General features: G+C 70.8%; 54 protein-coding genes, 2 pseudogenes and 1 riboswitch (2 of these 57 running past the window's edge). Of the genes and pseudogenes, 16 read left to right on the top strand and 40 right to left on the bottom strand.

What is annotated here, in order from left to right; genetic code table 11:
* From AB0A61_RS28630 to AB0A61_RS28665, 8 genes are all read right to left on the bottom strand, one after another.
* Positions 1–138, bottom strand: partial view of an MMPL family transporter gene (locus AB0A61_RS28630; RefSeq protein ID WP_361298240.1) — the 5' portion only. 2,088 nt of this gene lie to the left of the window's left edge; 138 of the gene's 2,226 nt are visible here — the first part of the coding sequence; its start codon is at positions 136–138; its stop codon lies off the left edge, out of view.
* A gap of 243 nt (positions 139–381) precedes the next feature.
* Positions 382–744, bottom strand: coding sequence for a hypothetical protein (locus AB0A61_RS28635; RefSeq protein ID WP_361298243.1), 363 nt, complete (start codon positions 742–744; stop codon positions 382–384).
* A 141-nt stretch (positions 745–885) separates the two neighbouring features.
* The gene (gatB, locus tag AB0A61_RS28640) at positions 886–2,400 is read right to left on the bottom strand and encodes an Asp-tRNA(Asn)/Glu-tRNA(Gln) amidotransferase subunit GatB (RefSeq protein WP_361298246.1); all 1,515 of its coding nucleotides are present in this window, start codon (positions 2,398–2,400) and stop codon (positions 886–888) included.
* Positions 2,401–2,416: 16 nt separating this feature from the next.
* Positions 2,417–2,659: a hypothetical protein gene (locus tag AB0A61_RS28645; RefSeq protein WP_361298249.1), complete on the bottom strand. Its 243-nt coding sequence runs from the start codon at positions 2,657–2,659 to the stop codon at positions 2,417–2,419.
* Entirely contained in the window at positions 2,656–4,155 is a 1,500-nt protein-coding gene (gatA, locus tag AB0A61_RS28650; protein ID WP_361298252.1) for an Asp-tRNA(Asn)/Glu-tRNA(Gln) amidotransferase subunit GatA, read from the bottom strand. Before gatA ends, AB0A61_RS28645 begins: the two co-directional genes overlap by 4 nt.
* Positions 4,156–4,161: 6 nt before the next feature.
* Entirely contained in the window at positions 4,162–4,458 is a 297-nt protein-coding gene (gene gatC, locus AB0A61_RS28655) for an Asp-tRNA(Asn)/Glu-tRNA(Gln) amidotransferase subunit GatC (RefSeq protein WP_006130840.1), read from the bottom strand.
* Between the two features lie 187 nt (positions 4,459–4,645).
* Positions 4,646–5,140: a cupin domain-containing protein gene (locus tag AB0A61_RS28660; protein ID WP_361298255.1), complete on the bottom strand. Its 495-nt coding sequence runs from the start codon at positions 5,138–5,140 to the stop codon at positions 4,646–4,648.
* 33 nt (positions 5,141–5,173) lie between these two features.
* On the bottom strand, positions 5,174–5,542 hold the full coding sequence (locus tag AB0A61_RS28665) for a DUF4267 domain-containing protein (RefSeq protein ID WP_361298257.1): 369 nt from the start codon (positions 5,540–5,542) through the stop codon (positions 5,174–5,176).
* 86 nt (positions 5,543–5,628) lie between these two features.
* Here AB0A61_RS28665 and AB0A61_RS28670 point away from each other — a divergent pair, with 86 nt between their 5' ends.
* On the top strand, positions 5,629–6,216 hold the full coding sequence (locus AB0A61_RS28670) for a TetR/AcrR family transcriptional regulator (protein WP_361298260.1): 588 nt from the start codon (positions 5,629–5,631) through the stop codon (positions 6,214–6,216).
* Positions 6,217–6,223: 7 nt separating this feature from the next.
* Here the strand turns inward: AB0A61_RS28670 and AB0A61_RS28675 are convergent, their stop codons facing one another.
* From AB0A61_RS28675 to AB0A61_RS28695, 5 genes are all read right to left on the bottom strand, one after another.
* The gene (locus AB0A61_RS28675) at positions 6,224–8,503 is read right to left on the bottom strand and encodes a bifunctional diguanylate cyclase/phosphodiesterase (protein WP_361298263.1); all 2,280 of its coding nucleotides are present in this window, start codon (positions 8,501–8,503) and stop codon (positions 6,224–6,226) included.
* 258 nt (positions 8,504–8,761) lie between these two features.
* Complete coding sequence (gene ligA, locus AB0A61_RS28680; protein ID WP_361298266.1) at positions 8,762–10,957, bottom strand: NAD-dependent DNA ligase LigA; 2,196 nt, start codon at positions 10,955–10,957, stop codon at positions 8,762–8,764.
* 14 nt (positions 10,958–10,971) lie between these two features.
* Positions 10,972–11,979, bottom strand: coding sequence for a methionine synthase (locus AB0A61_RS28685; protein ID WP_361298269.1), 1,008 nt, complete (start codon positions 11,977–11,979; stop codon positions 10,972–10,974).
* A 49-nt stretch (positions 11,980–12,028) separates the two neighbouring features.
* Complete coding sequence (locus tag AB0A61_RS28690) at positions 12,029–12,727, bottom strand: SDR family oxidoreductase (protein ID WP_361298272.1); 699 nt, start codon at positions 12,725–12,727, stop codon at positions 12,029–12,031.
* A gap of 15 nt (positions 12,728–12,742) precedes the next feature.
* On the bottom strand, positions 12,743–13,282 hold the full coding sequence (locus tag AB0A61_RS28695) for a TIGR00730 family Rossman fold protein (protein WP_361298275.1): 540 nt from the start codon (positions 13,280–13,282) through the stop codon (positions 12,743–12,745).
* 105 nt (positions 13,283–13,387) lie between these two features.
* Between AB0A61_RS28695 and AB0A61_RS28700 the strand changes: the two genes are divergently transcribed.
* Positions 13,388–13,711, top strand: coding sequence for a DUF427 domain-containing protein (locus AB0A61_RS28700; protein WP_361298278.1), 324 nt, complete (start codon positions 13,388–13,390; stop codon positions 13,709–13,711).
* A 122-nt stretch (positions 13,712–13,833) separates the two neighbouring features.
* Positions 13,834–14,616 carry an alpha/beta hydrolase gene (locus tag AB0A61_RS28705; RefSeq protein ID WP_361298414.1) on the top strand — a complete coding sequence of 261 codons (783 nt, stop codon included), beginning with the start codon at positions 13,834–13,836 and terminating at the stop codon, positions 14,614–14,616.
* Positions 14,617–14,778: 162 nt separating this feature from the next.
* On the opposite strand, the gene mnmA is transcribed toward AB0A61_RS28705, so the two are convergent.
* Entirely contained in the window at positions 14,779–15,903 is a 1,125-nt protein-coding gene (mnmA, locus tag AB0A61_RS28710) for a tRNA 2-thiouridine(34) synthase MnmA (protein WP_361298281.1), read from the bottom strand.
* A gap of 60 nt (positions 15,904–15,963) precedes the next feature.
* Here mnmA and AB0A61_RS28715 point away from each other — a divergent pair, with 60 nt between their 5' ends.
* Entirely contained in the window at positions 15,964–16,623 is a 660-nt protein-coding gene (locus AB0A61_RS28715; protein WP_361298284.1) for an N-acetylmuramoyl-L-alanine amidase, read from the top strand.
* A gap of 37 nt (positions 16,624–16,660) precedes the next feature.
* Here the strand turns inward: AB0A61_RS28715 and AB0A61_RS28720 are convergent, their stop codons facing one another.
* The 3 genes from AB0A61_RS28720 to AB0A61_RS28730 form a co-directional block, all read right to left on the bottom strand.
* Positions 16,661–17,824 (bottom strand): cysteine desulfurase family protein, encoded by a 1,164-nt coding sequence (locus AB0A61_RS28720; protein WP_361298287.1) that lies wholly within the window; start codon positions 17,822–17,824, stop codon positions 16,661–16,663.
* Between the two features lie 381 nt (positions 17,825–18,205).
* Entirely contained in the window at positions 18,206–18,472 is a 267-nt protein-coding gene (locus tag AB0A61_RS28725) for a DUF4190 domain-containing protein (RefSeq protein ID WP_361298290.1), read from the bottom strand.
* Positions 18,473–18,546: 74 nt separating this feature from the next.
* Positions 18,547–18,714 carry a hypothetical protein gene (locus AB0A61_RS28730; RefSeq protein ID WP_361298293.1) on the bottom strand — a complete coding sequence of 56 codons (168 nt, stop codon included), beginning with the start codon at positions 18,712–18,714 and terminating at the stop codon, positions 18,547–18,549.
* A 156-nt stretch (positions 18,715–18,870) separates the two neighbouring features.
* On the opposite strand from AB0A61_RS28730, the gene AB0A61_RS28735 reads away from it, so the two are divergent.
* Positions 18,871–19,497, top strand: a complete 627-nt coding sequence (locus tag AB0A61_RS28735) for a TetR family transcriptional regulator (RefSeq protein ID WP_361298296.1) — start codon at positions 18,871–18,873, stop codon at positions 19,495–19,497.
* Here the strand turns inward: AB0A61_RS28735 and AB0A61_RS28740 are convergent.
* Positions 19,482–20,495: a YafY family protein gene (locus tag AB0A61_RS28740; RefSeq protein WP_361298299.1), complete on the bottom strand. Its 1,014-nt coding sequence runs from the start codon at positions 20,493–20,495 to the stop codon at positions 19,482–19,484. The two genes, AB0A61_RS28735 and AB0A61_RS28740, sit on opposite strands and share 16 nt — an antisense overlap.
* 127 nt (positions 20,496–20,622) lie before the next feature.
* Here AB0A61_RS28740 and AB0A61_RS28745 point away from each other — a divergent pair, with 127 nt between their 5' ends.
* Positions 20,623–21,210, top strand: a complete 588-nt coding sequence (locus AB0A61_RS28745; protein ID WP_361298302.1) for a TIGR03086 family metal-binding protein — start codon at positions 20,623–20,625, stop codon at positions 21,208–21,210.
* Here the strand turns inward: AB0A61_RS28745 and AB0A61_RS28750 are convergent.
* Entirely contained in the window at positions 21,197–22,057 is an 861-nt protein-coding gene (locus AB0A61_RS28750) for a thioesterase family protein (protein ID WP_361298305.1), read from the bottom strand. The genes AB0A61_RS28745 and AB0A61_RS28750 overlap by 14 nt on opposite strands.
* A 153-nt stretch (positions 22,058–22,210) precedes the next feature.
* On the opposite strand from AB0A61_RS28750, the gene AB0A61_RS28755 reads away from it, so the two are divergent.
* Positions 22,211–23,449 carry an alpha/beta hydrolase-fold protein gene (locus AB0A61_RS28755; protein ID WP_361298308.1) on the top strand — a complete coding sequence of 413 codons (1,239 nt, stop codon included), beginning with the start codon at positions 22,211–22,213 and terminating at the stop codon, positions 23,447–23,449.
* Here AB0A61_RS28755 and AB0A61_RS28760 read toward each other — a convergent pair.
* From AB0A61_RS28760 to AB0A61_RS28805, 10 genes are all read right to left on the bottom strand, one after another.
* Positions 23,358–24,014, bottom strand: coding sequence for a trimeric intracellular cation channel family protein (locus AB0A61_RS28760; protein ID WP_361298311.1), 657 nt, complete (start codon positions 24,012–24,014; stop codon positions 23,358–23,360). The genes AB0A61_RS28755 and AB0A61_RS28760 overlap by 92 nt on opposite strands.
* Positions 24,015–24,061: 47 nt before the next feature.
* The gene (locus AB0A61_RS28765) at positions 24,062–25,453 is read right to left on the bottom strand and encodes a M1 family metallopeptidase (protein WP_361298313.1); all 1,392 of its coding nucleotides are present in this window, start codon (positions 25,451–25,453) and stop codon (positions 24,062–24,064) included.
* A gap of 105 nt (positions 25,454–25,558) precedes the next feature.
* Positions 25,559–27,043 carry a dipeptide ABC transporter ATP-binding protein gene (locus AB0A61_RS28770; RefSeq protein ID WP_361298316.1) on the bottom strand — a complete coding sequence of 495 codons (1,485 nt, stop codon included), beginning with the start codon at positions 27,041–27,043 and terminating at the stop codon, positions 25,559–25,561.
* Positions 27,044–27,066: 23 nt separating this feature from the next.
* Positions 27,067–28,164, bottom strand: coding sequence for an ABC transporter ATP-binding protein (locus AB0A61_RS28775; RefSeq protein WP_361298319.1), 1,098 nt, complete (start codon positions 28,162–28,164; stop codon positions 27,067–27,069).
* The gene (locus tag AB0A61_RS28780) at positions 28,161–29,159 is read right to left on the bottom strand and encodes an ABC transporter permease (RefSeq protein ID WP_361298322.1); all 999 of its coding nucleotides are present in this window, start codon (positions 29,157–29,159) and stop codon (positions 28,161–28,163) included. The genes AB0A61_RS28775 and AB0A61_RS28780 overlap by 4 nt, the downstream gene beginning before the upstream one ends.
* Positions 29,160–29,268: 109 nt before the next feature.
* Entirely contained in the window at positions 29,269–31,059 is a 1,791-nt protein-coding gene (locus AB0A61_RS28785; protein WP_361298325.1) for an ABC transporter substrate-binding protein, read from the bottom strand.
* 70 nt (positions 31,060–31,129) lie between these two features.
* Complete coding sequence (locus AB0A61_RS28790) at positions 31,130–32,137, bottom strand: ABC transporter permease (RefSeq protein WP_361298328.1); 1,008 nt, start codon at positions 32,135–32,137, stop codon at positions 31,130–31,132.
* A 331-nt stretch (positions 32,138–32,468) separates the two neighbouring features.
* A complete protein-coding gene (locus AB0A61_RS28795; protein WP_361298330.1) occupies positions 32,469–33,269 on the bottom strand; it encodes an enhanced serine sensitivity protein SseB C-terminal domain-containing protein in 801 nt (266 codons plus the stop codon).
* A gap of 203 nt (positions 33,270–33,472) precedes the next feature.
* Positions 33,473–34,264: an enhanced serine sensitivity protein SseB gene (locus AB0A61_RS28800; RefSeq protein ID WP_361298333.1), complete on the bottom strand. Its 792-nt coding sequence runs from the start codon at positions 34,262–34,264 to the stop codon at positions 33,473–33,475.
* 610 nt (positions 34,265–34,874) lie between these two features.
* Positions 34,875–35,570 carry an AAA family ATPase gene (locus tag AB0A61_RS28805; RefSeq protein WP_361298417.1) on the bottom strand — a complete coding sequence of 232 codons (696 nt, stop codon included), beginning with the start codon at positions 35,568–35,570 and terminating at the stop codon, positions 34,875–34,877.
* 179 nt (positions 35,571–35,749) lie between these two features.
* Positions 35,750–35,846: riboswitch (glycine riboswitch) on the top strand.
* A 186-nt stretch (positions 35,847–36,032) separates the two neighbouring features.
* Between AB0A61_RS28805 and gcvT the strand changes: the two genes are divergently transcribed.
* The 7 genes and pseudogenes from gcvT (at position 36,033) to AB0A61_RS28840 (ending at position 42,926) form a co-directional block, all read left to right on the top strand.
* Positions 36,033–37,184, top strand: a complete 1,152-nt coding sequence (gene gcvT, locus AB0A61_RS28810; protein WP_361298336.1) for a glycine cleavage system aminomethyltransferase GcvT — start codon at positions 36,033–36,035, stop codon at positions 37,182–37,184.
* A gap of 278 nt (positions 37,185–37,462) precedes the next feature.
* Positions 37,463–37,840, top strand: a complete 378-nt coding sequence (gene gcvH, locus AB0A61_RS28815) for a glycine cleavage system protein GcvH (protein ID WP_361298339.1) — start codon at positions 37,463–37,465, stop codon at positions 37,838–37,840.
* A gap of 15 nt (positions 37,841–37,855) precedes the next feature.
* On the top strand, positions 37,856–39,118 hold the full coding sequence (glyA, locus tag AB0A61_RS28820) for a serine hydroxymethyltransferase (RefSeq protein ID WP_361298342.1): 1,263 nt from the start codon (positions 37,856–37,858) through the stop codon (positions 39,116–39,118).
* Positions 39,119–39,270: 152 nt separating this feature from the next.
* Positions 39,271–40,638: an L-serine ammonia-lyase gene (locus AB0A61_RS28825; RefSeq protein WP_361298345.1), complete on the top strand. Its 1,368-nt coding sequence runs from the start codon at positions 39,271–39,273 to the stop codon at positions 40,636–40,638.
* A gap of 258 nt (positions 40,639–40,896) precedes the next feature.
* Positions 40,897–41,082, top strand: a pseudogene (locus AB0A61_RS28830) (DNA-binding protein); the annotation flags it as partial.
* Positions 41,083–41,248: 166 nt separating this feature from the next.
* Entirely contained in the window at positions 41,249–42,280 is a 1,032-nt protein-coding gene (locus AB0A61_RS28835) for a phosphatidylinositol-specific phospholipase C domain-containing protein (protein WP_361298348.1), read from the top strand.
* 94 nt (positions 42,281–42,374) lie between these two features.
* Positions 42,375–42,926, top strand: coding sequence for a GH25 family lysozyme (locus tag AB0A61_RS28840; protein WP_361298351.1), 552 nt, complete (start codon positions 42,375–42,377; stop codon positions 42,924–42,926).
* A 484-nt stretch (positions 42,927–43,410) separates the two neighbouring features.
* Here the strand turns inward: AB0A61_RS28840 and AB0A61_RS28845 are convergent, their stop codons facing one another.
* Entirely contained in the window at positions 43,411–43,623 is a 213-nt protein-coding gene (locus tag AB0A61_RS28845; protein ID WP_361298354.1) for an EF-hand domain-containing protein, read from the bottom strand.
* A gap of 145 nt (positions 43,624–43,768) precedes the next feature.
* Here AB0A61_RS28845 and AB0A61_RS28850 point away from each other — a divergent pair.
* Positions 43,769–43,858 (top strand): annotated as a pseudogene (locus AB0A61_RS28850) (GNAT family N-acetyltransferase); the annotation flags it as partial.
* 20 nt (positions 43,859–43,878) lie between these two features.
* On the opposite strand, the gene AB0A61_RS28855 reads toward AB0A61_RS28850, so the two are convergent.
* From AB0A61_RS28855 to AB0A61_RS28880, 6 genes are all read right to left on the bottom strand, one after another.
* Positions 43,879–45,063: a hypothetical protein gene (locus AB0A61_RS28855; RefSeq protein WP_361298357.1), complete on the bottom strand. Its 1,185-nt coding sequence runs from the start codon at positions 45,061–45,063 to the stop codon at positions 43,879–43,881.
* Positions 45,063–45,872, bottom strand: coding sequence for a polysaccharide deacetylase family protein (locus tag AB0A61_RS28860; RefSeq protein ID WP_361298360.1), 810 nt, complete (start codon positions 45,870–45,872; stop codon positions 45,063–45,065). The genes AB0A61_RS28855 and AB0A61_RS28860 overlap by 1 nt, the downstream gene beginning before the upstream one ends.
* Positions 45,873–45,966: 94 nt before the next feature.
* The gene (locus AB0A61_RS28865; RefSeq protein ID WP_361298363.1) at positions 45,967–46,470 is read right to left on the bottom strand and encodes an ATP-binding protein; all 504 of its coding nucleotides are present in this window, start codon (positions 46,468–46,470) and stop codon (positions 45,967–45,969) included.
* 298 nt (positions 46,471–46,768) lie between these two features.
* A complete protein-coding gene (locus AB0A61_RS28870; protein ID WP_361298366.1) occupies positions 46,769–47,536 on the bottom strand; it encodes an enoyl-CoA hydratase-related protein in 768 nt (255 codons plus the stop codon).
* A 76-nt stretch (positions 47,537–47,612) separates the two neighbouring features.
* Positions 47,613–48,845, bottom strand: a complete 1,233-nt coding sequence (locus AB0A61_RS28875) for an Ig-like domain-containing protein (protein WP_361298369.1) — start codon at positions 48,843–48,845, stop codon at positions 47,613–47,615.
* A gap of 170 nt (positions 48,846–49,015) precedes the next feature.
* Positions 49,016–50,245 (bottom strand): Ig-like domain-containing protein, encoded by a 1,230-nt coding sequence (locus tag AB0A61_RS28880; RefSeq protein ID WP_361298372.1) that lies wholly within the window; start codon positions 50,243–50,245, stop codon positions 49,016–49,018.
* 231 nt (positions 50,246–50,476) lie between these two features.
* Between AB0A61_RS28880 and glgX the strand changes: the two genes are divergently transcribed.
* Positions 50,477–52,738 carry a glycogen debranching protein GlgX gene (glgX, locus tag AB0A61_RS28885; RefSeq protein ID WP_361298375.1) on the top strand — a complete coding sequence of 754 codons (2,262 nt, stop codon included), beginning with the start codon at positions 50,477–50,479 and terminating at the stop codon, positions 52,736–52,738.
* Between the two features lie 6 nt (positions 52,739–52,744).
* Here the strand turns inward: glgX and AB0A61_RS28890 are convergent, their stop codons facing one another.
* The 4 genes in view from AB0A61_RS28890 to AB0A61_RS28905 are tightly spaced (at most 25 nt apart) and all read right to left on the bottom strand, a layout consistent with a single transcriptional unit that may run on beyond the window.
* Complete coding sequence (locus tag AB0A61_RS28890) at positions 52,745–53,380, bottom strand: response regulator transcription factor (RefSeq protein WP_361298378.1); 636 nt, start codon at positions 53,378–53,380, stop codon at positions 52,745–52,747.
* Positions 53,370–54,620 (bottom strand): sensor histidine kinase, encoded by a 1,251-nt coding sequence (locus AB0A61_RS28895; RefSeq protein ID WP_361298381.1) that lies wholly within the window; start codon positions 54,618–54,620, stop codon positions 53,370–53,372. The genes AB0A61_RS28890 and AB0A61_RS28895 overlap by 11 nt, the downstream gene beginning before the upstream one ends.
* 25 nt (positions 54,621–54,645) lie before the next feature.
* A complete protein-coding gene (locus AB0A61_RS28900; RefSeq protein ID WP_361298384.1) occupies positions 54,646–55,380 on the bottom strand; it encodes an ABC transporter permease in 735 nt (244 codons plus the stop codon).
* Positions 55,377–55,851 carry the 3' portion of an ABC transporter ATP-binding protein gene (locus tag AB0A61_RS28905; RefSeq protein WP_361298387.1) on the bottom strand. The gene runs 431 nt beyond the window's last position, so 475 of the gene's 906 nt are visible here — the last part of the coding sequence; its start codon lies beyond the right edge, outside the window; it ends in the stop codon at positions 55,377–55,379. Before AB0A61_RS28905 ends, AB0A61_RS28900 begins: the two co-directional genes overlap by 4 nt.

Consider the following 55,851-nt stretch of genomic DNA (forward strand, 5'->3'; position numbering starts at 1 on the left):
GGTGCCGGGGACCTCGTAGTCGTCCGAGTACGCCGATCCGGTCGCCGCGGCGACCGCCGTGACCCCGCCGAAGGCGAGGAGCCAGAGCAGAACGGTGACCAGGCGGTGCCGGACACACCAGCGTGCAAGGGCTGCCACGAAACGTGCTCCCAGGGGGCTATCTGTGGATCTTTGACCGGGAACAGTCGTTCATGAACGTAACGGCCCGCAAAGAACGCATGAGCAATGTGAAGCCACTCTTGCAGGCGGATGCGATCGTTTACGGTATTCGTGGGGTTATTCACAGGAGTGCGACCTAATTCACTCGACATTCAGGTGAACCCTGTCGGTCAGCCCGCCCTGGGTGTCCGCTGTGAACTACGGTGCACACGGGGAAGTTGTTCAGTCGCGGTCCCCGAGCGCCATCACCATCACCCCGGCGATCAGCAGCCACAGCGCGCGCCGGGTACGGCCCCGGAATCCGAGGACGGCCGCGAGTGCGCAGACGGCCGCGCCGACGGCGTAGGCGGCCGGGACCAGGGCCGGGGCTGAGCCGGTCAGCCGCAGCAGCGACGCGGCGAGCCCGGCGAGCGTCAGCAGCGCCCCGGCTCCGGCGGCCGTCCACCGGGCCCGGCGGGCGTCCTCGGCCGGATGCTCGGCGTCCTCCCAGTCCACCGGATCCTCCTCGTCCGGTCCGCCGCGGGCCTCGACGTCCTCCGCCTCGGCTATCTCGGGGTGCGGTTCGGAATCGGGGCGTCCACTCATGGCGGGCGAGCGTAGCGCCTCCGGCCGGGAAACCGGATGCCGGGGTTGGCGTGGGCAGGCGCTGCGCCACCGGGAGCTGGGGACACACCTGGGGGGATGCATCGCAGCCGATGCATCCCCCCAGGCACTTCCCGACCGGGCTCAGCCCTCGCTGACGCCCAGCTTCTGGAGGATGAGCTCCTTGACGCGGGCGGCGTCGGCCTGGCCGCGGGTGGCCTTCATGACCGCGCCGACCAGGGCACCGGCCGCGGCCACCTTGCCGCCGCGGATCTTGTCCGCGATGGCCGGGTTGCCGGCGATGGCCTCGTCGACGGCGGCGGTCAGCGCGCCCTCGTCGGAGACGACCTTGAGGCCGCGCTTGTCGACCACCTCGTCCGGGGTGCCCTCGCCCGCGAGCACGCCCTCGATGACCTGGCGGGCCAGCTTGTCGTTGAGGTCGCCGGAGACCACCAGCTTGGCGACCCGGGCGACCTGGTCCGGCGTGATGGGCAGTTCGTCCAGGGCCTTGCCGGACTCGTTGGCCTGACGGGCGAGTTCACCCATCCACCACTTGCGGGCGGAGGCCGCGTCGGCACCGGCCTCGATCGTGGCGACGATCAGGTCCAGGGCACCGGCGTTGAGGATGGCCTGCATGTCGGTCGCCGAGACGCCCCACTCCTCGCGGAGCCGGTTGCGGCGCACCAGCGGCAGTTCGGGCAGCGCGGCCCGGATCTCCTCGACCCACTCGCGCTGCGGGGCCACCGGCACCAGGTCCGGCTCCGGGAAGTACCGGTAGTCCTCGGCCTCCTCCTTCGTACGGCCGGAGGTCGTCGTCCCGGTGTCCTCGTGGAAGTGGCGGGTCTCCTGGATCACCGTGCCGCCACTGCCGAGGACGGCGGCGTGACGCATGATCTCGTAGCGAGCCGCCCGCTCCACCGAACGCAGCGAGTTGACGTTCTTCGTCTCCGAGCGCGTGCCGAACTTGTCGGCGCCCTTGGGCATCAGCGACAGGTTCACGTCGCAGCGCATCTGGCCCATCTCCATGCGGGCCTCGGAGACGCCGAGCGCCCGGATGAGCTCGCGCAGCTCGCGAACGTAGGCCTTGGCCACCTCGGGGGCGCGTTCGCCTGCGCCGACGATCGGCTTGGTGACGACCTCGATGAGCGGGATGCCCGCGCGGTTGTAGTCCAGCAGGGAGTAGTCCGCGCCGTGGATGCGGCCCGTGGCGCCGCCCACGTGGGTGGACTTGCCGGTGTCCTCCTCCATGTGGGCGCGCTCGATCTCCACGCGGAAGGTCTCGCCGTCCTCCAGCTGCACGTCGAGGTAGCCGTTGAAGGCGATCGGCTCGTCGTACTGAGAGGTCTGGAAGTTCTTCGGCATGTCCGGATAGAAGTAGTTCTTCCGGGCGAAGCGGCACCACTCGGCGATCTCGCAGTTCAGCGCGAGACCGATCTTGATCGCGGACTCGACGCCGGTCGCGTTGACGACCGGGAGCGAGCCGGGCAGGCCGAGGCAGGTGGGGCAGGTCTGGCTGTTCGGCTCGGCGCCCAGCGCGGTCGAACAGCCGCAGAACATCTTGGTCCTGGTGCCGAGTTCGACATGGACCTCGAGGCCCATGACGGGGTCGTACGACGCCAGCGCGTCCTCGTACGGCACCAGGTCGGTCGTGGTGGTCACGGTGAAAACTTCCCTCTCAGCCCAGCAGGACGTCGTCGTCGCCCAGCCGCTTCAGCTCGCGGTAGAGAATGGCGAGGCCGGTGACGATGGCGGCGGCGGACACGGCCGCGTCGATCAGACGCAGCGTGTCGTTCTCCCGCCGGGCCTTCTTGGCCTGCTTGACGACGGCGACGGCACCGAACGCGGTGGTGGCCATGGACAGGTACGTACCGGACTTGGACTTCTTGAAGCCCTTGGCCTTCGACAGAGCGCTACTCACAGCGACGGAGCCTCCTCAAGGAGCGGGTGACCCCACTTTTCCACGAAGGCGGCCTCGACGGCGGCGCCCACCTTGTACAGCCGGTCGTCCTTCATGACCGGGGCGATGATCTGCAGGCCGACCGGCAGGTTGTCCTCCGGCGCCAGGCCGCAGGGCAGCGACATGGCCGCGTTGCCCGCCAGGTTGGTCGGGATGGTGCACAGGTCGGCGAGGTACATCGCCATAGGGTCGTCGGCGCGCTCGCCGATCGCGAAGGCGGTGGTCGGGGTCGTCGGGGAGACGATCACGTCGACCTGCTCGAACGCCTTGTCGAAGTCCTGCTTGATGAGGGTGCGGACCTTCTGGGCGCTGCCGTAGTACGCGTCGTAGTAGCCGGAGCTCAGGGCGTACGTGCCGAGCATGATGCGGCGCTTGACCTCCGGGCCGAAGCCCTCCTCACGGGTGAGGGAGGTGACCTCCTCGGCCGAGCGCGTGCCGTCGTCGCCGACCCGCAGGCCGTAGCGCAGGCCGTCGAAGCGGGCCAGGTTGGACGAGCACTCCGAGGGCGCGATCAGGTAGTACGCCGACAGGGCCAGGTCGAAGGACGGGCAGTCCAGCTCGACGATCTCGGCACCGAGCTCCTTGAGCAGTTCGACGGACTCGTCGAAGCGCTGGATGACGCCGGCCTGGTAGCCCTCGCCGCGGAACTGCTTGACGACACCAATACGCATGCCCTGCACCGAGCCGTTGCGGGCGGCCTCGACGACCGGCGGGACCGGGGCGTCGATGGAGGTGGAGTCCAGCGGGTCGTGCCCGGCGATCACCTCGTGCAGCAGGGCCGCGTCCAGGACCGTACGGGCGCAGGGGCCGCCCTGGTCGAGGGAGGAGGAGAAGGCGACCATGCCGTACCGGGAGACCGCGCCGTAGGTCGGCTTCACGCCGACCGTGCCGGTGACCGAGGCCGGCTGGCGGATGGAGCCGCCGGTGTCGGTTCCGATGGCCAGCGGGGCCTGGAAGGAGGCGAGAGCGGCGCTCGACCCGCCGCCGGAGCCGCCCGGAATCCTGGTCAGGTCCCACGGGTTGCCGGTCGGGCCGAAGGCGCTGTTCTCGGTCGAGGACCCCATGGCGAACTCGTCCATGTTGGTCTTGCCGAGGATCACGACGTCGGCGGCCTTCAGCCGCTTGGTGAGGGTCGCGTCGTAGGGCGGGATCCAGCCCTCGAGGATCTTGGAGCCGACGGTCGTCGGCACGCCCTCGGTGGTGAAGATGTCCTTCAGCGCGAGCGGTACGCCGGCCAGCGGGCCGAGCTTCTCGCCGCGGGCCCGCTTGTCGTCGACGGCGCGGGCCTGGGCGAGGGCGCCCTCGCGGTCGACGTGCAGGAAGGCGTGGACCTTCTCGTCGACGGCCTCGATCCGGGCGAGGTGGGCCTCGGTGACCTCGACGGCCGTGAGCTCGCCCGAGGCGATCCTCTCGGCGGTCTCGGCGGCCGTGAGCTTGATGATGGAGCTGTCCGTCATGATCTCTTACTCCTCCCCCAGGATCTGCGGCACCTTGAAACGCTGCTGCTCCTGGGCCGGGGCGCCGGAGAGCGCCTGCTCGGGGGTGAGCGACGGACGGACCTCGTCCGCGCGCATGACGTTGGTCAGCGGCAGCGGGTGGGAGGTCGGCGGTACGTCTTGGTCGGCGACCTCACTGACGCGGGCCACCGCGCCGATGATGTCGTCCAGCTGGCCTGCGAAGTGGTCGAGCTCTTCGGGCTTCAGCTCCAGACGCGCCAGCCGGGCGAGGTGGGCGACCTCCTCGCGCGTGATGCCAGGCATGCAGCGATCCTCTGGGGTGAGTGTGTGTGGTTGGGGCCTAGGGCCTGCCGTCACATTCCCGTCGTCCGACCCAAGGGTGTGCCAGGCGTCGCACGGCAGGCGGGATAGTGGCGACAGGTCCCAATCCTATGGGTCGGGGCCCGGTGGCCGTGAAACGGTTTCCCCCGGGTCCCGCCGGCCGCGTCGCTCAGCCGCGGCGCCCGTCCCAGGTCTCGCTGCGCAGGAAGTGGTTGTCGTACCGCTCCTGCACCTCCAGCAGGCTCTCCGCAGTGGCCTCGCCCAGGGCGATGCGCTGGAGGTGGCGGAAGTACTCGAACCGCTCGACGCCCGGGGTGATGACGATGAGCAGGTCGGCGTCCGCTCCGGGTACGGCGGCGAAGGCGTGCGGTCTGCCGGGCGGGACGATGACGAGGTCGCCGGGTCCGGCGGTCACGATCTCCTCGCCGGAGAGGATGTCGGCGGCGCCGTCGAGCAGGAAGAACATCTCGGCGGAGTTGTTGTGCCAGTGCGGTTTGGCCCCGTCGGCGCCCGCCGAGAGGGTGACGCGCTGGGTGGACAGCGCTCCGCCGGTCCGGCTGCTGTCGGCCAGCAGTTTCACGGTGGTGGGGGCGCGCCCGACCACCTCGGCCTCGGCGTCGCGGACGATCACGGACTCGTCGAACTTCGGCACGAACAAAGACATTGCTGAACCCCCTGGTGACGATGACGGATGCGATCAGACCGCGAAGAGCAGTCCGGCACTGATGAGCACAACGACCGCCGTGGCGAAGTGGATCCCGAAGGCCACGGCCTTGGTGCCGCCGTGGCGCAGCACTGTCAGCGTGTCGCCGAGCGGGGTCAGCGCCACGACCAGCAGGTACCAGGCCTCCGCGCGGGCGCTCACGAAGGCGAGCAGGGCCAGGCCCAGCAGGCCGAGGGTGGCGTCCCTGACGCCCTTGACCGTGAGGTAGGCGGTGTCGCCGTCGGGCTTGGCCGCAACGCCGTAGGCGGCGGCGGAGGGCAGGGGCTGGAGCAGGAACCGGGCCCCGACGAACAGGACGAGCAGATCGAGCAGGGCGGCCAGGGTGTACGCGGTGATGGTCACGTCTCTCCTCTCGCTAGCAGCGCTAGATGCAAGAGCGACGCTATCAGAGCGTCGACAGAATGACTAGCGGTGCTAGAATCGCAGTCATGTCGATTCAGACGCGCCGGGAGCGCGAACGGGCTGAGCGGGAGCGGCTGATCGTGACGGCCGCACGGGAACTGGCGGAGGCCGAGGGCTGGGAGGCGGTCACCACGCGGCGGCTGGCCGCCGAGATCGAGTACAGCCAGCCCGTCCTCTACAGCCATTTCAAGGGCAAGGACGCGATCATGGCGGCGGTCGCGGTGCAGGGTTTCGCGGAGCTGGCCGCCGAACTGCGGGCGACGCGGACCGCGGCCGAGGGCGCCCGTGCGGCGCTGGGAGCGGTGGGCGAGGCGTACACCGCCTTCGCGCGGCGGCGGCCCGCGCTCTACGACGCGATGTTCACCCACCGGGTGGACCTGCCGTTCGCCACGCCTGAGGCGCCGGCGGCCCTGCACGAGGCGTTCGGGGAACTGCTGCGTGCCGTGGAGCCGGTGGCGGCCGAGGGCGACGACCCCGGGCTGCTGACGGAGACGTACTGGGCGGGGCTGCACGGCCTGGTGACCCTGATGCGCAGCGGCCGCCTGCCGGAGGAGGCGCACGAGCGCCGGCTGGCCCTGCTGATCGGCCACTTCGTCCCGCAGAACGTGAAGTGAGCGCCGGTCACTCGTCGGCCGCGGCCGCGGGCAGCGCCGCCCTCGGCCGCTGCCATCCCCGCGAGCCGCGGGCCAGCAGCCATGCCGTCGTCTCCTCCGGCGGCATCGCGGCGGCGACCAGCCACCCCTGCACCGCGTCGCAGCCCAGATCCCGCAGACGCTCCCACGTCTCGTCGTCCTCGACGCCCTCGGCGACGACGAGCAGACCGAGGGAGTGCGCGAGGTCGACGGTGCAGCGCACGATCTCGGCGTCCTCCGTGTCCACCGCCAGCCGGGCCACGAACGAGCGGTCGATCTTCAGTTCGCTCACCGGCAGCCGCCGCAGATTCACCAGCGACGAATACCCCGTACCGAAGTCGTCCAGCGACATCTTCACACCGTGCCCGGTCAGCCCGGCCAGCGTGTCGGCGGCCCGCTGCGGGTCCTCGAGCAGGACGTGCTCGGTTATCTCCAGTTGCAGCGCGCCCGCCGGGACACCGTGCCGGGCGAGCCGGGCCGCCACCGAGCCGGCGAAGCCGGGGGTGTGCACATCCCGGGGCGAGACATTGACGGCCACCGGTACGAACAGGCCCTGGGCGCGCCACTCGGCGACCTGCCCGAGAGCCGTCTCCAGCACGTACTCCGTCAGATGGGGCATCAGCCCCGAGGACTCCGCGATCGCTATGAATTCGTCCGGCGGCACCTTGCCGCGCTCGGGGTGCACCCAGCGGACCAGTGCCTCCAGGCCCGCGACCTGCCCGTCGAAGCGGACCTTGGGCTGGTAGTGCAGCGCGACCTCGTGGGCGTCCAGGGCGCGGCGCAGGTCGCCCAGCAGCCCGAGCCGGTCCGGGGTGTTGGAGTCGCGCTTGGACTCGTAGACCTCCACGCCCGTACGGTCCCGCTTCGCCTGGTACATCGCCACGTCCGCCCGGCGGAGCAGGCCCTCGGCGTCCAGGGCGTGGTCGGGAAAGACGGCGACCCCGGCGCTGGCCTCCAGCACGAGGGTCAGTCCGTCGAGGTCGAGCGGGGAGCTGAGGGCGGTGACCAGGCCCCGGGCGACGCGGGTCGCGGACGTGGTGGAATCGGCGACCGGCAGTAAGACGGCGAACTCGTCGCCGCCGAGCCGCGCGGCCTCCGCCCCGCGCGGCAGCGCGAGCCGCAGCCGGTCGGCTATCTGCAGCAGCAGCCGGTCACCGGCGAGATGGCCGAGCGTGTCGTTGACCGAACGGAAGCGGTCCAGGTCGATCAGCATCAAAGCGGCCTTCGCGCCGATGCGTTCGGCGTCGTCCAGGGCGGTCCAGATGCGCTCCAGGAGCCACTGCCGGTTGGGCAGCCCGGTCAGCGGGTCGCGCAGCTGCTCCTCGGCGCGGGCGCGGGCTATCCACAGGGTGGAGTCGAGGGCGACGAGCGGGATGGAGAACAGCGGCAGCAACACCGGTTCGGCGACCGCGACCACGCAGACGAGCGGGGCGATGCCGAGCAGCGCGACCGCGACCAGGCCCTGCCTGGCCAGTGCGGTGCGGGCCACGGTGGGCAGGCCGCCGGCGCGCGGGGCGTGCAGGTACCACAGCAGGATGCGGGTGACGGCGAGGTAGGCGGCCGCGACCAGCACCACCTCGGGAGCGGTGCAGGCGGTCCAACTGCCCGGATCCCAGGGCTGTTCGACGGTCGGTACGCGGCCGAAGGCGCCCAGCACCAGGGCGCCGGCGCCGATGCCGAGGATGTCCACCGCGCCGTGCAGCACGCCCTGCCGCCAGCGGTGGCGCCGGGCTATGCCGACCAGGACGACGACGGTGAGGCTGACCAGGCCGGCCGGCACCCAGCCGTACAGCAGCAGGACCGCGAGGGTGAGGGCGGCACCCGAGCCGGTGCCGCCCCACCAGCGGGCGCGGCCGAGCATGACCAGGTGGCCCACGATGATCCCGGTGAGCACGGCCAGGGACCAGCCGACCGTGCCGGACGGGAAGAGTGCGTGGTTGCCGGTGAACGCCCGGTAGAAACCGGCGGCCAGGGCGAGCCCGGCGGCCGCGACGACCGCCGCGGGCAGCGCGGGCCGGGACAGGTGCCGTTCGGACTCGGCGTCCGGCAGTCCGGGGGTGTGTTCGGCGGCCAACCGTGCGGAGGCGCGGACCTCGGCCACGGTGTAGTGTCCGACGCGCCCCTCATGTCCGGCGAGACCCGTGTGCCCCGGGTACCCGGCGCGCCCCTCCGCGCCCCGACGCTGCGAAGTGCGCTCCCGGCACCCGCGCCATGCGCCGGTGACCCGGCGCAGCCGTGAGTGCGGGGCGGCGCTGTCGGTCGGTTCCATTCCCGTCCCTCTCACAGCCGGCGGTGCCCACGCCACGCGGCCCGATGCCCGACACCCCTCAACGGCACCGCGCTGGAAACCCCTTCCACGCGCTCGTCGGAGCACGGGGATGCCCCGACCGCAGCTGGGCACGGCAGGTGCACACCTCAACAGTAGGCCGCAGAAGGCTTTCACGGGCAGCGGTCGTCGACGGTTGCCCGATTGCGCCCTGCCCACCCGTATGCATCTGGTATGCACCGATCGGGTGGTCTTCAACCGCTACTCGACGGTCGGAAGCGCAACTTCGGCCGCCGCGTCCGGACCCTGCTGCAGCAGGACGTTGAAACCGTCCTCGTTCAGAACAGGCACCTTGAGTTGCATCGCCTTGTCGTACTTCGACCCGGGGTTGTCACCCACGACGACGAAGGACGTCTTCTTCGAGACCGAACCGGTCACCTTCGCACCCCGGCTCTGCAGCGCCTCCTTGGCGCCGTCCCGCGTGAAGTGTTCGAGGGTGCCGGTGACCACGACCGTCAGCCCCTCCAGCGGGCGCGGACCCTCGTCCTCACCGGAGCTCTCCTCCTCCATGCGGACGCCGGCGGCCTTCCACTTGCGGATGATCTCCTGGTGCCACTCCTCGGCGAACCATTCCTTGAGGGAGGCGGCGATGATCGGGCCGACGCCGTCGGTGATCGCCAACTCCTCCTCGCCGGCCTGCTCGATGCGGTCGACGGAGCGGAACTCACGGGCGAGCGCCTCGGCGGCGACCGGGCCGACATGACGGATCGACAGGCCGGTGAGGATGCGGGCGAGCGGGCGCTGCTTGGCGGCGGCGATGTTCTCCAGCATGGCAAGCGCGTTCTTCTTGGGCTCGCCCTGCTGGTTGGCGAAGACGGTGACGACCTTCTCCTCGCCGGTCTTCGGGTCACGCTTGGGCAGCCCGCTGTCCTGGTCGAGGACGTACGCCTTGATGGGCAGCAACTGCTCGAAGGTGAGGTCGAACAGGTCGCCCTCGTCCCTCAGCGGCGGGTCAGCGGGCTCCAGCGGCTTGGTGAGGGCCGCCGCGGCGACATAGCCGAAGTGTTCGATGTCCAGCGCCTTGCGGCCCGCCAGATAGAACAGGCGCTCACGCAACTGGGCAGGACACGCACGGGAGTTCGGGCAACGCAGGTCGACGTCCCCCTCCTTCATGGGCCTGAGCGGCGTACCGCACTCGGGGCACTCGCTCGGCATCACGAATTCCCGTTCGCTGCCGTCGCGCAGGTCGACGACCGGGCCCAGGATCTCCGGGATGACGTCACCTGCCTTGCGCAGCACGACCGTGTCGCCGATGAGCACGCCCTTGGCCTTGACGACGTCCTGGTTGTGCAGGGTGGCGAACTCGACCTCCGAGCCCGCGACCGTCACCGGCTCGACCTGTGCGTACGGTGTGACCCGGCCGGTGCGGCCCACGCCCACCCGGATGTTGACCAGCTTGGTGTTGACCTCCTCCGGCGCGTACTTGTAGGCGATCGCCCAGCGCGGGGCGCGCGAGGTGGAGCCGAGACGGCCCTGGAGGGGGATCTCGTCGAGCTTGACGACCACTCCGTCGATCTCGTGCTCCACGGAGTGGCGGTTCTCGCCGTAGTAGGAGATGAACTCGCGGACGCCGTCGAGGTCGTCGACGACCTTGTTGTGCCCGGAGGTGGGCAGGCCCCACGTCTTCAGCAGGTCGTAGGCCTGGGAGAGACGGGTGAGGCCCTCGAAGCCCTCCAGGGCGCCGATGCCGTGGACGACCATGTGCAGGGGCCGGGTGGCGGTGACGCGGGGGTCCTTCTGGCGGAGCGAACCGGCCGCCGCGTTGCGCGGGTTGGCGAAGGGCTTGTCCCCGGCCGCGACCAGGCGGGCGTTGAGCTCCTCGAACTTCTCCATCGGGAAGTAGACCTCGCCGCGGATCTCCACGAGGTCCGGGACGCGGTCGCCCTTGAGTCGGTCCGGAATCTCCGTGATCGTCCGCACGTTGGGCGTGATGTCCTCGCCGGTGCGGCCGTCGCCGCGGGTCGCCGCGCGCGTGAGACGGCCGTGCTCGTAGGTGAGGTTCACGGCCAGCCCGTCGACCTTCAGCTCGCACAGGAAGTGGTACTCCTGGTCGCCCAGCTCCCTGGCGATGCGGTCGGCCCACGCGGCGAGATCGTCGTCGTTGAAGGTGTTGTCCAGCGAGAGCATGCGCAGGCGGTGCTCGACGGCCGTGAACTCCGTCTCGTAGGACCCGGCGACCTTCTGGGTCGGCGAGTCCGGCGTGCGCAGCTCCGGGTACTCGTCCTCCAGCGCTTCCAGGGTGCGCAGCAGCCGGTCGAAGTCGGCGTCGCTGATGACCGGAGCGTCCTTCACGTAGTACCGGAAGCGGTGCTCCTCGACCTGCTCCGCGAGCTGCGCGTGCTTCTGCCGTGCCTCGGCGGGCACCGTCGTCTCCGCTTGCTGCTTGTCGCCGGCCACCGTTGTGTCCTCCGTTACTCTGGGTTGTCCGCGAGCGATCTCGCCGCCCGGACGCAGTGGGCGAGGGCCTGGCGTGCGTACGCGGGGGAAGCGCCCGCGAGTCCGCATGCCGGGGTGATCGTGACCGCCTCCGCGAGCAGCCCCGGTTCCAGCCCCAGCCTGCGCCACAGCGTCCTGACACCCATGACGCTACCGGCAGGGTCTGACAATCGGTCGTCCGTCGCTGGAACGACACCGGCCAGGAGCCGGGTGCCGCCTTCCACGGCTTCCCCGATCGCGTCGTCGTCACGTTCGGTGAGGAGCGAGAAGTCGAACGAGACCGCCGCCGCGCCCGCCCGGCGCAGCAGGGCGAACGGGACGTCAGGTGCGCACGAGTGGACCACGACCGGGCCGCCGGCGTGAACCCCGACGACGTCGCGGAGGGTGGCCTCGACGGCCTGCCGGTCGACGGCGCGGTGGGTGCGGTAGCCGCTGGCGGTCCGCACCTGCCCGCGCAGGACGGCGGTCAGCGAGGGCTCGTCGAGCTGGAGGACGAGCCGCGCGCCGGGAACCCGCCGCTGCACCTCGGCGAGGAACAGGCGCAGGCCCTCGGCGAGCGAGGCGGCGAGGTCCCGGCAGGCACCGGCGTCGGACAGGGCGGCCTCGCCGTTCCTCAGCTCCAGGGCGGCGGCGAGGGTCCAGGGACCGACGGCCTGCACCTTGAGCGGCCCCTCGTAGCCCTGGGTGAACTCCTCCAGGGCGTCGAGGTCCTCCCCCAGCCACGCCCGCGCCCGCCGGGTGTCACGCCCGGGCCGGTCCCCGATCCGCCATCCGCTGGGCTCCACGCGCGCGTACAGCTCGACGAGCATCCCGGCGGTGCGGCCGATCATGTCGGCGCCGGGTCCGCGCGCGGGCAGCTCGGGCAGGAAGGGGAAGTCCTCGAAGGTTCCGGTGACGGTCTTGGCGGTCTCCCGGGAGTCACCGCCGGGCATGGACCCGACACCGGTGGCGGCACCGAACCTGAACTGGCTGTCTTCGCTCACCCGGGAAGCTTACGTAACTCGCCCGGGGAGGGTTCAACAGCCGGCTCGCTCACCGCCCGGGCCGCACCGTCAGGTCGTTGACCTCCGCGTCCCTCGGCAGGTCGAGAGCCATCAGGATGGTCGTGGCGACCGACTCGGGGTCGATCCACTTCTCCGGGTCGTACTCCTTGCCCTCCTGCTGGTGGACCTTGGCCTGCATGGGGCTTGCGGTCCGGCCCGGGTAGACCGAGGTGACGCGGACGCCGCCCGCGTGCTCCTCCTGGCGCAGGGAGTCGGCCAGGGCCTTCAGTCCGTGCTTCGAGGCGGCGTACGCGGACCAGTCGGCGTGGGCGCTCAGCCCGGCACCCGAGTTGACGAAGATCACGTGCCCGCGGCTCACGCGCAGCTGGGGCAGCAAGTGGCGGGTCAGCTCCGCGGGGGCGATCAGGTTGACGTTCAGCTGGTGGTGCCAGGACTTCGGGGTCAGCTCCCCCACCGGGCCGAGGTCGACCACGCCCGCGATGTGCAGCAGGGAGTCCACCCGGTCCGGGAGCGTCTGGTGGGAGAACGCCCAGCTGAGCCGGTCCGGGTCGGCCAGATCGCCGACCAGCGTCCGGGCGCCGGGGAACTCGGCCGCCAGCTCCTTGGCCCGGCCGGCGTCGCGCGCGTGCAGGACGAGATCGTCCCCGCGCGCGTGCAGACGCCGGGCCACGGCAGCGCCGATGCCGGAACCGGCTCCGGTGATCACATGAGTAGCCATGCCCGCCATGCTCGCACCAGCGGCTCAGCGACCGCCCAGCGCCTCCTCCAGGTACGCCATGGCCCCGGCCGGCTCGTCGGCGAAGAAGACCAGGTCGCTCAGGGGCCGCGGCAGGAAGCCCTCGTCCTCCATCCGCCGGAACTGCTCCTTCAGGCCGTCGTAGAAGCCCGCCGTGTTCAGCAGCACCACCGGCTTCCGCGTCCGGCCGTGCTTCTTCAGCTCCAGGATCTCCGTGGCCTCGTCGAGGGTTCCGGTGCCGCCGACCATGATCACCACCGCGTCGGCCTTCTCCAGGAGCAGCTTCTTGCGCTCGGCCAGGTCCCGGGCGATCACCATCTCGTCGGCGCCGGGCCGCGCCTTCGCCGACAGGAAGTCGACCGAGACGCCGACGAGCCGCCCGCCCGCCTCCTGCACACCGTCCGCGACCACCTTCATCAGCCCGGAGTCGGAGCCACCCCAGACCAGCGAGTGTCCGCCCTTGCCCAGGAGCTCGGCGAAGTCCCGCGCGGGACGCGTGTAACGGTCGGCGAGGTCGGCGGCGGAGAGGAAGACGCAGATGTTCATGCGCTCAACAGTACGCGGACCGACACGCTGGGCCGCAGCCGCGCACGGAAGGAAGCCGGAGCCCCGGAGCGGGAAGAAGCCGGAGCCCGCGAGCGCTTTCCCTGTATGGCCAAAGGACACACGATCACCATCGAGCGCGGCACACAGCACGTACGGGTCGTCCACGGCGACCAGGTACTGGCGGAGAGCGACCGGCCCCTCGTCCTGCGCGAGACCGGCTGCCCCGTGCGCTACTACCTTCCCCCCGAGGACGTACGCCTCGACCTCCTGACCCCCTCCGACACGCACACCCAGTGCCCGTTCAAGGGCACGGCGTCGTACTGGTCCCTGCCCGGCGCGGCGGACCTCGTCTGGTCCTACCCGGACCCCAAGCCGGACGTCGCCGAGATCAAGGACCACCTCTGCTTCTACCAGGTCGAAGTGGTCTGACGTGGTCTGACGCGGCCTGACGTGGTCTGACGTGGTCTGACGCGGCCTGACGCGGCGGTACGACCGGCCGGTCCCCGGCGCCTCCTCGATGAGCTGCGTCGCCCGTGGCAGTCTTCACAGACATGGACACGAACACCATCTCGCGCGACGGCACCCACATCGCCTACCAGCGCACCGGAGAGGGGCCGGCGGTCGTCCTCGTCAGTGGCGCCATGTCGACGGGCGCGACGCTGGCGCCTCTGGCGGCGGCGCTCTCGGACCGCTTCACCGCCATCGTGTACGACCGCCGGGGCCGCGGCGCGAGCGGTGACACGCAGCCGTACGCGGTGGCCCGCGAGGTGGAGGACCTCGGGGCGGTCATCGAGGCCGCGGGCGGCGAGGCGGCGGTGTACGGCGTCTCCTCGGGTGGCGCGCTGGTGTTCCACGCGGCCGCGAGCGGGCTGCCGGTGCGTCAGGTGGCCGTCTACGAGCCGCCGTTCGCGGACTACTCGCCCGGCGGCGAACCGGAGCGCGCCGAGTACACCGCGAACCTCGGCGAGGCACTCGCGCAGGGCCGGCGCGGGGACGCGGTGGAACTGTTCCTCCGGCTCACCGGCCTGGCCCCCGGGATCATCGCCACTGCCCGCGAGTCGTCCATGTGGCCCGGCATGGAGGCGATCGCACCGGCTCTGGCGTACGACGACGCGGTGATGGGCGACGGACTGGTGCCGCGCCGGCTGCTGGCGTCGGTCACCGTCCCGGTGCTGGCCCTGGCGGGCGGCGCGAGTCCCAGGTGGCTGCGCCAGGCGGCCGAGGCGGCCGCGCAGGCGGTGCCGCAGGGCGTCTACCGCACCCTGGAGGACCAGACCCACGCGGTGGAGCCGGAGGTGCTGGCCCCGGTACTGGCGGAGTTCTTCGGCCGTTGAGGCCGAGCGGCCACGCCGGCGCCGCAGCGCCAAGCCGCCACATCAAGCCGCACCGCCAAGCGGTCACACCACCGCCGTAACGCCAAGCCACCGCCGCACCGCCAAGCGGTCACACCACCGCCGTAACGCCGAAGGGCAACGCCACCGCCGCGGCGCCCAGCGTCACGCCACCGCGGTCGTAGCGCGCGTGGTCGTCGCGATCGTCGCCGAGCCCACCACACGCGTGCCGTCGTACAGCACGATCGCCTGGCCGGGAGCCACGCCGCGGACCGGCTCGGTGAAGCCGACGCGCAGTTCGCCCTCGACCAGTTCCGCGGTGACCTCGGTCTCGCCGCCGTGCGCGCGCAGCTGGGCGGTGTAGGTGCCGGGGCCGGCCGGGGCGGCGCCGCACCAGCGCGGCTTGACGGCCGTGAGGCCACTGACGTCCAGGCCGGAGGCCGGGCCCACCGTCACCGTGTTGTTCACCGGGGAGATGTCCAGCACATAGCGCGGCTTGCCGTCCGGGGCCGGGGTGCCGATCCTGAGGCCCTTGCGCTGGCCGATGGTGAAGCCGTACGCGCCCTCGTGCGTGCCCAGCTTGGTGCCGGACTCGTCGACGATGTCGCCCTCGGCCCTGCCGAGCCGGGAGGCGAGGAAGCCCTGGGTGTCGCCGTCGGCGATGAAGCAGATGTCGTGCGAGTCGGGCTTGCGGGCGACGGCGAGACCCCGGCGCTCGGCCTCCGCGCGGATCTCGTCCTTGGTGGTGACGGTGTCCCCGAGCGGGAACATCGCATGGGCGAGCTGCCTGTCGTCCAGCACGCCGAGGACGTACGACTGGTCCTTGGCCATGTCGGAGGCGCGGTGCAGCTCGCGCGTGCCGTCGGGCAGCGTCACGACCTGCGCGTAGTGGCCGGTGCACACGGCGTCGAAACCGAGCGCCAGCGCCTTGTCCAGCAGCGCGGCGAACTTGATCTTCTCGTTGCAGCGCAGGCACGGGTTCGGTGTGCGCCCCGCCTCGTACTCGGCGATGAAGTCCTCCACGACGTCCTCGCGGAAGCGGTCGGCGAGGTCCCAGACGTAGAACGGGATGCCGATGACGTCCGCGGCGCGGCGGGCGTCGCGCGAGTCCTCGATGGTGCAACAGCCCCGCGCACCCGTGCGGAAGGACTGCGGGTTCGCGGAGAGCGCGAGGTGGACACCGGTCACGTCATGGCCGGCCTCCGCCGCGCGCGCGGCGGCGACGGCGGAGTCGACCCCGCCGGACATGGCGGCGAGGACGCGGAGGGGGCGCTGCGGGGTCTCAGTCATAACCCTTCCAGGGTACGGGGCCGTGGGAACCGGGACCGCCGGACATCCGTTGGAGATCGCATGGGGGCGAGGAACGGTGACACGGAGCGGCGGCCGGGCCGGCGGGCGCTGCTGATCGGCGGGGCGGTGGCGGCCGCGGGCGGGGCCGCGCTGGCACGGGACGAGCTGTCCCGGCTGTGGTGGCGGCTGCCGGGCGCTCAGAAGCCGCGGGTCGCGGGTGCGGTGGACTTCCGGGGCGCACGGTGGGTGGCGGCCTCCCCGGCGAACTACCGGCGGGCGGACCGCCCCGACGACTACGCCGTCGACCGGGTCGTCGTCCATGTCACCCAGGGCGGCTACGCGAGTGCGGTGAAGGCCTTCCAGGACCCGGGGCACGGGGCCGCCGCGCACTACATCGTGCGCAAGGACGGGCAGGTCACCCAGATGATCCGGGAGCTGGACGTGGCCTTCCACACGGGCGACCGGGGGTACAACGAGCGGAGCGTCGGCATCGAGCACGAGGGCTTCGTGGACGAGGCCTCGTCCTTCACGGACGCGATGTACTCCGCCTCCGCCCGGCTGACGGCGCGGATCTGCGGGCGCTACGGCATACCCGTGGACCGCGAGCACATCATCGGCCACGTGGAGGTGCCCGGCACCGACCACACCGATCCCGGGCCGCACTGGGACTGGGACCGGTACATACGACTGGTGCGACAGGCGCGTACGGCGCGGGCGTGACGCCGGGCGTTCCGGAGCCGGGGTGCCCGGCCGGGGCTCAGGTGAGGCCCGCCGCCCGGGCCCGTTCCACAGCCGGGCCGATCGCCTTGGCGACTGCCTCGACGTCCGCCTCCGTGGAGGTGTGGCCGAGGGAGAAGCGGAGGGTGCCGCGGGCCAGGTCGGGGTCGACTCCGGCGGCGAGGAGGACGTGACTGGGCTGGGCGACGCCCGCGGTACAGGCGGAGCCGGTCGAGCACTCGATTCCCTGGGCGTCCAGCAGGAGCAGCAGGGAGTCGCCCTCACAGCCGGGGAACGTGAAGTGGGCGTTGGCGGGGAGGCGGTCCACCGGGTCGCCGCAAAGGATCGCGTCCGGGACCGCCGTACGCACGGCCTCGATCAGGTGGTCGCGCAGGGCGCCGATCTCGCGCGCGAACCACTCGCGCTGCTCGGCGGCCAGCCGGCCGGCGACGGCGAAGGACGCGATGGCCGGGACGTCGAGGGTGCCGGAGCGGACGTGCCGCTCCTGCCCGCCACCGTGCAGGACGGGTACGGGGGTGTACTCGCGGCCGAGGACGAGGGCGCCGATGCCGTAGGGGCCGCCGATCTTGTGGCCGGAGACGGTCATCGCGGCGAGGCCACAGGCGGCGAAGTCGACCGGCACCTGGCCGAAGGCCTGGACCGCGTCGGCGTGCAGTGGGATGCCGAACTCACCGGCCACGTCGGCCAGTTCGCGGACCCGCATGACCGTGCCGATCTCGTTGTTGGCCCACATGACGGTGGCCAGGGCGACGTCGTCGGGGTCGCGCGCGACGGCCTCGCGCAGGGCCTCGGGGTGGACGCGGCCGTAGGAGTCGACCGGGAGGTACTCGACGATGGCGCCCTCGTGTTCGCCGAGCCAGTGGACGGCGTCGAGGACGGCGTGGTGCTCGACGGGGCTGGCCAGGACGCGGGTGCGCTTCGGGTCGGCGGCGCGGCGGGACCAGTACAGGCCCTTGACGGCGAGGTTGTCCGCCTCGGTGCCGCCGGAGGTGAAGACGACCTCGCTGGGGCGGGCGCCGAGTGCGTCGGCGAGGGTTTCGCGGGACTCCTCGACCGTGCGGCGGGCCGTGCGGCCGGATGCGTGGAGGGACGAGGCGTTGCCCGTGACGCTCAGCGCGGCGGTCAGGGCCTCTGCCGCCTCCGGGAGCATCGGGGTGGTCGCGGCGTGGTCGAGGTAAGCCATGGTGACGCCGATTCTACGGGGCGTGCGCGGCCGGCCTCAGGCGAAGGTTGGCCGGGTTCGCGGCCGAAGCGGGGCCACGGCCGAAGAGGGTTCGCCACCGCAGCGGGTTCGCCACCGAAGCGGGTTCGCCACCGAAGCGGGTTCGCCGCCGAAGCGGCTTCGCCGTCCCGCGGCGGGAGCCGGTTCACCGCCCATGGCGGCGGCGGGCTGTCGGCGGTCCTCGCCGGTGGTCGCGGCTCGTCCCGGGCCGCTCGCCACCGTTCCCGCGCGGCTCGCCGTCATCTGCCGGACTCTTCCAGTTCTGCCGGCCTCTTCCAGTTCTGCCGGCCTCTTCGGGAGGCTCCAGGACTGCAGGAGGCTCCAGGGCTGGAAGCTCCAGGACTAGAGGCTCCAGGACACGGTGTTGTCCACCTGCATGAAGGCGAGCAGGACGACGAGGTCGGCGACGCCCAGGGCCAGGCCGAGACAGGCGCGGCCGCGGCGGGTCGTGCCCCGCCACAGGGCCGCCGCCGCCAGGGCGATGGCGATGGGGCCGAGGAAGAGGTTGAGGACGAGGAGGCCGAGCAGGCCGAGAACGAAGGACGCGACGGCCATGCCGTCGACGTCACGGGTACCGGTGCGGCGGGTGGCCGGTGCGGTGAGTTGCATGGTGGATCAGCTCTCCACGATCGGAAGGACTGGACGGCTGGACTTGGGCGGACTGTGGCCGGCCGGGTGAGGGGTCAGTGGGCCGACGTACGGCGACGGCGGCCGAGGCGCTCGCGGAGCGCGAAGACGCCGAGCCAGGCGGCGATCACGACGGCGGCGACGACGGTGAAGCCGAGCGGCGCATGGGCGACGGTGCCCATCACGACGCCGAGCAGCAGCAGGGCGACGACGAGGAACAGCATGGGATCGGATCCCCCTCCAACGGGCTTCCGAGGGCTTTCGGTTGATGCCTCTCGTGAAGTTTGGGTGAACGCTTGTAGTAACAGTTGTTCACTGACTTCGAGTCTACCGCCTCCGGCAGCTTTGAAATTCCAGAGAACAGTTGTTAACTGCATGGCATGAGTCACACTCTCGGCGTCCGGCAGGCCCAGAAGCAGAAGACCCGTCAGGCACTCCTGGACGCGGCGCTGGCGCTACTGGAGGAGCAGAGCCTGAGCAGCCTGGGCCTGCGCGAGGTCACGCGCGCCGTCGGGGTCGCCCCGACGGCCTTCTACCGGCACTTCCGCTCCACGGCGGACCTGGGTGTGGAGCTGGTCGAGGAGGCCCTGGGCAGCCTGCACCCGATGATCCGGACGACCGTGTCCACGGCGGACGACAGTGAAGAACGCATCACGCGCGCCATCGAACTGATCGCCCGTCACGTGGAGACGTATCCGGCACATGTCCGTTTCATCGCCCGTGAGCGACATGGCGGGGTTCAGCCGGTACGGGACGCCATCCGGGAGCAACTGGCCCGGTTCGCCGAGGAGGTGAAGGCCGAGCTCGCCAAGGACCCGGTCTCCGCGGGGTGGAGCGACGACGACCTGCTGATGCTCGCCCATCTCTACGTGGACCAGATGCTGATCACCTCCTCGCTGTTCCTGGAGGCGCTGGACGCCCCCGAGGAGCAGCGGGAGCGCGTGACCCAGGTCGCCACCCGGCAGCTGCGGCTGATCAGCGTCGGCCGCCGTCACTGGCTGGACTGAGCTCCGGTCCGCTGCCCCGGCACACCCCGCCGCACGCGACCGGGCCGGTACAGCTCCGCGACGGCGGCGGCCGCCGCCGCGACCTCCTCGCGCACCTCGGGCGGGGAGAGCACCTCCACCCGGTCGGAGAAGAGGAGCAGTTGGCGGGCCTCGCCGACGAAGCCGTACGACAGCCGGGCGGTGACCCACTCGCTCTCGCCGTCGTCGGCGGGGAGTTCGGCCAGCGACGAGGCGGTGAGGCGCAGGAACATGTCGAGGCGGTCGCGCCGCACCCGGACCGTGACGTCGAGCCCGCCGGGGCGTTCCTCGACCTGGCGACGCAGGACCTCCCAGGCGTCGGCGAGTTCGACGCCGGGCCGGCGCCGCACGGGATCGTCCAGCAGCCGGGCCGACTGCACCCGGTCGGCGCGGAAGAGCCGCGGCTGTGCGCGCCGGTCGGCCACCAGGTACCACACGCCCGCCTTGGCGACGAGGCCGTAGGGGTCGACGGTGTAGGTCCGGGCCTCGCGCTGACCGCTGTGCCGGTAGCTCAGTCTCAGGCGCCGGTCGGCGAACACCGCGTCCTGCAGGACGTCCAGGTCGACGGTCTTCTGCGGTCCGCCCTTCCAGCGGGTGGCGTCGACCAGGACCCGTCGTCCGGCCGCCTCCGCGGCGGGCCGGTGCGGCGCGGGCAGGGCCGCCATCACCTTGCGCAGCGCCGAACCGAGCGCCGCGTCCAGACCGAGCGCCGCGTGCGCGCCCTGGGCGGCCAGGATGAACAGCGCGCGGGACTCGTCGGCGGTCAGGCCCGTGACGTCCGTACGGAACCCGGCGAGCAGCTCGATGCCGCCGTGCCGCCCGCGCTCGGCATACACCGGGACGCCGGCGGCCGACAGTGCCTCGATGTCGCGGTAGATGGTGCGCACCGACACCTCCAGCCGCTCGGCGAGTTCCCGCGCGGGCACGCGGGTGCGGGTCTGCAGAAGGAGCAGGATCGACAGCAGGCGGTCGGACTTCACACCACCCAGAATCCGCGATCGGTGAGGCCCGTCGCAAATGTTGACGGAAGCTGTCAGGTTATCCACGGATCCTCGGTGTACCGGCTCACGCGAGCGACCGTTACACCGACTTCCGAAAGAGGACCACATGAACGCCGTCGATCCCCGCCCGCTGTACACCCGCGCCACCGAGCAGGCGGCGGCGCTCATCAGGACCGTGCGGCCCGAGCAGTTGAGCGGTCCGACGCCCTGTACCGAGTTCGACGTGCGCACGCTGCTCAGCCACATCGTCGGCGGCAGCGCGCGCATCGCGGTCGTCGGCGAGGGCGGCGACGGGCTCGCCGTACGGCCGTTCGCCGACGGTGTGGCGGACGACGGCTGGGCCACCGCCTACGACGAGGTGCGCGCCCGGGTCCTCAAGGCCTGGGAGAGCGACGAGCGCATGGCGGCGCCGGTCCGCGTGCCGTGGGGCGAGGTCCCCGGGCGCGCCGCGCTCTCCGGGTACGTCATGGAGCTCGTGACGCACACCTGGGACCTCTCCGAGGCCCTCGGCCGGCCGCTCGGACTCGACCCGGAACTCGGCGAGTTCGCGCTCGCCACCGCCCGGCGCGTCCTGCCCGACCCGGAGCGTGGCGCGGAGCTTCCCTTCGCCTCGGTCCTCCCGGCGCCGCGGGGAGCCGACGTCCACGAGGAGCTGGCGGCCTGGCTCGGCCGGCGGCCGCTCAGCCCAGCCTGACCCGCGCGAGCTGCCGGGACTGGGCCACCAGCCGGTCGGCGCTGTCCCACACCTCGGCGTCCTCCTCCAGGAAGCCGCCGGCGAGGTTGCGGGTGGTGACGGCCACGCGCAGCGGGCCCGGGGCCGGGCGGGCGCGCACGTGCGCGGTGAGCTCGACCGTCGGGACCCACCCGGAGAGCCCGAGCTCGAAGGCCGTCGGCGGCAGCGCGTCCACCGCGAGCAGCAGGGACAGGGGGTCGGCGTCCCGGCCGTCGGCCAGGCCGAACCACGCCCGCATCTCGCCCTTGCCCGAGGGCGAGCCGAGAGCCCAGCCCAGGGTGGCGGGGTCCAGCTTGAGCATCAGGCGCTCGGTGATGGCGGAGCTGCCGGGCACCGGAGCCGGACCGTCCGCGGGGCCGAAGCAGTGCTCCATGGGCGGGATCGCGGGCGGTCGCGCCGTGGTGCGGACGTCCTCGGGCAGGGTGCCCAGGTCGCCGTAGGAGGCCAGGACGCGGATGCGTTCCACCTCGCGGCCGTCCTGGTCGTACTGCAGGAGGGAGGCCTGGCCGGTGGACAGGGTGCGTCCGGTGCGGACCACGTCCGTGCGGACGACGGCGGGTCCGGGCTGGGAGGCGGTCAGGTAGTGCGCCGAGATGGTGAACGGGTCCCGGTGCGGCAGGGTGTCCGCGAGGGCACGGCCGAGGACGGCCAGCAGATAGCCACCGTTGACGGCGTTGATGATCGTCCAGCCGGCGGAGAGATCGATGTCGTAGACGCCGGGCGCGCGCAGGGCGACCGCGGTGTCGCGATCGAACTCGCTGTCGCCGATCGTGGCCCGCACGGCCGGTACAGAAGCTGCTTCTGGCATGCGTGAACGGTACAACAGGTAACTACTAAGCGGTAGCTTTTTGGGTTGCCATCGTATGAACCGCCCGGGTCTCCGGGTGAGCGTCCGGCAATTTCTCGGTAAGTGTCCGTACTCGTCCGTGACCCGAGGCCCCGGAATTCCCTCTATGGGGACATGAGCCTCACCGGGACTCCGTTCCTGTACACGACCATCCTGCTGGCCGTTGCCGCCCTCGCCCTTCCGCTCGTCCTCTGGACGCGCCTGAAGGGCCCCAGGGCCCTGCGTCACGCGGTCCGCGTGCTGATGCTGCTGTTCGCCCAGGTCACGGCCATCACCCTGGTCTTCGTACTGGTCAACAACGCCAACAACCTGTACGACAACTGGTCGGACCTGCTGGGCACGGGCAACCACGTCCAGCAGGCCGCCAACCTCGGCGCCGACGGCACGGGCGGCATCGCCTACAAGAAGCTGCCCAAGGTCACGCAGAGCTTCAGCCAGGCCGACGGTCCCGGCATGCACGCGGCCGGCGGAGTCAAGGTCACCCAGCTCAAGGGCCGGGTGTCCGGCGTCAGCGCGGAGGTCTACGTCTGGCTGCCGCCGCAGTACAACGACCCCGCCTACAAGAACAAGAAGTTCCCGGTCGTGGAGTTGCTGTCCGGCTACCCGGGGTCGGCCAAGGCCTGGTACGGCTCGCTGAAGGTGCACGAGCAGCTGGAACCGCTGATGAGGAGCGGCCAGGTGGCGCCCTTCATCCTGGTCTCCCCGCGCACCAACCTGATCGCCAAGATCGACACGGGCTGCGCCAACATCCCGGGCACCGTGAACGCGGACAGCTGGCTGAGCATCGACGTGCCGAAGATGATCACGGACAACTTCCGCGCCGAGTCCGGGCCGGACGGCTGGGCGACCGCCGGCTACTCGGCCGGGGCGCACTGCGCGGCCAAGCTCGCCGTCGCCCACCCGGACCGCTACCGCGCCGCGGTGAGCCTGTCCGGTTACAACGACCCGATCGGCGAGCGCAACTCGCTGGCCGCGCAGAGCGTCGAACTGCGGCGGGCGAACAACCCGTACACCCTGCTGAAGGGGTACCGCACGCCGCCGCGGATCGCGCTCTACGTGTCCGGTGAGGGCGGCGACGGGTACGAGGCCGGGGTCGCCCTGGAGCAGATCGCGAAGGCGCCGACGACCGTGCACGTGGTCTTCCTGCCGCGCAGCGCGGGCGGCCACAGCATGGCGCTGTGGCGGCCGCAGATCCCGACGGTGTTCCGCTGGCTGACCATGGAGCTCGGCCAGAAGCCGGGTCAGCAGCACGGCCGGGGCGTCACTCCTCCCGTACCGTCGAGCGCCGGTTCCAAGCCCGCGGAGCTCGCCAGTGGTACCTCATCGCGAGCAGGCGCAGGACGAAAGCGGTGACCACCGCCAGCCCGCTGGTGAACGGGGTCAGCGCGCCGTAGTGGATGCACAGCACCACCATGGTGGCGCCGACGACCGCCGGGACCGCGTACAGATCGCGGTCCCAGCGCAGCAGTGACGGCACCTCGTTGGCGAGCACGTCCCGCAGCACACCGCCGCCCACGGCGGTGGCCAGGCCCAGGGTCGCCGACGCGGTGAGGTTCAGCCCGTAGTCGTACGCCTTCGTCGTGCCGGCCACGCAGAACAGACCGAGGCCGGCCGCGTCGAAGACGTTCACCGCGACCTGGATGCGCTCCACGTGCGGGTGCAGGAAGAACACCAGGAGCGCGGCGAACAGCGGGGTGACGAAGTACCCGAGGTCCGTGAACGCGGCCGGCGGTACGGCCCCGATCACCAGGTCGCGGAACAGCCCTCCGCCCAGCGCGGTGACCTCGGCGAGGACGGCGATGCCGAAGACGTCGAAGTTCTTGCGGACGGCCAGCAGCGCGCCGGAGATCGCGAAGACGAAGATGCCGATCACGTCGAGCGTGTGCTGGACGGAGGGACTGAACAGTTGCTGAAGCACCGCTACATTCTTACCTGGAATCGGCCGCCCACCTTACGATGCAAGGCCTAGAGGGCAGGTTTCCTTGTGGTGAAGAGCCATTTCTGGAACAGATCGTCCAGCCGCTGCCCGGAGACCCGCTCGGCGAGCCGCACGAAGTCGGCCGTGCTCGCGTTGCCGTAGCGGTGCAGCCCCGTCCAGGCGGGCAGCAGCCTGAAGAAGGCCTGGTCGCCGATGCGTTCGCGCAGCGCCTGGAGCGTCATCGCGCCGCGCTGGTAGACGGCCGAGGCGAACATGCTGTCGCGCTGCGGGTCGGCGACCTCGGTCCGCCAGAAGGAGCTGTCGGCCGGGCGGGCGTCGTAGGCGGCGAGGAAGGAGTCGTGCGCCGAGCGGATGCCCTGGTGCTCGGCCCACAGCCACTGCGCGTAGCCGGCGAAGCCCTCGTTCAGCCAGATGTCCTTCCAGCGCTCCACCGACACCGAGTCGCCGAACCACTGGTGGGCCAGCTCGTGCACGATCGTCGTCTCGTTGCGCACCGCGGAGTACGCCGGCTTCGACTGCACCTCCAGCGAGAACCCGGCCTGCGGCATGTCGTCGACGATCGCGCCGGTCTCCTCGAACGGGAAGGGCCCGAAGATTCGCGACCAGTAGTCGGTGACCGCGGCGGTGACGGCGTACACGTCGACGCTGTTGCGGTTCGACAGCTTCGGGTCGATCGCGACGTAGATCGGGACACCGCCGGGCGTGCGACCGGTCCGCACGTCGAACTTCCCGATGGTGGCGGTCGCGAGGTACGTCGCCATGGGCCTGCTCTCGCGCCAGTGGGTGTACGTCGAGCCGCCCTTGTCGTACGTCGAGACCAGACGCCCGTTGGAGACGGCGGTCAGGCCCCTGGGCGCCTTGATCCGGATGTCGTAGGTGGCCTTGTCGGAGGGATGGTCGCTGGAGGGGAACCAGGTCGAGGCGGCGTTGGGCTCGCAGGCGACGAAGACGCCGTCGTCGGTCTTCATCCAGCCGTAGCTGGAGCCGAAGACGATCGGGCCGCCGAGGGGCTCGGGTACGCCGCCGTAGGTGACGGTGACCGTGAAGGTCCTGCCCTTGCTCAGCGGCCCGCGCGGAGAGATCCGCAGTTCGTCGCCGTCGCGCTGGAAGCCGGCGCGTCTGCCGTTCACTTCGACGCGGCTGACCTGGAGCTTGTGCAGGTCCAGGTCGAAGGAGGACAGGTTCTGGGTGGCGCGGGCGGTCAGCGTGGTGCGGCCGTCCAGGCGGCCGGTGTCCGGGGCATAGGCGATGTCGAGGGAGTAGTGGCGGGCGTCGAAGCCGCCGTTGCCCAGCTGCGGGAAGTAGGAGTCGCCGATGCCGTCGGCGCCGGGGGTGGGGGCCGGGGAGGCGGCGACGAGAAGGAAGGAGGCCGCCGCGGTGGCGAGGGACCCTAAGCGTGCCGAACGGGAGAGTGCCATGGAGTCATCCCTTCGAGCGTGCGTCGGTCAGCGGATCGCACGGACAGGGTCGACTCTGCGCTCTCCCGTTCGGTCATGTACATGACTTTGCCAACTTGTCATGTGTTACTTGTCGGTTGACTCCTGACGGTCGGAGTCGGCCGGCTCCTCGGCACCCGAGGAGGACTCCCCGGTTTCCGCGGTCGGCTCATCGGCGTTCGGCGACGACGTCTTGGTGTCCGAGCCCGAGGCCGACTCCCCGGCCTCCGGCGACGTCTTGGTGTCCGAGGCCGACTCCCCGGCCTCCGGCGACGTCTTGGTGTCCGAGGCCGACTCCCCGGCCTCCGGCGACGTCTCGTTGGCCGGGTCCGAGGAGGACTCCGCACTGTCCGAGGACGACGACGCCTCGTTCTTGGAGGACGACTCCGCCGCCGCCACCTCCGCGGCCACCGCCGCCGACGTCGCGGCCGACTCCGCCAGGACCTCGTCGGCCACCAGCTCGGCGGCCTCCTTCGCGGCCGACAGCAGCACGGTGTCCTGCGGAGCCTGGTCCTCGAAGTTCTCGGGGTGGTGGCAGGCCACCCGCTGGCCCGGCTTCAGCTCCTTGAGCGGCGGTTCGGTCGTCCGGCAGATCTCCGTGGCCTTCCAGCACCGGGTGTGGAAGCGGCAGCCGCTCGGCGGGGCGATCGGCGAGGGCACGTCGCCCTTGAGCAGAATCCGCTCGCTCTTGGCGTCCTTGCGCCGTGGGTCCGGAATCGGGACGGCCGACATGAGCGCCTTGGTGTACGGGTGCATCGGCGCCCTGTACAGCGAGTCCCGGTCGGCCAGCTCCACGATCTTGCCCAGGTACATCACCGCGATCCGGTCCGAGACGTGCCGGACGACCGACAGGTCGTGCGCGATGATCACGTACGTCAGGCCGAGCTCCTGCTGGAGGTCGTCCAGCAGGTTGACGACCTGCGCCTGGATCGACACGTCCAGCGCGGAGACCGGCTCGTCCGCGACGACGAGCTTCGGGTTGAGCGCGAGCGCGCGGGCGATGCCGATGCGCTGGCGCTGACCGCCGGAGAACTCGTGCGGATAGCGGTTGTAGTGCTCGGGGTTGAGACCCACGACCGACAGCAGCCGCTGCACTTCCTTCTTGATGCCGCCCTCGGGCTCCACGCCCTGGAGCTTGAAGGGGGCGCCGACGATCGTGCCGATGGTGTGGCGCGGGTTCAGCGACGAGTACGGGTCCTGGAAGATCATCTGCACGTCGCGGCGCAGCGGACGCATGCCGCTGACGCCGAGGTGCGTGATGTCCTTGCCCTCGAACTCGACGGTGCCGGCGGTCGGTTCGAGCAGCCGGGTGATGAGCCGGCCCATCGTCGACTTGCCGCAGCCGGACTCTCCCACGACGCCGAGGGTCTCGCCGGCCCGCACGTCGAAGTCGATGCCGTCGACCGCGCGTACCGCACCGACCTGACGCTGGAACAGGCCCTTCCTGATGGGGAAGTGCTTCTGCAGCCCCGTCACCTTCAGCAGGGTCTCGCCGGGAGCGGCGTCCTTGGTGAGGGTGGCCGTTCCGGAGGTCTTCGCCTCCGAGCCGTCGCTCTGTGCAGGGATGCTCACTGCGTTGTCCTCTGCGTTCTCACTCACAGCTTCGGCGCAATCTCTTCGGTCCAGATCCGCTCCCGCTGCTCCTGCGTCATATGGCAGGCGGCCCAGTGCTCGCTGCCGATCTCGGTCAGCTCGGGGCGGACCGTGCGGGTGACGTTGTCCTTCGGGATGTCGGCGTACGGGCAGCGCGGGTTGAAGGCGCAGCCCGACGGGACGTTGATCAGGGAGGGCGGGGAGCCCTTGACCGGGATGAGACGCTCCTGCTGCTCACGGTCCAGGCGCGGCATCGAACCGAGCAGGCCCCAGGTGTAGGGGTGGCGCGGCTCGTAGAACACCTTCTCGGCCGAGCCCCGCTCGACGCAGCGGCCGCCGTACATCACCAGGATGTCGTCGGCCAGTTCGGCGACGACGCCCAGGTCGTGGGTGATGATGATGACCGCGGAGCCGAACTCCTTCTGCAGGTCGCGGATCAGATCGAGGATCTGCGCCTGGACGGTCACGTCGAGGGCGGTCGTCGGCTCGTCCGCGATGAGCAGTTCCGGGTTGTTGACGAGCGACATCGCGATCATGGCGCGCTGTCGCATACCGCCGGAGAACTCGTGCGGGTAGTTGTCCACCCGCTTGTCGGGCTGCGGGATGCCCACCCGGTCGAGCATCTCGATCGCCCGCTTGCGGGCGGTCTTCTTGTCGACGTCGTGGTGGATGCGGTACGCCTCCACGATCTGCTGGCCGATCGTGTAGTACGGGTGCAGCGCGGACAGCGGGTCCTGGAAGATCATCGCCATGTCGCGGCCACGCAGCTTGCGCACGTGGTCGGGGTCGGCGGACAGCAGCTCGGTGCCGTTCAGCCAGATCTCGCCGGAGATCTGCGCCTTGCGCTTGCCGTACTGGCCGGCAGTGTGCAGGCCCATGATGCCGAGCGAGGTCACCGACTTGCCGGAGCCCGACTCGCCCACGATGCCGAGGGTCTTGCCCTTCTCCAGCCGGAAGCTGAGCCCGTCGACGGACTTGACCAGGCCGTCGTCGGTCGGGAAGTGCACCTTGAGGTCGCGTACCTCCAGGAAGGAGGCCGGGCGGGACGAGGTGTCGGTGGGCTCGCCCACGGCCGCTCCGCTCTTGCTGAGTTCGGTCATGCGAGCCTCACTCGGGGGTCGATCACGGCGTAGAGGACGTCCACGACGAGGTTGGCGATGAGCACCGCGAGGGAGGTGATCAGGACGACGCCCAGGATGATGGGCAAGTCCTGGTTCCTGATCGCGTTGAGCACCGCCTGGCCGAGCCCGGGGAGGCTGAACGTCGTCTCGGTGAGGACCGCGCCGCCGATCAGGGCGCCGAGGTCCATGCCGAGCATGGTCAGGATCGGCGTCATCGTGGAGCGCATGGCGTGCTTGCCGATGACGACCCGCTCGGTGAGGCCCTTGGCGCGTGCGGTGCGGATGTAGTCCTCGCCGAGGACCTCGAGCATGGTGGCGCGGGTGATCCGCGCGTACATCGCCGCGTAGAGGAAGGCCAGGGTGACCCAGGGCAGGATCATGCCGCCGAGCCAGCCGGTGAAGCTCTGGCCGAGGGGCACGTACTGCGCGTCGAACAACTTCAGTCCGAACGCGAAGATCGCCAGCGAGAGCATGCCGGTGAAGTAGATCGGGAGGGAGACGCCTCCGAGGGCGATGACCATCGCGCTGCGGTCCCACAGGCTGCCGCGCTTGAGCGCGGACAGGACACCCGCCGCGACACCGAAGATCAGCCACAGCACGGCGGCGCCGAGCGCGAGACCCAGGGTCACCGGGAAGCGGTCGGTCAGCACCGGCCAGACGGCTTGCTCGCTGCGGAAGGAGTAGCCGAAGCACGGCGCGGCGCAGTGGGTGACGTCGCCGCCCGCCGCGTAGGTGCGGCCGGCGAAGATGCCCTTGAAGAACTCCCAGACCTGGACGTAGATCGGGTCGCTCAGGCCCAGCTTCTCCCGCACCGCGTTGACGGCGGCGGGGTCCGCCTGCTTGCCCACGAAGCTCGTGGCGATGTCGACGCCCGCCCACTTGGGGACGAGGAAGAAGATGCTGAAGACCACCAGGATGATGACCACCAGCATCACTACGGCGGCGAACAGCCGCCTGATGAGGTAAGCGAGCACAGCTTACGGCCCGCCGCGGACCGTGGGCCGCCGGAGGTCTTCCGGGGCCCACGGTCACGCCGCGCCGGCCTTCACCTGCCTTTCGTGCCGTTCGGCGGGTGTGCCGGGACTACTTCGTGGACTTCAGACCGAGGTTGACGAAGTCGTACATACCGCTGTACGCGTCGGTCGTGTACACGTTCGCAAGCCGGTTCGAGCGCCAGTTGATGAACTTCTCGAAGACGAAGGGCAGGTAGTAGCCGCCCTCCATGACCTTGTGGTTGATCTGCGTCGCGATCTGCGTCTTCTTCGCCTCGTCGAGCGTGTTGACGTAGTCGTTGAACAGCCCGTCGATCGCCTTGTCCTTGATCAGGGCGTAGTTGTTGTTACCGCTCTGCAGGATGTACTTGCTGTCCCACAGCGGCAGACCGAAGCCCTGGACGGTCGGGAAGTCCGGACCCCAGCCCATGATGATGACGCCGTAGCCCTTCTTCTGCACGTTCGAGGGGCTGCCGATGATGCCGGTGGTCTGCGAGCCGTCGTACTGGTCGATTTCGGCGGTGATGCCGATCTTCTTCAGCGACGCCTGCAGGGACTGGGCGGTGGCCACCTCGACCGGCTTGTTGTTGCGGACGGCGATGGTGGTCTTGAAGCCGTTGGGCTGACCGCAGGCCTTCAGCTCTTCCTTGGCCTTGGCGTCGTTGCCGTTCTTGTTGGCGCCGGCCAGCTGGAACGGGTCGTACTTCTGGCCCTCGGCGCCCGGGACGGACGGCGGCAGCATGTTGGTGCCGATGTCACCACCGGCCACCGGGCCACCGCGCGCGGTCTGCAGCGACACGTGGTCCGCACCGTAGATCACGGCGTTGCGGCAGTGGATGTTGTCGAACGGCTTCACGCTCTGCGGGAAGACCGCGTAGCGGATGTAGCCGGAGACCGGGTTGTCCAGGTTCGCCTTGTGCTGCTTCAGGGCGACGGTGCGGCCCTGCGGGGACATGCCGGTCTGGTTGATGTCCAGGTCGACGTCACCGTTGATCAGGCGCTGGTCGAGTTCGTTGGCGTTCGAGAAGAACTTGACCGTGATGGTGTCCGGGTACGCCTTGCGGATCGGGTCCGAGGACTGCTTCCAGTTGGTGTTGCGGACCAGCGTCAGGTCCTTGCCCGGGTTGTACGACTGGAACTTGTACGGACCGGAGGAGAAGGGGTGCAGGCCGTACTTGGACTTCGTGTCCATGTCCTGGCGGACCGGGGACGCGGAGGTCAGCGCGAGCACTTCCTCGAAGTCGGCGTTCGCCTTGGGCAGGTGGAAGACGATCGTCTTGTCGTCGGGCGTGTCGATCGCCTTCAGACCGAGGTGGTCCGCGGACTTGTCCTTGTACGGACCCTGGTACTTGCCGTCGGGGTCCAGGAAGTCCTTGAGGTAGGTGGGACCGCCGGACAGCACGTCCTGCGCCCAGACCCGCTCGATGCCGTACTTGACGTCCTTGGAGGTGATCGGCTTGCCGTCCTCCCAGGTGATCCCGTCGCGCAGCGTGTAGGTGTACGTCTTGCCGCCGTCGGAGATCTTGGCGAGCCCGGTGGCGAGGTCCGGGGCGACCTTGGCGCCTTCCTTGCCCGGCTCCGTCTTGTTCGTGACGAGCTGGCGGCTGTAGTAGCGCATGAAGTTCCAGGCGAAGCCGTAGTAGCCGCGCGTGGTGTCCCACGAGTCGGCGTCCTGGGCGCCACCGAACTTCAGCGTGCCGCCCTTCTTCGCCATCGAGGCCTGGGCGACCTTGTTGTTCGCCGCGTCGAAGCCGGCCGCACCGTTCTTCGAACCGCCGCCGTCGTTGCCGCCGCCGCACGCCGCCGTGGTCAGCAGCGCGGAGACCACGGCGGCAGCGGCCAAAGCCTGCTTGCGCCGCCCTGAGGTGCGTTGGGTAGTCACGATCTCGGATCCTCCGGTTGTGATGAGAGACCCCGTGTGTAGTGCCACGGGTCGCTTGGGGTACGGCAGTTCAGCGGGAGCCCTTGGGGTCCAGCGCGTCGCGCACGCCGTCGCCGAAGAGGTTGAAGGCAAGAACGGTGATGAAGATCGCCACGCCCGGGATCACCATGTACATGGGGTCCGAGTCGTAGTAGTCGATCGCGTTCGAGAGCATCTGCCCCCAGGAGGCCGTGGGCGGCTTGACGCCCACGCCCAGGAAGCTGAGCGCCGCCTCGGTGAGGATGTTGGTGGGGATCATCATCGTCGTGTACACGATGATCGGCGCGACGAGGTTGGGCAGCAGTTCCTTGAAGAGGATGTAGAAGCGACCGGCACCCAGTGAGCGGGCCGCCTCCACGTACTCGCGCTCGCGCAGGGAGAGCGTCTGACCGCGCACCACACGTCCGATGTAGGGCCAGCCGAAGAAGCCGATGACCAGGATCATCACGAACACGCGGACACCCGTGCCGGTCAGGCCGAGCATCTGGTTGGGCATCACCGACACCAGCGCGATGATGAACAGCAGCTGCGGGAAGGCGAGCAGGCCGTCCATGACGCGGCTGATGGCCGAGTCCACCCAGCCGCCGAAGAACCCGGCCAGGATGCCCAGGACGGTGCCGAGGATGACCGCGACGATCGCGGACAGGAAGCCGACCAGGAGCGAGATCTGGGCGCCGTAGAGGATGCGGGCGAAGATGTCGCGGCCGTTGACCGGTTCGACGCCCAGCAGGTGGTCACCGCTGATGCCGCCCAGCGACCCGGTCGGAGTGCCGAACAGCGGGTCGATCAGGTTCTCGTGGTAGACGTCGGGATCCTGCCCGACGAGATTCGTGATCACCGGCGCCAGGAGCGCGATCACGATCAGGACGAGCACCACGACACCGCCCGTCAGGGCGAGTTTGTCCCGCTTCAAGCGCTCCCAGGCGATCCGCCCCAGGGAGCGTCCCTGGACGGCCTTCGCGCCGGTGGTGGCCACCGCCGCTTCCTCGGCCGCGCTCGGGGCCGCTTCCGCGGTCGGCTCGTGCAATGGTGCCGTCATCAGGCAGGGACCCCTCTCAACCGGCGGTGGCCGGCCCGCACTTGCCGCTGTGGCGGCATGATCAGTCCGTCGTACACAGGGGGCGTACGCCCCTTGTTGCGGGAGTCTTCAACGCTTTGGCGATCTGTAGCCAGACTTGGTGATGAATGGATGCGCAAACGTGATGCGACTTGGAGGGTTCCGTTATCCGGACACTGGGTAACGCGGCGCGGACGCGGACCAGTTAGGACATGTCCGGCAAGAACCGGACTATCCGCCCTCATCTACGCGCGAAGAAGGGCTTTCGGTACCGGAAGCCCCCGGCCCGCGGAAGAAGGGGGAGGCCGCCCGGTCAGTATCCGCCGCGGGCCGGCGGGTAGCCGTATCCCGCCGCCGGCGCCTGGGCCGCCCCGGGGGACGCGTGGGCCTCACGGTCGTAGAACGCACGGGAGTTGGCGCGCATCCACATCGCCACGGGGTCGTACTCGTCGGACATCGCGACGGTCGACACCGGCAGCCCCTCGGGGACCGCCCCGATGGACTGCTGCATCATCGCGCGCACCGAGTCGACGGCCTGCGGCGAGGTGTCGTACACGTCCAGGCCGATGGCGAGGTACGGCGCCCCGAGCGCGGGGTGCACCCAGGCGCGGCGCAGCGAGCGGATCGCCGGCGTGCGGTGGGCGTTCTGCGTCAGCAGGGCGTAGAACTGCGGAACCTCGATGGCCGGTTCGGACAGGCTGAGCGGGCCGGCGGGCTGCCGGTCCAGGCCGGTGGCGATGCGGCGCAGGTCGAGCCAGGGGATGCCGACACCGCCGCCCGGGGCGTGCGGGTTCAGCCAGAGGCCGTAGTGGTCGGGGTAGAGGGTGCGGGCGACGTCGAGGCCGTCGACCACCTCGTACGAACGGTTCCAGCCGCTGGCCGACAGCTCCTGGGCCGAGGTCACGCAGGGGGCGTAGCCGTGGCCGTCGACCTCCATGTGGCCGTACTGGGCGTCGGGGGAGCCGGCCTGGCCGTGCCACAGCAGCATCCACACCTGGCCGGACGGCGGGGTCGCCAGGGCGCGCAGCAACGCCTCGTAGGCGTCGTAGCGCCCGGGCGTCACCTGGCGCAGCATCTGCTCGACCTGTCCGGCCGCGGCCGTGCCAGCGCTCACCTTTACCGCCCCTTCATGCCAACCCCTCGACCCAGCCGTGCCCCTAGCTTAAGCCGCCCAGGAGCTCGGGACTCACTGCCGTCCCGCGACCGCGGCCCGGTTCCCCGCCCGTCGCGCCCACGCGGCGGAGCCGCACCCCGATTCTGCCCCCGCCCCGCATCCGGGGCGCCCCCCGTGACCGTACTGATGGCCAGGGACCGTACCTAGTGGCCGTACTGGTAGAAGGGCCGGACCCGTTCCCGCATCCACTCGGCCACCGGGTCCTGGGTCACGTCCAGCAGGACCAGGTTGACCGGCCACCTGACCGGGACCTTGCCGAGGGCACGGCCCAGGGCGTCCAGGGGGCGGGCCCGCAGGTCGCCCTCCCACTGGGAGAGTTCGACGCCGACGAACATCACCGGGTCGGCGGTCTCGATGGCGGCGAGGCAGCGGCGGGCGGTGAGCACCACGCCCGTCCCGGCGAACTCGGCCGACGCGGCGGAGAGGAAGTCGACCGGGTCGTCCTGCCAGTCGGGCTCGAAGAGGCGCACCCGGCCGCCGCTCGCCGGACCGTCCAGCGCGGTGCGCCCCACCCGGCACAGTTCGGCGACGGCCGCCGGCGGCAGCGGGATGCCGACGAACCCCTCCGGGTTGACGGCGATGCCGACCTGCGGGGGCAGGCCGCGCGCGAACTCCACGGCGGGCGCGACGGTGTACGGCATGTGGGAGCCGGCGACCTGCCGGAACTGCTCCTCGGAGCTGAAGACGGGCACGTACGCCTGGCCGTCGATCTCCAGCGTGGGCAGGTCCAGCGGGCCGCTGCGCGGACCGCCGCCGTTGGGCAGCGGCACCCACAAGAAGCTGCGGCCGAGCACCTCGACGATCCGGGCGCCGGCCGCCGGGATGCCCACGGACGCCGACAGCACCTCCTCCAGCTCGTTGCCGGGCCATCCACCGTGCGGGTGGGGGTACGTCTGTGCCGGGAAGTCCGCGGGAGTGTCCGCCGGGAAGTCCATCTGCCTACCGCCTGCTGGGAACCATGCTGTGCCTGGCAAAGGCTAGCGGGTAGCGGTGCGGCCGCTGCAGGCCCGCGCGGTCCCCGATCCGCACCCGCCGTCCGCGACCGCGGTCCGCACCCGCCGTCCGCACCCGCCGTCCGCGACCGCGCCCTCCGGCCCTGCCCGTCCGCACCCGCCGTCCGCGCGCGACCGCACCCTGCGGCCCTGCCCGCCGTCCGCGACCGCCGTCCGCGACCGTCCGCGACCGCACCCTCCGGCCTGCTCACCGTTCGTGCCCGTCCACACCCACCGGCCGCGGCGACCGCACCCTCCGGCCCTGCCCACCGTCCGCGACCGCGCCCTCCGGCCTGCTCACCGTTCGTGCCCGTCCGCACCCGCCGTCCGCGCGCGACCGCACCCTGCGGCCCTTCCCACCGTCCGCGACCGTCCGCGACCGTCCGCGACCGCCGTCCGCGACCGTCCGCGACCGCCGTCCGCGACCGTGCGCGTCCGCCGTCCGCGCGCGACCGCACCCTCCGGCCCTGCCCACCCGCCTGCCCCTCCACGCCCACCGGCCGTGCCCTTCCGCACCCGTCCGCGTCGCGCACGCGTGGCGCCGCGGCCGGGGTCAGTCCGAGAAGTCGATGCGGTGCAGCGCGTCCGCCGCGGCGCGGTCGAGGAGGACCGCCGAGGCGCAGCCCTCGGGCAGGTCGCCCTGTTCCGCCGCGCGCAGCAGGCGGGCGGCCGCCCTGCGGTGGCGCAGGAAGGCGTACCGCGAGACGCCGCGGCCGCGCTCGCGCTGGCCGGCCAGGGCCGTGCCGGGCGGGACGTCGAGCAGAACCAGGTGGAAGCCGCCGCCGCGGCGGCGTGCGGCCCGGACCAGCCAGCCCCGCACCCAGGCCTGCGTGCCGCAGTCGTGCACCACGACCCCGCCACCGGTACGCAGGGCGCGGCGCAGCCCGGCGTAATGGGCGAGGCGGACCAGGGGGCGGTAGACCGCGTACGGCAGGCAGGAGGCCAGGCGGGCGTCCCAGCGGTCGCGGGTGTCCTGGGAGTCGACCCGGGTGGCGCGTACCGCGCGGTGCATCAGGGTGGACTTGCCGCTGCCGGGCAGACCCGTGACGACGACCAGGTCACGGGGGCCGAAGAGCAGGACGTGCGGGCCGCGTCCGGCGCGGTCGCGCAGGTCGCGGACCACGGGGGCGGGGGCGGGGCGCTCGCCGTGTCCCTCGCGGGCCGTGGCCGCGGGCCGCCGGGGCAGGGCGAGGGCCTGCCGGGGCAGCGCGAGGGCCGGGGTCGTCGCGCAGGCCGTGGTCCTGTTCACCGTCATCCGTCCTCCCCTGGGGTGGTGGCAGCTCCCCTCCCCGTCGAGCGTGAAGGGAAGGTAATGCCGGCTGTCTCGCGATTTCGTTCGCGTACCGCCACAGGCCGGTTACGGATGCGGCCCTGCCACGAGCGGGCCCGGCGTGCAATGATGTGCGCGCCAACTGCATACCGGCCGCTTGAATCCGCGCGGGAGAGTCCCCGGCAGCATCGCTGGGGCGCCGAAGGAGCAAGTCCCTCCCTTGAATCTCTCAGGCCCCGTTACCGCGCGGGCGAGGCACATCTGAAAAGCGGGCCGCTGCCGCAGTGGCTCCACCCAAGGTGCAAGCCGTGACCGTCCGTCCACCGGCGGTCATGGCGAACCTCTCAGGTTCCGATGACAGATGGGGAGGAACGTTCCTCGCCCTCCCCCACGCCCGGCTTCGTTCGCGCGGGGGACCCCATCGCCCTGGGAGACCGACCGATGAGCAGTACCGAATCCCATCAGCCGTCCCATCAGCCGCCGCATCCGCTTCGGCATACCGCGCTCGATGCGCTGCATCGCTCGCTGGGCGCGACGATGACCGACTTCGCCGGGTGGGACATGCCGCTGCGCTACGGGTCCGAGCGCGACGAGCACCTCGCCGTACGGACGAAGGCGGGCCTCTTCGACCTGTCCCACATGGGCGAGATCACGGTCACCGGCCCGCAGGCCGCCGCGCTGCTGAACCACGCCCTGGTCGGGAACATCGCCTCCGTCGGTGTCGGCCGCGCCCGCTACACCATGATCTGCCAGGCCGACGGCGGCATCCTGGACGACCTGATCGTCTACCGGCTCGCCGAGACCGAGTACATGGTCGTCGCCAACGCCTCCAACGCCCAGGTGGTGCTCGACGCGCTGAGCGAGCGGGCGGCCGGTTTCGACGCCGAGGTGCGCGACGACCGGGACAACTACGCCCTGATCGCCGTGCAGGGGCCGGAGTCCCCGGGCATCCTGAAGTCGCTGACCGACGCCGACCTGGACGGACTGAAGTACTACGCCGGACTCCCCGGCACGGTCGCCGGCGTCCCGGCGCTGATCGCACGCACCGGCTACACCGGCGAGGACGGCTTCGAGCTGTTCGTGGCGCCGGGTGACGCGGAGAAGCTGTGGCAGGCGCTGACCGAGGCCGGCACGCCGGCCGGGCTGATCCCGTGCGGGTTGTCCTGCCGGGACACGCTGCGCCTGGAGGCGGGCATGCCGCTGTACGGGAACGAGCTGACGACCGAGCTGACCCCGTTCGACGCAGGCCTGGGCCGGGTGGTCAAGTTCGACAAGGAGGGTGACTTCGTCGGGCGCGAGGCGCTGCGCGCGGCCGCGGAGCGGGCCGCTTCCCAGCCGCCCCGGGTGCTCGTCGGCCTGGTCGCCGAGGGCCGCCGGGTTCCGCGCGCCGGGTACGCGGTGGTCGCGGGCGGCGAGGTGATCGGCGAGGTCACCTCCGGAGCCCCCTCCCCCACGCTGGGCAAGCCGATCGCCATGGCGTACGTCGACGCGGCGCACGCGGCACCGGGCACGCCGGGCGTCGGCGTGGACATCCGCGGCAGCCACGAGCCGTACGAGGTCGTGGCGCTCCCCTTCTACAAGCGGCAGAAGTAGACGCGGCTGCAAGCGGCAGAAGCGGACGCGGCCACGAGCGGCGGAAGCAGACGCTTCTGCAAGCGGCAGAAAGCGTCGCGGCCACAAGCGGCAGCAGGAGTCGCGGCCACAAGCGGCGCAAATACCCGCACAAGTAGACACTGGGCGCGACCGGTACGTGGTCCACATCTGATCCGTACCCAAGCCGCGCCGGAAGCGCCGCACATCTGCCCGCTCACCAGCAGCCACACCAGTCCCCCATTCACCAGCACTCCCCCGGGTACAGGAGAATTCAGACCATGAACAACCCCCAGCAGCTGCGCTACAGCAAGGAGCACGAGTGGCTGTCGCCCGCCGAGGACGGCGTCGCGACGGTCGGCATCACGGAGTTCGCGGCCAACGCGCTCGGCGATGTCGTCTACGCCCAGCTCCCGGAGGTCGGATCCACGGTGGCCGCGGGCGAGACCTGCGGTGAGCTGGAGTCGACCAAGTCGGTGTCGGACCTGTACTCCCCGGTCGGCGGCGAGGTCACGGAGATCAACGAGGACGTGGTGAACGACCCGTCGCTGGTGAACTCCGAGCCCTTCGAGGGCGGCTGGCTGTTCAAGGTGCGGCTGGCTCAGGAGCCGGCCGACCTGCTCTCCGCCGACGAGTACGCCACCCACACCGCCGGCTGAGGAGCCGATCCGCAGATGACTGTTCTCAACACGCCCCTGCACGAGCTCGACCCGGACGTCGCCGCCGCGGTCGACGCCGAGCTGCACCGCCAGCAGTCCACGCTGGAAATGATCGCCTCGGAGAACTTCGCGCCGGTCGCGGTCATGGAGGCACAGGGCTCGGTCCTCACCAACAAGTACGCCGAGGGCTACCCGGGCCGTCGCTACTACGGCGGCTGCGAGCACGTCGACGTGGTCGAGCAGATCGCCATCGACCGCATCAAGGAGCTCTTCGGCGCCGAGCACGCCAACGTGCAGCCACACTCCGGCGCCCAGGCCAACGCGGCCGCGATGTTCGCGCTGCTCAAGCCCGGTGACACGATCATGGGTCTGAACCTCGCGCACGGCGGGCACCTGACCCACGGCATGAAGATCAACTTCTCCGGCAAGCTATACAGTGTCGTCGCCTACCACGTGGGTGACGACGGCCTGGTCGACATGGCCGAGGTGGAGCGGCTGGCGAAGGAGTCCAAGCCGAAGCTGATCGTGGCGGGCTGGTCGGCCTACCCGCGGCAGCTGGACTTCGCCGCCTTCCGCCGGATCGCCGACGAGGTCGGCGCGTACCTCATGGTCGACATGGCGCACTTCGCCGGCCTGGTGGCGGCGGGCCTGCACCCGAACCCGGTCCCGCACGCCCACGTGGTCACCACCACCACCCACAAGACGCTGGGCGGCCCGCGCGGCGGGGTGATCCTGTCCACGGCCGAGCTGGCGAAGAAGATCAACTCGGCGGTCTTCCCCGGTCAGCAGGGCGGTCCGCTGGAGCATGTGATCGCCGCGAAGGCGGTGTCCTTCAAGGTCGCCGCGAGCGAGGAGTTCAGGGAGCGGCAGCGCCGTACCCTGGAGGGTGCCCGCATCCTGGCCGAGCGCCTGGTGCAGGACGACGTCAAGGCGGTCGGCGTGGACGTGCTGTCCGGCGGCACTGACGTCCACCTGGTCCTGGTCGACCTGCGCAACTCCGAGCTGGACGGCCAGCAGGCCGAGGACCGCCTGCACGAGGTCGGCATCACCGTCAACCGCAACGCGATCCCGAACGACCCGCGGCCGCCGATGGTCACCTCGGGTCTGCGGATCGGCACGCCCGCCCTGGCGACCCGAGGCTTCACGGCCGAGGACTTCGCCGAGGTCGCGGACGTGATCGCACAGGCGCTCAAGCCGTCCTACGACGCCGACGCGCTGTCGGCCCGGGTGAAGGCCCTGGCCGACAAGCACCCGCTGTACCCGGGGCTCGGCAAGTAGGACCCCCTTCCGGCGGGCACCGCGCACACTGGATGCACACCCGTACAGGACGCACCTGTACGGAGTGCACTCCGGCGGGCGTGGTGCCCCGCCCCCGCACCCCCCTCGCCCGCACCACCCCTTGCACCACCCCCGCTTTGAGGAGTCACCCCGTGGCCATCTCGGTCTTCGACCTTTTCTCGATCGGCATCGGCCCGTCCAGCTCCCACACGGTCGGCCCGATGCGCGCGGCGCGCATGTTCGCCCGCCGGCTGCGCAACGAAGGGCTGCTGGAGAAGACGGCGTCGGTCCGGGCGGAGCTGTACGGCTCGCTCGGCGCCACGGGCCACGGCCACGGCACGCCCAAGGCCGTGCTGCTCGGCCTGGAGGGGGACTCGCCCCGTACGGTCGACGTGGAGACGGCCGACGAGCGCGTGGAGAGCATCAAGACCTCGGGCCGGATACGCCTCCTCGGCGAGCACGAGATCGCGTTCTCCTTCGACGACGACATGGTCCTGCACCGCCGCAAGGCGCTGCCCTACCACGCCAACGGCATGACCCTGTGGGCGTACGACGCCTCGGGCGCCGAGCTGCTGAGCAAGACCTACTACTCGGTGGGCGGCGGCTTCGTCGTGGACGAGGACGCGGTGGGCGCGGACCGCATCAAGCTGGACGACACGGTGCTGAAGTACCCCTTCCGCACCGGTGACGAGCTGCTGCGCCTGACGCAGGAGACGGGGCTGTCGATCTCCTCGCTGATGCTGGAGAACGAGCGGGCCTGGCGCACCGAGGAGGAGATCCGCACGGGCCTGCTGGAGATCTGGCAGGTCATGCGGGCCTGCGTGCAGCGCGGCATGAGCCGCGAAGGCATCCTGCCCGGTGGCCTGAGGGTGCGCCGCCGCGCCGCCGTCACCGCACGCCAGCTGCGCGCCGAGGGCGACCCGCTGGCACGCTCGATGGAGTGGATCACGCTCTACGCGATGGCGGTGAACGAGGAGAACGCGGCCGGCGGCCGGGTCGTGACCGCCCCGACGAACGGCGCGGCCGGGATCATCCCGGCGGTTCTGCACTACTACATCAACTTCATCCCCGGTGCCGACGAGGAGGGCGTGGTCCGCTTCCTCCTCGCCGCGGGCGCCATCGGGATGCTGTTCAAGGAGAACGCGTCCATCTCCGGCGCCGAGGTCGGCTGCCAGGGCGAGGTCGGCTCGGCCTGCTCGATGGCGGCGGGCGCCCTCGCCGAGGTCATGGGCGGCACGCCCGAACAGGTGGAGAACGCCGCCGAGATCGGCATGGAGCACAACCTCGGCCTGACCTGCGACCCGGTCGGCGGCCTGGTCCAGATCCCGTGCATCGAACGCAACGGCATGGCCGCGGTCAAGGCGGTCACCGCCGCCCGCATGGCACTGCGCGGCGACGGCTCGCACAAGGTCTCCCTCGACAAGGTCATCAAGACGATGAAGGACACCGGCGCCGACATGTCGGTGAAGTACAAGGAGACGGCCCGGGGCGGGCTGGCGGTGAACATCATCGAGTGCTGAGGGAACAGGCCCTGACCAGCGCGTTCGTATCATTCAGCGCTGTCTGGGCCTTCCCTGCCTACGCGGCGGATGTCGATCGACCGGCACCCGCGAGGCGGCGAAGAGCAAAAAAGCCCTCATCCAGCACCAACTGAACCGCGGGCGACTGCGCGAACTCATCGACGATGCCGAAGCCGAACACGGCCCCGTCGACCAGGCCGCCGTCGAGGCCGAGCGAGCCGTCCTGCGCGGCGACGCGGCAGGTTCGGTGGACGCCGTGTGAGCGGCACGCTCGTCCTTGACTGCGAAGGCCTGTCCCGACTCGTACGACGCACGCCCGAACCCACCGAATGGCCGGCCGCCGCCGCGGCCGAGGACATCCGCGTCGTCACCAGCTCCGTCACCCTCGGCGAAGCCCGCCATCCCAGGACCAACCAGGCTCGCTTCGACTACGCCCTCTTCCGTCCCCCGCAACACCTGTGGAGGAGCAGTCGGCGGTCGTGGCTCACCGTATCGAACGCAAAGCCGGTGAGCTCACGGATGTGACTCCCGTTCCCCCAAGAGCTACCACGGGGTAACCACTGTGCCCTACGCTGCCGCCAACTCAGCGACAGCAAAGGGGACTTGACCCATGCGTGTAGTGAGACGGCTGGCGGCGCTGGTGGGTGCCGCCGCGCTGCTGACAGCGGTACCGGCGGACGCCCAGGCGGCGTCGCCGAAGTTCTCGGAGACTACGGCGATCGGTACGCACAACGCGTACGACAAGGCCAAGTACACCTACTTCGCACAGGCGCTGGACTCCGGCGCCTCGCTGCTCGAACTGGACGTCTACACCGACAGCCTGACCAAACGCTGGCGGGTCAGCCACAGCAACCCGTTCGGCGACAACAACAACTGCGAGGCCGCGAAGACCCCGGGCGAGCTCTACAGCAAGAGCCGCAACCAGGACCTCGGCAGCTGCCTCGACAACATCGCCGCCTGGCACCAGCTCCACCCCGACCACCGGCCGATCGTCTTCAAGGTGGAGATGAAGAACGGCTTCAACGCCCGGGGCGGACTCGGTCCCAACGAGTTCGACACGCTGGTGCGGCAGAAGCTGGGCAGCATGGTCTACAAGCCGTCCGACCTGCTGGGCGGGACGTACACGTCACTGGACGCGGCCGCCAAGGCCAACGCGTGGCCCTCCCGGGACGCCCTGACCGGCAAGGTGCTCTTCGAGCTGATCCCGGGCACGGTGGAACAGGCCAACCCCTTCGACCACTACTGGACGGACCAGGAGTACGGCGACCACCTGCGCGACCTGTCCGCGGCCGGCACCCTCTCCTCGGCGCAGGCGTTCCCGTGCGTGCTGGGCGCCGCCAACGGCGACCCGCGCACCAGCCGCTACGACGCCTCGATCCGCCCCTGGTTCGTGTTCTTCGACGGCGACGCGGCGACGTACGTCAACAACGGCTACGACACGTCCTTCTACTCCAAGAACCACTACATCCTGATCACCACGGACGCCGCCGGGGTGACACCGGCGATCTCCTCGACGAACCCCACGGACGCGGAGGTGGCCGCCCGGCTGTCCCTCCTGGCCGGGGACCACGCGAGCCTGATCACCTCCGACTGGTCGGCGAAGCCGGCGTCGGTCCTTGGATCGGTGGTCACCCGGAGCTGACGTTCGAACGCCGCGCAGGGGTCGGCCGTATAAGGGTGGGGCAATAAACAACCAACAACTCCCCTCCCCCCACGGCACCGTCAAGGAGTTCCCCATGCTGCGTGGCATCGACGTGAGCGCTTTCCAGTCCTCCTCCTACAGCACGGACGGCCTCTCCTTCGTCTTCATCAAGGCGACGGAGGGCCGTTCGTACGTGAACTCCCGGCTCGGCGCCCAGACCAAGCGCGGCCGCGACGCCGGTCTGGTCGTCGGCTTCTACCACTTCCTGTGGCCGGGCAACCTCGCGGAACAGGCCGAGTACTTCCTCGCCCACGCCCCCGAGAGGGCGGGCGACGTCCTGGCGGTCGACTGGGAGACCACCGGGGACGGCACCCACGCGTCCAACGCCGAGAAGGACACCTTCATCCGCAAGGTGAAGCAACTGCGCCCGCACAACCGGGTGATCCTGTACTGCAGCAGGGACTACTGGCTGAACAAGGACAACACCTCGTACGCCGGGGACGGCCTCTGGATCGCGGACTACGTCACGGCGGGCAAGCCCCGCATCGAGGCCAAGTGGCTCTTCCACCAGTACACCGACGAGCCCCGGGACACGAACGTGGCGAACTTCGCGAGCAGGGCGGCGTTGCACGAGTGGGCCGGCTGAGCCAACGCCAGCTCCAGAACGACGACGGCGACAAAGGGGGCACCATCGCGGATGCCGCCGCCGACGAGCTGGCGGACTCCTTGTGGGGTCCCGTTCTGTCCAGGCGCATCGTGACCACCTGGCTGGCGTGTCCCGAGCAATCCAGGAGGATCGCCGGGCTCGCCGCCACCATGCTCGGCCATGTCACACCCAAGGATCCGGAAGAACTGGAGAAATGGGTGCGCGAACAGGTGGACAGACTCGTGGAGCCGCATCCCGAGAGCGTGGTCGAAGCGGCTCAAGCGGCAGGCCGAAGCGGTCCCTCTGTCACCCGCTCAGGTGCGCCGGCGGTACGAGGAACTGTCCGAGCGCTACGGTCTGAGGCTTTCCTGGGCGGCGCCCGATCGCTAGAGGGTGTCGTGGTGCAGACGGTGCGCGAAAGTGGCGCCCGGCACCTTTGCGGGCCGGGCGCCCCTTTGCGTGGTCCGTTCCGCCGTGGCCGGAACTACTTGTTCAGGTAGGTCCAGAACTCGTCGAAGGACAGGACCTTGTCGCCGTTGAGGTCCCGCGTCCTGATGATGGCCTCCGCCACCGTGTCGGTGACGTTCCAGTCGCCCCCCTGGGCGAGGGCGGCCTTGAACTCGGCGGCGGTGATGAACCCGTCACCGTCCGCATCGATCCGCTGGAACTCCTTGCGTGCTTCCTCGATGTCCGCCACCGATCCGCCCCTCTGTGTCGCGTTTGATCTGTCCTGCTGTCGTACTGACGCAGGTCAGATTAACGGCCGGGCCAGGCCTTCCGTACGGCGCCCACCCGGGCGAAGCCGAAAAGCCCGGTGCCGTCTTCGTGGTCGGCTCCCCGCCGTATCGGCGGGGAACGCCCGCAGTCTGCGGGCGTTCCAGGCGGCCGGCTACCGTCCGGCGGGTTCCGAGGCGCTGTTCACCGCCCGCTGACCGCGCCGTGGCGGTTCGGGTCAGCGGAAGATGCCGGTGTGGCCCAGGGAGTAGCGGCCGGGCTGCGGATAGACGGCCAGGCCGTGCGGGCCGCTGCCGACCCTGATGCGGGCGAGCTGGACGCCGGTGCGGGTGTCGATGGCGTACACCTCGGAGTTGTAGCGTCCCGACAGCCACAGGACCTTGCCGTCGGCGGAGACGCCCCCCATGTCGGGGCTGCCGCCGTTGGGCAGGCGCCACTTCTTGGTGAGCCGGTTCTGGGTGAAGTCGAAGATGGAGATGGTGCCCTCGCCGCGGTTGGAGACGTACATCTCGCGGGAGTCACGGCTGACGTAGAGGCCGTGGGCTCCCTTGCCGGTGTAGAGGAACCTGGGGTGGTCGAAGGTGTCGCCGTCCAGGATCCACAGGCCGTTGGCCATCATGTCGGCGATGTAGAACCTCTTGCCGTCGGGCGAGACCTTCACGTCCTGCGGCATGGCGCCGTGGAAGTCCAGCTTCTGCTTGCCGATGACCTCCATGTTCGCCGTGTCCACCTTGAGCAGCTCGCCGCTGAACTCGCAGGAGACGATGAAGTAGCGGCCGTCCAGGGAGAAGTCGGCGTGGTTGACGCCGGCGCAGCCGACCGGGACGGTCTTCACCCGCTTCATGGTGTGCGCGTCGCGGAAGACGAGCTGGCGGTCCTTGGAGGCCATGACGACGGCGTACTTGCCGTCGGGCGTGAAGTAGAGGTTGTACGGGTCGTGCACGTCGACCGGCTTGCCCGCCCGGCCGGTCCTCGGGTCGATGGGGGTGAGGCTGTTGCCCAGGTCGTTGTTGACCCACAGGGTCTTCAGGTCCCAGGAGGGCACGACGTGCTGGGGCTGGTGGCCGACCGGGATGGTCTCGATGACCTCGTACGTCCTGGGGTCGATGACCGTGACCGTGTTGGAGTTGGTGTTGGGCACATAGACCCGGGACGGGAAGTCCTTGACCACCGGCGAGAGCTTGTTCGGGCGGTCGGCGGCGTAGACGTCGGCCCGGTCGAGCACGGGCGGCATGCCGGGCAGACCGTCGACGGCCTGCTGCGGGTGCTGGACGGGTGCCTTGCTGCCGAGGGCTTCGTCCGCGTGGTGTTCGGAGCCGCCGCTGCTGCAGGCGGACAGCGCCGTGAGCGCGACACAGGCGACGCCGGCGATCAGGACCCGGGCGATTCGAGAGGGATGCATCAGCTCAGCAGCTCCGTGGTGGTGACCGCGTGGAGGCCGCGGCGGTCGAGTTCGGTCAGTACGGCGGGAAGGGCGGCGACCGTGTCCGGGTACCCGAAATGCAGGCTCACCACGGATCCGTTGCGGACCTCGGCCGACACCGTGCGGGTGATCGCGGCGGCGCCGGGCCTGGTGTAGTCGAGGGAGTCGACGTCGTAGGACAGCACGTGCGGATACCCGGCGCCCCGGGCCAGCCGTGCGACCACCGAGGACGCGGTGGGGGCACGTGAGGGGCGGAACCAGGTGCCGATGGAGCCGGTCAGCCGCTTCAGCCGGTCGGCGCAGGCGGTGATCTCCGAGCGGGCGTCGGTCTCGGACATGGCGTTGATGGCGAGGTGGTGCTGGGTGTGGTTGCCGAGGTCGTGGCCGCCGTCGAGGATGCGGCGGGCCATCTCCGGGTGCTGGTCCAGCCAGGTACCGACGGCGAGGACGGTGACGCGGGCGCCGCGCTTCTCGGCCTCGGTGAGCAGGGAACGGGCGAGCGTGGGATCGCCCTGGCCGTGGAAGGTGAGGGCGACGCGGGGGCGGTCGCGGGGGCCGTGGGTGATCTGGGCGGGCTGCTGGGGGAAGGGCCGCGGGGCCGGGGCGCCGCGGGGTGTGGCGGAGGCGTGCGCGGACGGCTCCGTGGACTCGGCGGAGGTGGCGGAGGCGGAGGCGGAACGGGGGGTGGCACCGGTGGAGGAGCACCCGGCGGCGAGTGCGCCCCCGGCGACGAGCCCGGCACCGGCCCTCAGCACGCCTCGGCGGTCGGTGGTGGTCACCCGCACCATTTAAGAGGGGCCGGGTAAGAAAACGGGCGATTCACACGTATGGACGTCTGGTGAGCGTCGGTCAGATGGGGGCTGCAGGGGGCGGACCGTCGTGTCAGCGGTCTGCGACCCGCATCTCGAACCAGGTCGTCTTGCCGCGGGGCAGCAGGTCGACGCCCCACCGGTCGGCGAGCTTGTCGACGAGGAACAGGCCCCGGCCGCTGACGTCCATCTCCTGCACCGGCATCAGGCACGGCAGGCCCCGGGAGGGATCGCGGACCTCGACGCGGATCCAGCCACGGCGGCGGCGCATGCGCAGACCGAAGACGCGGGCGCCGGTGTGGCGTACGGCGTTGCCCACGAGTTCGGAGACGAGCAGGACGGCGTCCTCGGTCATCTTCGGTGTCAGCCCCCACTGCCGCAGGACGACGACCTGGGCGAGGCGGCGCGCGGTGGCCGCGGACTCGGGGCGGGACGGCAACGGAACCTCGGCCTCCGTGGGATTGCCGAACAACTCCAGTGCCTTGACCGCCCGTTCGTCCTCGATACCGGGCGACCAGCGCGCCGCGGCCACACGTCCCTGTCTCCGCGGCTGTTCGATGCCCTCCAGCCCCGCCATGCCCCCCATCATGGCCGCCCCGGGCTGCCCGCGTGGTCGTTCCGGTGGAATACGCCCCCCCGGGCGCCCCCTTTCGACCATGGGCGCCCGGCACATGCCAAAGGCATTTCGGTGCCGGGAACAGCCCTGCCGACCTGCGCGGACGGCTCGGCCTGGGGCAATCGACGCGTTCCCTCGACAAGGCAGGCTTAAGGTTGCCTTAAGGCTGTGGTAAACCGCCCCATCGAGGGACCCGACGATCCGACGCCGCGTCAAGTACAGGTGGCTTCAGGGGGTACAGCGAGGGATACGGCGGGGTTCAGAGGAACTTCGCCTTGCCGGGGCCCTCCTCCACGAAGCTGCGCATCCCGCGCTCCCGGTCCTCCGTGGCGAACAGTCCGGCGAACCAGCCCCGCTCGACGGCGAGCCCGGTCTCGATGTCCGTCTCCAGTCCGGTGTCGATCGACTCCTTGGCCGCGCGCAGCGCGATCGCCGGCCCCTGGGCGAGCTTCGCGGCCCACGCGTGCGCCTGCGCGTACACCTCGGCGGCCGGGACCACCCGGTCCACCAGGCCGAGGGCGAGGGCCTCGTCGGCCTTCACCTGGCGGCCCGTGAAGATGAGGTCCTTGGCCTTGGACGGGCCGACCAGCCGGGCCAGCCGCTGGGTGCCGCCCGCGCCCGGGATCAGGCCGAGCAGGATCTCCGGCTGGCCCAGCTTGGCGTTGTCCCCGGCGATGCGGTAGTCCGCGCAGAGCGCGAGCTCGCAGCCGCCGCCGAGCGCGTAGCCCGTGACCGCGGCGACCACCGGCTTGGGGATGCGGGCCACGGCGGTGAAGGAGTCCTGCAGGGCGCGGGCGCGCAGGACCATCGCCGCGTGGTCCATCACCTGCATCTCCTTGATGTCCGCGCCGGCCGCGAACACCTTCTCGCCGCCGTAGATGACCACGGCGCGCACGTCCTCGCGGCGGGTGGCCTCCTCGGCGAGTTCCTTGAGCCGGTCCTGCGTGGCGACGTCCAGCGCGTTCATGGGCGGGCGGTTCAGGCGCAGGGTGCCGACGCCCTCGGCGACTTCGAGAGTTACGGTCATGGAGGCAGGTTAACGGCCACTAACGACAACCGGCCCGGTGCGGTCCGTCACACCGGGCCGGCCGATCACGCGTTCGCTACGCCTTCCACTGGGCCCAGGGCAGGTTCCAGCCGTTGAAGCCGTTGTCCGGGGCGACGGTCCGGTCGTGGGAGTTCTTGACGACCACCACGTCGCCGATCATCGAGTGGTTGAAGAACCAGGCGGCCGGCACCCCGCTGTCGTAGCCGCCGCGCACGTCGCGCAGGCCGACACAGCCGTGGCTGGCGTTGTAGTTGCCGAACGCGTCGCCGCCCCAGTAGTTGCCGTGGATGAAGGTGCCGGAGGTGGTCAGGCGCATGGCGTGCGGCACGTCCTTGATGTCGTACTCGCCGCCGTAGCCGACCGTCTCGCCGTCCATGCGGGTCTCGGTGAGCTTCTCACTGATGACCATCTGGCCGTTCCAGGTGTCGTAGCCGGGCTTGCCGGTGGTGACGGCCAGGGTCTTGACCACCTTGCCGTCCTGCATGACCTTCATCTCGTGCGTCTTGGCGTCGACCACGGAGACCTGGTTGCGCCCGATGGTGAAGGAGACCGTCCTGGTCTGCTTGCCGTAGACGCCGGGGCGGCCCTCGACGCCGTCGAGGTCGAGCTTGACGGTGACCTTGGTGCCGGCCTTCCAGTAGTTCTCGGGGCGGAAGTCGAGGCGGTCGTTGCCGAACCAGTGGCCCTCGACGTCGACGGGCGGCTCGGTCTTGATCTGGACGGCCTTCTTCACGGCGTCCGGATGCGTGATGCCCCGGGTGAAGTTGACGGAGAACGGCATGCCGACGCCCACGGTGGAGCCGTCCTCGGGGGTGAAGTAGCCGACGAAGGTGTTCTTCGGCGTCAGGGTGGTGAAGCTGGAGTCCTCGGCCGCCTCGCGGCCGGCGGAGTCCTTGGCGACCGCGTGCACCGTGTACCTGGTGGCGGCGGCCAGGTGGGTGGACGGCGTCCAGGAGCTGCCGCCGCCGGTGATCGTGCCGGGTATCGCGGTGCCCTTGGTGTCCTTGACCTCGACCTGGGTGAGCTTGCCCTTGCTCGCGTCGACCTTGAGGGCGCCGCTGGTGTCCACGGACTTCGCGCCGTCCTTGGGCGCTATCGTCACGACGGCCTGCGACTGCTTGCTCTCGGCCGCCCCCGCGTCCTTGCCCTTGCCTCCGGCTCCGGAACCGGAGCCTCCCCCGCCGCACGCGGTCACCGCCAGCAGCAGGGCGCCGGTCATCAGCGCCAGCCCCCTGCCACCACGTCCCCGCGCGTCAACCGACGCCCCCGATATCGGCCGCACGTTCAACTTGTCGCCCCTCCCCCGGACCTGGTCAGGCCCGCACCCCAACCGGCGCGTCCCGCGCACGTGGGCGCATATTAACCACAAGGTCAGGGGCAAGTTGTCAGCCAAATGTCACTGTTCCGTTCCAACTTCAACGGTCTTCGGACGGCGTCTCAAACCCTGCCCCTGTCCGGTTACTTGACCGCGCTGCCCGCCTTCCACTCCTTCCATCCCATATTCCACCCGCCGAGGCCGTTGTCGGGAGCGACCTTTTTGTCATCGCTGTTCACGACTTCGACGACGTCCCCGATGAGGCTGCGGTCGTAGAACCAGCTCGCCGGAGTTTCGGAGGAGCCGCCCTTGACGTCCCGCAGACCGACGCAGCCGTGGCTGATGTTGTCGTGACCGAAGACGTCCGAGGAGGCCCAGTAGTTGCCGTGCAGGAAGGTGCCGGAGTCGGTGAGCCGCATGGCGTGCGGCACGTCGGGGATGTCGTACTCGCCGCCGAAGCCGACGGTGTGGCTGTTCATGCGGGTGACCTCGAGCATCTCCATCACCACCATCTTCCCGTTGTAGGTGGTGTGCTGGGGCGCCCCGGCCGTGATCGGAACGGTGGTCAGCAGTTCGCCGTCGCGACGGACCTCCATGGTGTGCGCGGCCGCGTCGACCAGCGAGACCTGGCTGCGGCCGACGGTGAAGGAGAAGGTCCTGTACTGCAGCCCGTAGACGCCGCGGGCGCCCTCGACGTCCCTGAGGCGCAGATCGACGGTGACCTCGGTGCCGGGCCTCCAGTAGCGCTCGGGCCGGAAGTCGAGCCGGTCCTTGCCGAACCAGTGCGGGCGGATCTCGACGGACGGCCGGGCGGTGACCCGGACGGCGCGCTCGACTGCGGCACGGTTGACGATCTCCCTGTTGAACGCCAGGGAGACGATCATTCCGGTGCCGACGGTGGAGCGGTTCTCGGGGGTGACGTAGGCGATGAAGCGCTCGTCGGGGACGTAGGTGGTGAAGGTGGTGTGCCGGGCCGATCGGTGGCCGTCCCCGTCGACGGCGACCGCGTCGACCGTGTACTTGGCGGCGAGGGCGAGCCGGTCGTCGTCGGGCTGCCACTGCCGTCCGTCGCCGAAGACCCGTCCGGCCACCGGTGTGTCCTGCGCGTCCTGGGACTTGACGACCTTCACGGACTCCAGGTGCCCGTCGGTCACCCGGACCCGGAGCTTGTTTCCGGGGCGGACGCCCTTGCTGCCGTCGTCCGGCGAGATCCGGATGACGTCCTCGGCAGCCGGTGGCTTGCCGAAGACCCGGTCGAGCCCGGCCGAGCCGTTCGCGGTGCAGCCGGCGGCGCCGGCCAGCAGTCCTGCCCATGTCAGTACGGCGGCCAGTGCGGCCCTCGCGCGCCGTGCGCGCCCTTGTACGTGCCTCACGGGCTGTCCAACGACCGGGCCCTCTCCCGGGAAACGTGAGTGCGAGGCAAGCTCTGGGCAGAACAGTGGGGAGGACGACGCGATGGGGAGCCGCGCCCGTGGGAGAGCCGCAGGGGCGCGCCGGTGTGCAGAGGTCGAGCGTGCGTGGGCCCGAAGGGCCGGGCCCGGTCGGCGGCTGCGCACGGGCTGTGGCGCCCCGGAGGCGAATGAGCCGAAAAAAGGGGCCGACTGGTGTCGAGCGCAGCCGAGCAGGAGGCGGTGGCGGGCGGGAGCGCCGCCGAGGAGGGGCGCCCGGCCGCCGTCGTGAACGGCGCGCGCCCGGCCGCGGCGCTGCCCGGGGCGCCCGTGTGGCCGGGTGCGCCGATGCCGCTGGGCGCCCGATTCCGGGTCGGCCCGGACGGAGTGGCGGGCACCAACTTCGCCCTGTGGGCGGGCGGGGCGGAGGCGGTCGAGCTGTGCCTGTTCGACGGGCCGGGCCCCGACAGCGGGGAGACGAAGGTCCGGCTGACCGAACTGACGCACGAGATCTGGCACGGCTTCGTGCCCGGCGTGATGCCCGGACAGCGGTACGGCTACCGGGTGCACGGCCGCTGGGACCCCTGGACCGGAGCCCGCTGGAACCCCGCGAAACTGCTGCTCGATCCGTACGCGCGCGCGGTGGACGGGGAGTTCGGCCTGCCGCCGGAGGTGTACGGGCACGTGCGGGACTGGCCCGACCAGTCCGTGGCGGACACCGTCCGCGACGACCGGAACTCGGCGCCGTACGTGCCCAAGGGCGTGGTGGTGCACGATGACGACGACTGGGCGGACGACCACCGGCCCAAGACACCGTGGGCCGACTCGGTGATCTACGAGCTGCATGTGCGCGGCTTCACCCGGCTGCACCCCGGCGTCCCGCGGGAACTGCGGGGCACCTACGCCGGGCTGGCGCACCCGGCGGCGGTCGAGCATCTGGTGAGGCTGGGCGTGACGGCGGTGGAGCTGCTGCCGGTGCACCAGTTCGCGCACGAGGACCACCTGTTGCGCCGCGGCCTGAAGAACTACTGGGGGTACAACTCGATCGGCTACTTCGCCCCGCACTCCGGGTACGCGGCCTCCGGCACCACCGGCGAGCAGGTCGGCGAGTTCAAGCGCATGGTGCGCGCGCTGCACGCGGCCGGTATCGAGGTCATCCTCGACGTGGTCTACAACCACACCGCGGAGGCGAACGAGTACGGCCCGACCCTGTCGCTGAAGGGCATCGACAACCGCCGTTACTACCGGCTCCAGAACGACGCCCGCAGGTACGCCGACTACACCGGCTGCGGCAACACCCTGCACGTGGTCCAGCCGCACGTGCTGCGTCTGATCACCGACTCCCTGCGCTACTGGGTGACCGAGATGGGCGTGGACGGCTTCCGCTTCGACCTGGCGGCCGCGCTGGCCCGCTCCATGCACGACGTCGACATGCTCTCCCCGTTCCTCGCCGTGATCGCGCAGGACCCGGTGCTGCGCCGGGTGAAGCTGATCGCGGAACCGTGGGACGTGGGCACGGGCGGCTACCAGGTGGGCGCCTTCCCACCCCTGTGGACCGAGTGGAACGACCGCTACCGCGACGCGGTGCGGGACTTCTGGCGTCATGCCCTGCCGGACGTACGGGAGATGGGATACCGCCTGTCCGGGTCGAGCGACCTCTACGCCTGGGGCGGCCGCCGCCCCTACGCCTCGGTCAACTTCGTGACCGCGCACGACGGTTTCACCCTGCGCGACCTGGTGTCGTACGAGCGCAAGCACAACGACGCCAACGGCGAGGGCAACCGGGACGGCACGGACGACAACCGCTCCTGGAACTGCGGGGTGGAGGGCGAGACCGCCGACGAGCGGGTCCGGTCGCTGCGGCGCCGCCAGCTGCGGAACCTGCTGACCACCCTGCTGCTGTCCACGGGCGTGCCCATGCTGGTCGCGGGCGACGAGCTGGGCCGCACCCAGCGCGGCAACAACAACGCCTACTGCCAGGACAACGAGATCGGCTGGCTGGACTGGAGCCTGCTGGACGATCCCGGCTGGCGGGCGCTGTTCGAGCTCACCGCCCGTCTGATCGGGCTGCGGCACCGGCACCCCGTGCTGCGCCGCCGGGCGTTCTTCTCCGGGCGGGCGCACTCGGCGGACGGGCTGCGGGACCTGGCCTGGTTCACCCCGCACGGCACGGAGATGACCGAGCGGGACTGGTACGCCCCCGCGGCCGCCCTGGGCATGTACCTCTCCGGCCGGGACATCCCCGGCCGGGACGAGCGCGGCGCGCCGATCGTCGACGACAGCTTCCTCGCCGTGCTGCACGCCGGGGAGGGCCCCGTGACCTTCGTGCTGCCGGGGCCGCCCTGGGCGGAGCGGTACGAGGTGGTGGTCGACACCTCACGGGAGGAACAGGCCGATGCGCCGGGCGTGTTGCACCGGTCCGGGACCGAGATCACGGTGCCCGCGCGGACGGTGCTGCTGCTGAAGGTGGCGGACTGAACCGCGTCAGCCCAGGATCCCCCGGTCGTAGGCCACCGCCACCGCCGCCGCACGGTCGTTGACGCCGAGCTTGGCGTAGAGATGGGTGAGGTGGGTCTTCACGGTCGCCTCGCTGATGAACAGCTCGCGGGCGATCTCGCGGTTGGACGTGCCCTTGGCGACCAGGGCCAGGACCTCGCGCTCGCGGGCGGACAGCGGCTCGCCGCCGGGGGCGCGGACCGCGGAGACCAGACGGGAGGCCACGGCCGGGGAGAGGACGGTGCGGCCCTCGGCGGCGGCACGGACGGCGGTGAACAGCTCGTCGCGGGGAGCGTCCTTGAGCAGGTAGCCCGTCGCGCCCGCCTCGATGGCGGGCAGGGTGTCGGAGTCGGTGTCGTACGTGGTGAGGACGAGGACCTTGGCGCGGGCGCCCCGCCGGGCCAGCTCCCGGATGGCGTCCACCCCCGAGCCGCCCGGCATGCGCAGGTCCATCAGGATCACGTCCGGGTCGAGCACGGCGGCCTTCTCGACCGCCTCGACGCCGTTGGACGCCTCGCCGAGGACGGTGAATCCGGGCGCGGACTGGAGCATGCCGCGCAGGCCGTCCCGTACGACGGGGTGGTCGTCGACGATCAGGAGGGAGGTCACGGCGTCATCGCTCATCGCGCACCAACGGTACGCGAGCGGAGAGGGCCGTGCCGAGCCCGGCTTCGGACTCGACGGTGAGGGAGCCGGCGATGCGCTCGGCGCGGGCGCGCATGCCGTCCAGTCCGAAGCCGCCGGTGCGGGTGCGTTGGGGGACGGCGAGCGGGTCGAAGCCGCGGCCGTCGTCGCGGATGTCGAGGACGACCTCGTCGCCCATGAAGGAGAGGGTGACACCGACGCGGGTGGCGGCGGCGTGGCGGGACGCGTTGGACAGGGCTTCCTGAACGATGCGCAGGAGGGTCGCGGAGACCTCGTCGTGGAGCTGTTCGGTGGTTCCGGTGACCGTGAATTCGGCGCGTACGCCGGTGCGTTCACACCATTCGCCGACCGTCTTCCGCAGCGCCTCGGGCAGTCCGTCGTCGGCGAGCGCGACCGGCGCGAGGTTGTGCACGGAGCGGCGGGCCTCGCCCAGGCTGTGCCGGGCCAGGTCCATGGCGCGGCCCACGTGCTCGCGGGCCAGGTCCGGGTCGGGGGTGTTCGCGACGACCTGGAGCTGGGCGATGATGCCGGTCAGGCCCTGGGCGATGGTGTCGTGGATCTCGGCGGCGAGGCGCCGGCGCTCGTCGGCGACTCCCGCCTCCCGTGCCTGGACCAGGAGTTGGGCGTGCAGGGCGGCGTTCTCGTCGAGGGCCTGCTGCAACGCCGCATTGGTGCGCCCCAGTTCGGCGATGGTGTCGGCCTGGACGCGGGCGCGGTCCTGCTCCTGCTCGTTGAACCGGGTGAACACGCTGACCAGGCCCATGTTGACGACGAGGACGAGGAAGAAGCCGGTCCACAGGATCGGCCCGTGCGGCAGCATGCCGCCCACCTCGCTGCCGGCCATGGTGATCGCGGTCAGGAACAGACCGGGCATCACCAGCCGGCGGGGCAGCTCCCGGAGGGCGGTGTAGTAGCCGGTCACGGCGTAGAAGGCGAAGAACGGGTTGAGCCAGGTCAGCGCGAACCCGAGGGCCCAGCGCAGGAAGTACAGGCACGTACCGGTCCGGCTCGGACCCGGCCGCCTCCGCTTCACCCTCCCCCACCACACCTGCAGAACGGCGCCTGCGGCCACGAGGGCTGCCGAGGCGATGACCGCGGACCGGCCCATGCCGACCAGGCGGGCGGAGAGGGCCGCCGCGACGACACCCGTGACCAGCAGCGCGTAGGGCCCCCAGCTGTCGAAAGAGGCCCGGGGCTCCGGTGGCGCCGTGTTCGTCATGGCCCCAGTGTCCGGCACGGCCTGCTCACTCCCAGCGGAACCAGCGGCTCGCCGCGCCCGTGAGCAGCAGGACCCACACCGCCAGCACGCCCAGGTGGCTCCAGCCCGGCCAGTGCCCCGCCGCCGCCTGGTTCAGGGCCTGCGCGGCCGCCCCGAACGGGGTGCAGCCGACGATCCGGCCGAGGACGTGGGGCATGGTCTGAACCGGCAGCCACACGCCCGCGCAGAACATCGCCGGGAAGAACACGGCGGACCCGATCGCACCCGCGATCTTCGTCGTACGGGACAGCGCCGACACCACCGATCCGAGAGCCAGGGCGGCCAGTACGGCCAACAGCAGAGCGAGGACGTATCCGAACGGCTGCCTGGGCAGGCGTACGTCGAAGCCGAGCCGCCCGACCACGAGGACGAGCAGCGCCGAGGCCAGGGACGCGGCGCCGTACACCAGCATGTGCGCGGACAGCAGGGCGGACGGGCGGACCGGCGTGGTGGCCATCCGGCGCAGGATGCCGCGCTCCCGGTGGCCGGTGAGGGTCTGCGGCATCGACTGCAGCCCGCAGACGATCAGACCGAGCAGCACGGCCACCGGGACGTAGACGTCGACGGTGCGCAGGCCGCCGAGGTCGTCGTGGGGCTGCCGGAAGGAGGGGATGGAGCCGAGGATCACCAGCAGGAGGGTCGGGAACAGCAAGCCCCAGAAGATGCTGCCGGGTTCGCGGCGGAAGAGGCGGACCTCGGCCTTCAGTACGGCGGTGTTCATGCCGCTGCCTCCTTCGTCAGATCGAGGAACGCGTCGTCGAGCGTGGCGTCCAGGACGCGAAGCTGGTGGGCGGTGATGTGGTGACGGGCGAGGAGGGTGATCACGGCGTTGACCGTCTCGTCGGTGCCGGACAGCGTGATCCGGCCGTCCTTGCGCTCGACGGACACGAGCTGGGGGAGCGCGTTCAGGTCACGGTCGTCCAGCGGGGCGGACGGGGTGAAGCTGATGACGGTGGCGCCCGCCGAGCGCCGGATCAGGCCGTCGGGCGTGTCCACGGCGGCGATCCGTCCCTTGTCGATCACGGCGATCCGGTCGCACAGCCGCTGTGCCTCCTCCATGAAGTGCGTGACCAGCAGCACGGTGACGCCGCCCGCCCGTACGTCCTCGATGAGCTGCCAGGTGTCGCGGCGGGCGCGCGGGTCGAGCCCGGTCGTCAGCTCGTCCAGCACGACCACACGCGGGGCGCCGACG

The organism is Streptomyces sp. NPDC046197 (assembly GCF_040646295.1).
Lineage (GTDB): Bacteria > Actinomycetota > Actinomycetes > Streptomycetales > Streptomycetaceae > Streptomyces.

Bases quoted from the DNA above. Each gene is read 5' to 3' on its own strand.
- AB0A61_RS28715 (WP_361298284.1), top strand. From the start codon at position 15,964: ATGGGGGCGAGGAACGGTGACACGGAGCGGCGGCCGGGCCGGCGGGCG.
- AB0A61_RS28840 (WP_361298351.1), top strand. From the start codon at position 42,375: ATGCTGCGTGGCATCGACGTGAGCGCTTTCCAGTCCTCCTCCTACAGC.
- gatC (WP_006130840.1), bottom strand. From the start codon at position 4,458: ATGCCTGGCATCACGCGCGAGGAGGTCGCCCACCTCGCCCGGCTGGCG.
- mnmA (WP_361298281.1), bottom strand. From the start codon at position 15,903: ATGACTGAGACCCCGCAGCGCCCCCTCCGCGTCCTCGCCGCCATGTCC.
- gatA (WP_361298252.1), bottom strand. From the start codon at position 4,155: ATGACGGACAGCTCCATCATCAAGCTCACGGCCGCCGAGACCGCCGAG.
- gcvT (WP_361298336.1), top strand. From the start codon at position 36,033: ATGAGCAGTACCGAATCCCATCAGCCGTCCCATCAGCCGCCGCATCCG.
- AB0A61_RS28705 (WP_361298414.1), top strand. From the start codon at position 13,834: ATGGACACGAACACCATCTCGCGCGACGGCACCCACATCGCCTACCAG.
- AB0A61_RS28895 (WP_361298381.1), bottom strand. From the start codon at position 54,620: ATGACGAACACGGCGCCACCGGAGCCCCGGGCCTCTTTCGACAGCTGG.
- AB0A61_RS28720 (WP_361298287.1), bottom strand. From the start codon at position 17,824: ATGGCTTACCTCGACCACGCCGCGACCACCCCGATGCTCCCGGAGGCG.
- glyA (WP_361298342.1), top strand. From the start codon at position 37,856: ATGACTGTTCTCAACACGCCCCTGCACGAGCTCGACCCGGACGTCGCC.
- AB0A61_RS28670 (WP_361298260.1), top strand. From the start codon at position 5,629: ATGTCGATTCAGACGCGCCGGGAGCGCGAACGGGCTGAGCGGGAGCGG.
- AB0A61_RS28690 (WP_361298272.1), bottom strand. From the start codon at position 12,727: ATGGCGGGCATGGCTACTCATGTGATCACCGGAGCCGGTTCCGGCATC.
- AB0A61_RS28725 (WP_361298290.1), bottom strand. From the start codon at position 18,472: ATGCAACTCACCGCACCGGCCACCCGCCGCACCGGTACCCGTGACGTC.
- AB0A61_RS28700 (WP_361298278.1), top strand. From the start codon at position 13,388: ATGGCCAAAGGACACACGATCACCATCGAGCGCGGCACACAGCACGTA.
- AB0A61_RS28695 (WP_361298275.1), bottom strand. From the start codon at position 13,282: ATGAACATCTGCGTCTTCCTCTCCGCCGCCGACCTCGCCGACCGTTAC.
- AB0A61_RS28765 (WP_361298313.1), bottom strand. From the start codon at position 25,453: ATGGCACTCTCCCGTTCGGCACGCTTAGGGTCCCTCGCCACCGCGGCG.
- AB0A61_RS28890 (WP_361298378.1), bottom strand. From the start codon at position 53,380: ATGAGCGATGACGCCGTGACCTCCCTCCTGATCGTCGACGACCACCCC.
- AB0A61_RS28750 (WP_361298305.1), bottom strand. From the start codon at position 22,057: ATGCCAGAAGCAGCTTCTGTACCGGCCGTGCGGGCCACGATCGGCGAC.
- AB0A61_RS28865 (WP_361298363.1), bottom strand. From the start codon at position 46,470: ATGGCGGGGCTGGAGGGCATCGAACAGCCGCGGAGACAGGGACGTGTG.
- AB0A61_RS28745 (WP_361298302.1), top strand. From the start codon at position 20,623: ATGAACGCCGTCGATCCCCGCCCGCTGTACACCCGCGCCACCGAGCAG.
- AB0A61_RS28870 (WP_361298366.1), bottom strand. From the start codon at position 47,536: ATGACCGTAACTCTCGAAGTCGCCGAGGGCGTCGGCACCCTGCGCCTG.
- gcvH (WP_361298339.1), top strand. From the start codon at position 37,463: ATGAACAACCCCCAGCAGCTGCGCTACAGCAAGGAGCACGAGTGGCTG.
- AB0A61_RS28800 (WP_361298333.1), bottom strand. From the start codon at position 34,264: ATGGACTTCCCGGCGGACACTCCCGCGGACTTCCCGGCACAGACGTAC.
- AB0A61_RS28835 (WP_361298348.1), top strand. From the start codon at position 41,249: ATGCGTGTAGTGAGACGGCTGGCGGCGCTGGTGGGTGCCGCCGCGCTG.
- AB0A61_RS28775 (WP_361298319.1), bottom strand. From the start codon at position 28,164: ATGACCGAACTCAGCAAGAGCGGAGCGGCCGTGGGCGAGCCCACCGAC.
- AB0A61_RS28735 (WP_361298296.1), top strand. From the start codon at position 18,871: ATGAGTCACACTCTCGGCGTCCGGCAGGCCCAGAAGCAGAAGACCCGT.
- AB0A61_RS28660 (WP_361298255.1), bottom strand. From the start codon at position 5,140: ATGTCTTTGTTCGTGCCGAAGTTCGACGAGTCCGTGATCGTCCGCGAC.
- AB0A61_RS28635 (WP_361298243.1), bottom strand. From the start codon at position 744: ATGAGTGGACGCCCCGATTCCGAACCGCACCCCGAGATAGCCGAGGCG.
- AB0A61_RS28860 (WP_361298360.1), bottom strand. From the start codon at position 45,872: ATGGTGCGGGTGACCACCACCGACCGCCGAGGCGTGCTGAGGGCCGGT.
- AB0A61_RS28900 (WP_361298384.1), bottom strand. From the start codon at position 55,380: ATGAACACCGCCGTACTGAAGGCCGAGGTCCGCCTCTTCCGCCGCGAA.
- AB0A61_RS28755 (WP_361298308.1), top strand. From the start codon at position 22,211: ATGAGCCTCACCGGGACTCCGTTCCTGTACACGACCATCCTGCTGGCC.
- AB0A61_RS28790 (WP_361298328.1), bottom strand. From the start codon at position 32,137: ATGACGGCACCATTGCACGAGCCGACCGCGGAAGCGGCCCCGAGCGCG.
- AB0A61_RS28730 (WP_361298293.1), bottom strand. From the start codon at position 18,714: ATGCTGTTCCTCGTCGTCGCCCTGCTGCTGCTCGGCGTCGTGATGGGC.
- AB0A61_RS28675 (WP_361298263.1), bottom strand. From the start codon at position 8,503: ATGGAACCGACCGACAGCGCCGCCCCGCACTCACGGCTGCGCCGGGTC.
- AB0A61_RS28855 (WP_361298357.1), bottom strand. From the start codon at position 45,063: ATGCATCCCTCTCGAATCGCCCGGGTCCTGATCGCCGGCGTCGCCTGT.